The 57,671-nt window shown below is 39.9% G+C and carries 58 protein-coding genes and 3 pseudogenes (1 of these 61 running past the window's edge); 24 read left to right on the forward strand and 37 right to left on the reverse strand.

The window, feature by feature from the left end; translation table 11 throughout:
• Positions 1 to 251 precede the first annotated feature (251 nt).
• The 11 genes from CBS1_RS00005 to atoD are packed head-to-tail and all read right to left on the reverse strand — an operon-like array spanning position 252 to position 10,334.
• The gene (locus tag CBS1_RS00005; RefSeq protein WP_241685530.1) at positions 252 to 785 is read right to left on the reverse strand and encodes an OAM dimerization domain-containing protein; all 534 of its coding nucleotides are present in this window, start codon (positions 783 to 785) and stop codon (positions 252 to 254) included.
• A gap of 25 nt (positions 786 to 810) precedes the next feature.
• A complete protein-coding gene (kamD, locus tag CBS1_RS00010) occupies positions 811 to 2,379 on the reverse strand; it encodes a lysine 5,6-aminomutase subunit alpha (RefSeq protein WP_090222529.1) in 1,569 nt (522 codons plus the stop codon).
• A 46-nt stretch (positions 2,380 to 2,425) separates the two neighbouring features.
• The gene (kamC, locus tag CBS1_RS00015; RefSeq protein ID WP_090222530.1) at positions 2,426 to 3,856 is read right to left on the reverse strand and encodes a lysine 5,6-aminomutase reactivase ATPase KamC; all 1,431 of its coding nucleotides are present in this window, start codon (positions 3,854 to 3,856) and stop codon (positions 2,426 to 2,428) included.
• A gap of 17 nt (positions 3,857 to 3,873) precedes the next feature.
• Positions 3,874 to 4,944 (reverse strand): lysine 5,6-aminomutase reactivase subunit KamB, encoded by a 1,071-nt coding sequence (gene kamB / locus CBS1_RS00020; RefSeq protein WP_090222532.1) that lies wholly within the window; start codon positions 4,942 to 4,944, stop codon positions 3,874 to 3,876.
• A 7-nt stretch (positions 4,945 to 4,951) separates the two neighbouring features.
• Complete coding sequence (locus tag CBS1_RS00025; RefSeq protein WP_033191144.1) at positions 4,952 to 5,353, reverse strand: MaoC family dehydratase; 402 nt, start codon at positions 5,351 to 5,353, stop codon at positions 4,952 to 4,954.
• The gene (kamA, locus tag CBS1_RS00030; protein WP_090222533.1) at positions 5,343 to 6,626 is read right to left on the reverse strand and encodes a lysine 2,3-aminomutase; all 1,284 of its coding nucleotides are present in this window, start codon (positions 6,624 to 6,626) and stop codon (positions 5,343 to 5,345) included. The genes CBS1_RS00025 and kamA overlap by 11 nt, the downstream gene beginning before the upstream one ends.
• Positions 6,627 to 6,647: 21 nt before the next feature.
• Complete coding sequence (gene kdd, locus CBS1_RS00035; protein ID WP_090222535.1) at positions 6,648 to 7,685, reverse strand: L-erythro-3,5-diaminohexanoate dehydrogenase; 1,038 nt, start codon at positions 7,683 to 7,685, stop codon at positions 6,648 to 6,650.
• 26 nt (positions 7,686 to 7,711) lie between these two features.
• The gene (gene kce, locus CBS1_RS00040) at positions 7,712 to 8,527 is read right to left on the reverse strand and encodes a 3-keto-5-aminohexanoate cleavage enzyme (protein ID WP_090222537.1); all 816 of its coding nucleotides are present in this window, start codon (positions 8,525 to 8,527) and stop codon (positions 7,712 to 7,714) included.
• Between the two features lie 38 nt (positions 8,528 to 8,565).
• A complete protein-coding gene (kal, locus tag CBS1_RS00045) occupies positions 8,566 to 8,985 on the reverse strand; it encodes a 3-aminobutyryl-CoA ammonia lyase (RefSeq protein WP_176759485.1) in 420 nt (139 codons plus the stop codon).
• A 40-nt stretch (positions 8,986 to 9,025) separates the two neighbouring features.
• Positions 9,026 to 9,676 (reverse strand): 3-oxoacid CoA-transferase subunit B, encoded by a 651-nt coding sequence (locus CBS1_RS00050; RefSeq protein WP_164969231.1) that lies wholly within the window; start codon positions 9,674 to 9,676, stop codon positions 9,026 to 9,028.
• Between the two features lies 1 nt (position 9,677).
• Positions 9,678 to 10,334 (reverse strand): acetate CoA-transferase subunit alpha, encoded by a 657-nt coding sequence (gene atoD / locus CBS1_RS00055; RefSeq protein ID WP_090222538.1) that lies wholly within the window; start codon positions 10,332 to 10,334, stop codon positions 9,678 to 9,680.
• A gap of 357 nt (positions 10,335 to 10,691) precedes the next feature.
• Here atoD and pgeF point away from each other — a divergent pair, with 357 nt between their 5' ends.
• Both pgeF and CBS1_RS00065 read left to right on the forward strand, forming a co-directional pair.
• Positions 10,692 to 11,501 carry a peptidoglycan editing factor PgeF gene (gene pgeF, locus CBS1_RS00060; RefSeq protein ID WP_033191151.1) on the forward strand — a complete coding sequence of 270 codons (810 nt, stop codon included), beginning with the start codon at positions 10,692 to 10,694 and terminating at the stop codon, positions 11,499 to 11,501.
• A 21-nt stretch (positions 11,502 to 11,522) separates the two neighbouring features.
• Positions 11,523 to 12,245, forward strand: coding sequence for an Mpv17/PMP22 family protein (locus CBS1_RS00065; protein WP_090222540.1), 723 nt, complete (start codon positions 11,523 to 11,525; stop codon positions 12,243 to 12,245).
• A 22-nt stretch (positions 12,246 to 12,267) separates the two neighbouring features.
• Here the strand turns inward: CBS1_RS00065 and CBS1_RS00070 are convergent, their stop codons facing one another.
• From CBS1_RS00070 to CBS1_RS00080, 3 genes are read right to left on the reverse strand one after another with little or no spacing between them, the layout of a single operon-like run.
• Complete coding sequence (locus tag CBS1_RS00070; protein WP_090222541.1) at positions 12,268 to 12,846, reverse strand: cysteine hydrolase family protein; 579 nt, start codon at positions 12,844 to 12,846, stop codon at positions 12,268 to 12,270.
• Between the two features lie 44 nt (positions 12,847 to 12,890).
• Positions 12,891 to 13,223: a hypothetical protein gene (locus tag CBS1_RS00075; RefSeq protein ID WP_090222543.1), complete on the reverse strand. Its 333-nt coding sequence runs from the start codon at positions 13,221 to 13,223 to the stop codon at positions 12,891 to 12,893.
• A complete protein-coding gene (locus CBS1_RS00080) occupies positions 13,223 to 14,479 on the reverse strand; it encodes a DUF1576 domain-containing protein (protein WP_033191154.1) in 1,257 nt (418 codons plus the stop codon). Before CBS1_RS00080 ends, CBS1_RS00075 begins: the two co-directional genes overlap by 1 nt.
• Before the next feature lie 212 nt (positions 14,480 to 14,691).
• On the opposite strand from CBS1_RS00080, the gene CBS1_RS00085 reads away from it, so the two are divergent.
• Positions 14,692 to 15,891, forward strand: a complete 1,200-nt coding sequence (locus CBS1_RS00085) for an IS110 family RNA-guided transposase (protein WP_241685499.1) — start codon at positions 14,692 to 14,694, stop codon at positions 15,889 to 15,891.
• A 208-nt stretch (positions 15,892 to 16,099) separates the two neighbouring features.
• Here the strand turns inward: CBS1_RS00085 and CBS1_RS00090 are convergent, their stop codons facing one another.
• A complete protein-coding gene (locus CBS1_RS00090) occupies positions 16,100 to 16,792 on the reverse strand; it encodes a queuosine precursor transporter (protein WP_033191155.1) in 693 nt (230 codons plus the stop codon).
• Positions 16,793 to 16,920: 128 nt separating this feature from the next.
• Between CBS1_RS00090 and CBS1_RS10770 the strand changes: the two are divergent.
• From CBS1_RS10770 to CBS1_RS10385, 3 genes and pseudogenes are all read left to right on the forward strand, one after another.
• Positions 16,921 to 16,992, forward strand: a pseudogene (locus tag CBS1_RS10770) (hypothetical protein); the annotation flags it as partial.
• A gap of 114 nt (positions 16,993 to 17,106) precedes the next feature.
• Entirely contained in the window at positions 17,107 to 17,850 is a 744-nt protein-coding gene (locus tag CBS1_RS10380; protein WP_338323362.1) for a DDE-type integrase/transposase/recombinase, read from the forward strand.
• Between the two features lie 9 nt (positions 17,851 to 17,859).
• Positions 17,860 to 18,498 (forward strand): annotated as a pseudogene (locus CBS1_RS10385) (DDE-type integrase/transposase/recombinase); the annotation flags it as partial.
• 26 nt (positions 18,499 to 18,524) lie between these two features.
• Here the strand turns inward: CBS1_RS10385 and CBS1_RS00095 are convergent.
• From CBS1_RS00095 to CBS1_RS00120, 6 genes are all read right to left on the reverse strand, one after another.
• Positions 18,525 to 18,857 (reverse strand): STAS domain-containing protein, encoded by a 333-nt coding sequence (locus CBS1_RS00095; RefSeq protein ID WP_033191156.1) that lies wholly within the window; start codon positions 18,855 to 18,857, stop codon positions 18,525 to 18,527.
• Between the two features lie 46 nt (positions 18,858 to 18,903).
• Positions 18,904 to 20,277: an ArsB/NhaD family transporter gene (locus CBS1_RS00100; protein WP_090222355.1), complete on the reverse strand. Its 1,374-nt coding sequence runs from the start codon at positions 20,275 to 20,277 to the stop codon at positions 18,904 to 18,906.
• Between the two features lie 34 nt (positions 20,278 to 20,311).
• Entirely contained in the window at positions 20,312 to 21,259 is a 948-nt protein-coding gene (locus tag CBS1_RS00105) for a SufB/SufD family protein (RefSeq protein ID WP_033191158.1), read from the reverse strand.
• Between the two features lie 12 nt (positions 21,260 to 21,271).
• Positions 21,272 to 22,006 carry an ATP-binding cassette domain-containing protein gene (locus CBS1_RS00110; protein WP_090222353.1) on the reverse strand — a complete coding sequence of 245 codons (735 nt, stop codon included), beginning with the start codon at positions 22,004 to 22,006 and terminating at the stop codon, positions 21,272 to 21,274.
• A 26-nt stretch (positions 22,007 to 22,032) separates the two neighbouring features.
• Positions 22,033 to 22,773 carry a 2-phosphosulfolactate phosphatase gene (locus CBS1_RS00115; protein ID WP_062946212.1) on the reverse strand — a complete coding sequence of 247 codons (741 nt, stop codon included), beginning with the start codon at positions 22,771 to 22,773 and terminating at the stop codon, positions 22,033 to 22,035.
• Positions 22,774 to 22,927: 154 nt separating this feature from the next.
• Positions 22,928 to 25,477, reverse strand: coding sequence for an EAL domain-containing protein (locus tag CBS1_RS00120; protein ID WP_090222350.1), 2,550 nt, complete (start codon positions 25,475 to 25,477; stop codon positions 22,928 to 22,930).
• Between the two features lie 179 nt (positions 25,478 to 25,656).
• Between CBS1_RS00120 and CBS1_RS00125 the strand changes: the two genes are divergently transcribed.
• The 3 genes from CBS1_RS00125 to CBS1_RS00135 all read left to right on the forward strand — a co-directional run bounded on the left by CBS1_RS00125 (position 25,657) and on the right by CBS1_RS00135 (position 27,976).
• A complete protein-coding gene (locus tag CBS1_RS00125) occupies positions 25,657 to 26,778 on the forward strand; it encodes an NAD(P)-dependent malic enzyme (RefSeq protein ID WP_090222348.1) in 1,122 nt (373 codons plus the stop codon).
• Positions 26,779 to 26,798: 20 nt separating this feature from the next.
• Positions 26,799 to 27,227: a hypothetical protein gene (locus CBS1_RS00130; RefSeq protein ID WP_090222347.1), complete on the forward strand. Its 429-nt coding sequence runs from the start codon at positions 26,799 to 26,801 to the stop codon at positions 27,225 to 27,227.
• Positions 27,228 to 27,289: 62 nt separating this feature from the next.
• Positions 27,290 to 27,976 carry a DUF554 domain-containing protein gene (locus CBS1_RS00135; protein WP_033191163.1) on the forward strand — a complete coding sequence of 229 codons (687 nt, stop codon included), beginning with the start codon at positions 27,290 to 27,292 and terminating at the stop codon, positions 27,974 to 27,976.
• 47 nt (positions 27,977 to 28,023) lie between these two features.
• Here CBS1_RS00135 and CBS1_RS00140 read toward each other — a convergent pair whose 3' ends face one another.
• A complete protein-coding gene (locus CBS1_RS00140) occupies positions 28,024 to 28,380 on the reverse strand; it encodes a class II SORL domain-containing protein (RefSeq protein WP_033191164.1) in 357 nt (118 codons plus the stop codon).
• 46 nt (positions 28,381 to 28,426) lie between these two features.
• The gene (locus CBS1_RS00145; protein ID WP_033191165.1) at positions 28,427 to 28,930 is read right to left on the reverse strand and encodes a rubrerythrin family protein; all 504 of its coding nucleotides are present in this window, start codon (positions 28,928 to 28,930) and stop codon (positions 28,427 to 28,429) included.
• A gap of 125 nt (positions 28,931 to 29,055) precedes the next feature.
• On the opposite strand from CBS1_RS00145, the gene CBS1_RS10390 reads away from it, so the two are divergent.
• On the forward strand, positions 29,056 to 30,006 hold the full coding sequence (locus tag CBS1_RS10390) for a DDE-type integrase/transposase/recombinase (RefSeq protein ID WP_014452073.1): 951 nt from the start codon (positions 29,056 to 29,058) through the stop codon (positions 30,004 to 30,006).
• 80 nt (positions 30,007 to 30,086) lie between these two features.
• On the opposite strand, the gene CBS1_RS00150 is transcribed toward CBS1_RS10390, so the two are convergent.
• Positions 30,087 to 30,512 carry a Fur family transcriptional regulator gene (locus CBS1_RS00150; protein WP_033191166.1) on the reverse strand — a complete coding sequence of 142 codons (426 nt, stop codon included), beginning with the start codon at positions 30,510 to 30,512 and terminating at the stop codon, positions 30,087 to 30,089.
• Positions 30,513 to 30,735: 223 nt separating this feature from the next.
• Here CBS1_RS00150 and epsC point away from each other — a divergent pair, with 223 nt between their 5' ends.
• The 5 genes from epsC to CBS1_RS00175 all read left to right on the forward strand — a co-directional run bounded on the left by epsC (position 30,736) and on the right by CBS1_RS00175 (position 34,233).
• The gene (gene epsC, locus CBS1_RS00155) at positions 30,736 to 31,416 is read left to right on the forward strand and encodes a serine O-acetyltransferase EpsC (protein WP_407918643.1); all 681 of its coding nucleotides are present in this window, start codon (positions 30,736 to 30,738) and stop codon (positions 31,414 to 31,416) included.
• On the forward strand, positions 31,413 to 32,324 hold the full coding sequence (locus CBS1_RS00160; protein WP_241685525.1) for a PLP-dependent cysteine synthase family protein: 912 nt from the start codon (positions 31,413 to 31,415) through the stop codon (positions 32,322 to 32,324). Before epsC ends, CBS1_RS00160 begins: the two co-directional genes overlap by 4 nt.
• A gap of 350 nt (positions 32,325 to 32,674) precedes the next feature.
• The gene (locus tag CBS1_RS00165) at positions 32,675 to 32,941 is read left to right on the forward strand and encodes a stage V sporulation protein S (RefSeq protein ID WP_033191168.1); all 267 of its coding nucleotides are present in this window, start codon (positions 32,675 to 32,677) and stop codon (positions 32,939 to 32,941) included.
• 53 nt (positions 32,942 to 32,994) lie between these two features.
• Complete coding sequence (locus CBS1_RS00170) at positions 32,995 to 33,246, forward strand: hypothetical protein (protein ID WP_033191169.1); 252 nt, start codon at positions 32,995 to 32,997, stop codon at positions 33,244 to 33,246.
• A gap of 69 nt (positions 33,247 to 33,315) precedes the next feature.
• Positions 33,316 to 34,233, forward strand: a complete 918-nt coding sequence (locus CBS1_RS00175; protein ID WP_090222344.1) for a DUF1385 domain-containing protein — start codon at positions 33,316 to 33,318, stop codon at positions 34,231 to 34,233.
• Between the two features lie 228 nt (positions 34,234 to 34,461).
• Here CBS1_RS00175 and CBS1_RS10595 read toward each other — a convergent pair.
• The 9 genes and pseudogenes from CBS1_RS10595 to CBS1_RS00220 form a co-directional block, all read right to left on the reverse strand.
• Positions 34,462 to 34,860: pseudogene (locus CBS1_RS10595) on the reverse strand (MraY family glycosyltransferase); the annotation flags it as partial.
• A 194-nt stretch (positions 34,861 to 35,054) separates the two neighbouring features.
• Complete coding sequence (mraY, locus tag CBS1_RS00185) at positions 35,055 to 35,984, reverse strand: phospho-N-acetylmuramoyl-pentapeptide-transferase (RefSeq protein WP_033191171.1); 930 nt, start codon at positions 35,982 to 35,984, stop codon at positions 35,055 to 35,057.
• Positions 35,985 to 36,007: 23 nt separating this feature from the next.
• Positions 36,008 to 37,276: a UDP-N-acetylmuramoyl-tripeptide--D-alanyl-D-alanine ligase gene (locus CBS1_RS00190; protein ID WP_033191172.1), complete on the reverse strand. Its 1,269-nt coding sequence runs from the start codon at positions 37,274 to 37,276 to the stop codon at positions 36,008 to 36,010.
• A gap of 29 nt (positions 37,277 to 37,305) precedes the next feature.
• Complete coding sequence (locus CBS1_RS00195) at positions 37,306 to 38,805, reverse strand: UDP-N-acetylmuramoyl-L-alanyl-D-glutamate--2,6-diaminopimelate ligase (RefSeq protein WP_033191173.1); 1,500 nt, start codon at positions 38,803 to 38,805, stop codon at positions 37,306 to 37,308.
• A 243-nt stretch (positions 38,806 to 39,048) separates the two neighbouring features.
• Positions 39,049 to 40,476, reverse strand: a complete 1,428-nt coding sequence (locus tag CBS1_RS00200) for a glycosyltransferase (protein ID WP_241685526.1) — start codon at positions 40,474 to 40,476, stop codon at positions 39,049 to 39,051.
• Between the two features lie 10 nt (positions 40,477 to 40,486).
• A complete protein-coding gene (locus CBS1_RS00205) occupies positions 40,487 to 41,452 on the reverse strand; it encodes a carbohydrate kinase family protein (RefSeq protein ID WP_090222343.1) in 966 nt (321 codons plus the stop codon).
• A gap of 7 nt (positions 41,453 to 41,459) precedes the next feature.
• Positions 41,460 to 42,305 carry a carbohydrate ABC transporter permease gene (locus CBS1_RS00210; RefSeq protein ID WP_033191175.1) on the reverse strand — a complete coding sequence of 282 codons (846 nt, stop codon included), beginning with the start codon at positions 42,303 to 42,305 and terminating at the stop codon, positions 41,460 to 41,462.
• 28 nt (positions 42,306 to 42,333) lie between these two features.
• On the reverse strand, positions 42,334 to 43,182 hold the full coding sequence (locus CBS1_RS00215; protein WP_033192440.1) for a carbohydrate ABC transporter permease: 849 nt from the start codon (positions 43,180 to 43,182) through the stop codon (positions 42,334 to 42,336).
• 120 nt (positions 43,183 to 43,302) lie between these two features.
• Positions 43,303 to 44,553, reverse strand: coding sequence for an ABC transporter substrate-binding protein (locus CBS1_RS00220; RefSeq protein WP_090222341.1), 1,251 nt, complete (start codon positions 44,551 to 44,553; stop codon positions 43,303 to 43,305).
• Between the two features lie 303 nt (positions 44,554 to 44,856).
• Here CBS1_RS00220 and CBS1_RS00225 point away from each other — a divergent pair, with 303 nt between their 5' ends.
• From CBS1_RS00225 to CBS1_RS00265, 9 genes are all read left to right on the forward strand, one after another.
• Positions 44,857 to 46,077 carry a glycosyltransferase gene (locus tag CBS1_RS00225; RefSeq protein WP_090222339.1) on the forward strand — a complete coding sequence of 407 codons (1,221 nt, stop codon included), beginning with the start codon at positions 44,857 to 44,859 and terminating at the stop codon, positions 46,075 to 46,077.
• Between the two features lie 85 nt (positions 46,078 to 46,162).
• Positions 46,163 to 47,278, forward strand: coding sequence for an ROK family transcriptional regulator (locus CBS1_RS00230; protein WP_033191178.1), 1,116 nt, complete (start codon positions 46,163 to 46,165; stop codon positions 47,276 to 47,278).
• Between the two features lie 16 nt (positions 47,279 to 47,294).
• Complete coding sequence (udk, locus tag CBS1_RS00235) at positions 47,295 to 47,900, forward strand: uridine kinase (RefSeq protein ID WP_033191179.1); 606 nt, start codon at positions 47,295 to 47,297, stop codon at positions 47,898 to 47,900.
• Positions 47,901 to 48,069: 169 nt separating this feature from the next.
• Positions 48,070 to 49,362: a tRNA (N6-isopentenyl adenosine(37)-C2)-methylthiotransferase MiaB gene (gene miaB, locus CBS1_RS00240; RefSeq protein WP_033191180.1), complete on the forward strand. Its 1,293-nt coding sequence runs from the start codon at positions 48,070 to 48,072 to the stop codon at positions 49,360 to 49,362.
• Positions 49,363 to 49,441: 79 nt separating this feature from the next.
• Positions 49,442 to 50,182, forward strand: a complete 741-nt coding sequence (locus tag CBS1_RS00245; RefSeq protein ID WP_236938500.1) for a hypothetical protein — start codon at positions 49,442 to 49,444, stop codon at positions 50,180 to 50,182.
• Between the two features lie 71 nt (positions 50,183 to 50,253).
• Positions 50,254 to 51,045, forward strand: a complete 792-nt coding sequence (rsmA, locus tag CBS1_RS00250; protein ID WP_090222338.1) for a 16S rRNA (adenine(1518)-N(6)/adenine(1519)-N(6))-dimethyltransferase RsmA — start codon at positions 50,254 to 50,256, stop codon at positions 51,043 to 51,045.
• A 20-nt stretch (positions 51,046 to 51,065) separates the two neighbouring features.
• Positions 51,066 to 51,959 (forward strand): Cof-type HAD-IIB family hydrolase, encoded by an 894-nt coding sequence (locus CBS1_RS00255; RefSeq protein ID WP_084384111.1) that lies wholly within the window; start codon positions 51,066 to 51,068, stop codon positions 51,957 to 51,959.
• A 46-nt stretch (positions 51,960 to 52,005) separates the two neighbouring features.
• Positions 52,006 to 52,629: a hypothetical protein gene (locus CBS1_RS00260; RefSeq protein WP_236938498.1), complete on the forward strand. Its 624-nt coding sequence runs from the start codon at positions 52,006 to 52,008 to the stop codon at positions 52,627 to 52,629.
• 73 nt (positions 52,630 to 52,702) lie between these two features.
• Positions 52,703 to 53,563 (forward strand): bifunctional methionine sulfoxide reductase B/A protein, encoded by an 861-nt coding sequence (locus CBS1_RS00265; protein ID WP_033191182.1) that lies wholly within the window; start codon positions 52,703 to 52,705, stop codon positions 53,561 to 53,563.
• A gap of 25 nt (positions 53,564 to 53,588) precedes the next feature.
• Here CBS1_RS00265 and CBS1_RS00270 read toward each other — a convergent pair whose 3' ends face one another.
• From CBS1_RS00270 to ackA, 4 genes are all read right to left on the reverse strand, one after another.
• Positions 53,589 to 54,329: an SIR2 family NAD-dependent protein deacylase gene (locus CBS1_RS00270; protein WP_033192444.1), complete on the reverse strand. Its 741-nt coding sequence runs from the start codon at positions 54,327 to 54,329 to the stop codon at positions 53,589 to 53,591.
• A gap of 24 nt (positions 54,330 to 54,353) precedes the next feature.
• Complete coding sequence (gene fliI, locus CBS1_RS00275; RefSeq protein ID WP_033192445.1) at positions 54,354 to 55,649, reverse strand: flagellar protein export ATPase FliI; 1,296 nt, start codon at positions 55,647 to 55,649, stop codon at positions 54,354 to 54,356.
• 71 nt (positions 55,650 to 55,720) lie between these two features.
• On the reverse strand, positions 55,721 to 56,422 hold the full coding sequence (locus CBS1_RS00280; RefSeq protein WP_090222333.1) for a FliH/SctL family protein: 702 nt from the start codon (positions 56,420 to 56,422) through the stop codon (positions 55,721 to 55,723).
• Positions 56,423 to 56,525: 103 nt separating this feature from the next.
• Positions 56,526 to 57,671, reverse strand: the 3' portion of a protein-coding gene (gene ackA / locus CBS1_RS00285) for an acetate kinase (RefSeq protein WP_033191184.1). Its footprint extends 75 nt past the window's final position; the window shows 1,146 of its 1,221 coding nt (coding positions 76–1,221); its start codon lies beyond the right edge, outside the window; it ends in the stop codon at positions 56,526 to 56,528.

Consider the following 57,671-nt stretch of genomic DNA (forward strand, 5'->3'; position numbering starts at 1 on the left):
CTACCGAATCTTCTGACCCATTCTTGAGCAATGAATGCCGCGACGTCTTCTGCAAATGTACCAGGACCAAACCCAGCATCGAATCCAAGCTCTTTTGCAAGCTCGTGGGTAATCCTCGACCACCTACTATGGCTATGACTTTGTCTCTAATTCCTTCTGCTTCAAGTAGTTCTATCAGATGTGTTAAATTTTTTATGTGTACATTTTTTTGTGTTACTGTTTGTGAAACAAGCAAAGCATCAGCTTTTACTTCAATAGCTTTTGGCTACGAATTCTTCATTTGGGACTTGGCTGCCCATGTTGTATACCTCAAACATTCTGTACCTTTCAAGACCGTAGTGACCTGCGAATCCTTTCATGTTCAATATTGCATCAAGTCCAACCGTGTGCGCATCTGTACCCGTTGTTGCACCAACAACGACAAGTTTTCTGCCAATGTTTTTTTCTATGAAATCATCTATCTCTTCCATACTCATCTTGTGCACTTGGACTTTGGGAACTTTGATGGCTGTGTAATCTACAGTGTGTACACAATCACCGTAACCTATGAAGAACGTGAAACCGGGTGTGAGTTCGTGGTGGTAGACCACCATGGGGTTATCCAATCCCATTTTTTTCATGAGTTGCTTCGCTGCTTCCACAGCTTCGTCTCCATCAGGAACCGGGAGTGTGAAACTTACCTGCACTTTGCCGTCGTTCATCGTATCTCCGTAAGGTTTTATGGCCTTTAAATTCAGTGTTTTATCAAAGTCCTTCTTTTCAAGTGAATAGAGACCTCCACCCATGCATTTTCACCTCACAAAACTGTTTTTAATCTTTCTTGGCTTTGAGCATCTTTTCTATGAACGGGTTGTAGTAGTATTTGCCCTTTTCGAAAACACCGTCAAGTCCTTTTCCTCCGTTTATTGGACGTTTTGTGTTTGCGAAAACTCCCTTTTCGAGAGATTTAAACAAGCCATCTTCCCTCATCTTTTCAAGCAGTTCAATTGCTTGATCGAGCACCTGCTGAGCTCTTCTTTGGATTATACCACCAGGTTTGAAAATGACTTCGTCACCGATGTTTCTCATATTATTGAATATATACTTTGCCGTGTCAATAGCTACGTACCTGTCAGAGAGGAACGGAGTGTGTATCGCCTCGGTCATCATACCAAGTAGCTGGATACCTTGTTTTGTCCATATACCGACAACATTGAACATAGCATCCTGAACAAGACCACGGAATATGTTGCCCGTCATGAATCTTGTTGGTGGCATGTATTTGAGAGGTGCTTTCGGGAAGAGCTCTCTTGACAATTGTGCCTGAGCTAATTCGTACAAAAATCCATTTTCCAATGAAGGATCCATTTCAAATGCGTGACCGAGCCCCATCTGTTCTTCCGGTATGCCTGCTAAAAGTGCGAGTTGTTCGTTTATTAGTTGCGAAGATATAACGGTATAGCCTTGCTCGTAAGCGTCGGCTGTTGTCAAATAGTTGTCTTCACCCGTGTTAATGATAATTCCTGCGTAACCTAAGATGATCCTTGAGAAGTACTGGTCCACCATAGTTCTTATCATGTTTATATCTCTAAACAAAATTCCGTACAGTGCATCGTTTAACATGACATCCAGTCTTTCAAGTGCACCCAAGGCCGCAATTTCTGGCATGCACAAGCCAGAACTGTAGTTCGTTTGTCTTACGTACCTTCTCACTTCCTTAGCAACTTCATCTAAGGCTTTTCTCATGATTCTGAAGTTTTCTTGTGTTGCATACGTTCCTCCAAAACCTTCGGTAGTTGCTCCGTAAGGAACGTAGTCGAGCAGACTCTGGGCAGTTGACCTTATAACTGCAATAATGTCTGCTCCTTGCCTTACCGCAGCTTGCGCTTGCACAACGTCTTCATATATGTTTCCAGTTGCAACTATGACGTATATGTACGGTTGTGGTGGATCGCCAAGTTCCTCAAGCATTCTTTGTCTTTCCGCCTTTTTTTCATCTATTATTCCAATAGCTTTGTCAGCTAATTCATCAACAACACCCTTAATGTCATCCACACTGTGCATTGGCAATTTGGTAAGATCAAGTTTATCACTTGCAACGGCTTCTGCAATTTCCTGAGGAGTCATACCTGTTTCGAGTACAGCATTGCCGATGTACAGTGCGGCACCATTTTCAAGAGCACCTTTTTCTTTCAAATGATCAACAACAACATTTGGTAAAGGCACACCTTCATCGTTGATTCCGTCTATACCAAAGAACCTGCAAATCGTTCTTTCAACACTCACAGTTGAGTACTTTTGAACGAAATTTGTAACATCGAGTGCTATGTCTCTTGCCAATTGTCGAGCCTTCTCAACCTTTTTTGGGTCTATTCCGAGTTTACTTTCGAAATGCTCCATCTATTCTTCCCTCCTCGCTGTCTTTTCATTTTGTTGGCATCATTAATTATTTCCTACTTTCCAAAATCTTCTTAGCTTGCAAGATTATTTCTTCATTCACGCCAAGTAATTCCATAACCTTTATCGCTTCTTTCGGAACAGAACTACCGTCATCGGGGACAAGTTCGTAATCCATCAGGTCCTGAATATCGTTGAAAGACTGAACACTTTTTAGAGCATTCTCCCTCAATCCTTTAACTCTGAAACGCATCGGACATTCTACGTCGTCGAAGTGCGTAACGATTAGCACGAACTTTTCTGTTTTTTCAAAGCATTTGACAAGCGCATTGACGATGGCTGTTCCTTCGTACGGGTTTGTGGTTCTTGCAGGTTCGTCTATTAACACGAGTGCGTTGTTATTTAAAGCGTGTTTGTAAGCTTCGTTTATCAGCGTTATCTCCGATGCAAATGAAGAAAGACCACTCAACGGTCGCTGAAAATCTTCAGTTATCAGTGCTATAACTTCTACGAATGGGAGTTCAGCATGCTGTGATGGTACGAAGAAGCCAAGCGAGGCCATGTACTGAATAAGTGCAACAGTTCTTAAAATAACACTCTTACCTGACATGTTGGCACCGACAATTACAGTTACGCCACGTTTGATTGTTATATCCACAGGCTGATATTTTTTGCCACGCCTTTCAAGCTCATCTTTAAGCTGGGGATTGAACATTCCCATTATGCGTATCTCGTCTACTGGATATTCTTTGGGATGCAAATTGGGCTTTGTCAGACCAATTTCCTTTGACAATTTAGCTTTTGCTAATATGATATCAATGTATTTAATTCTGGTGATTGACTCATGCAAAATTTGAGCACGATCATGGAGCTTTTCCGATATTTTCTCGAGCACTTCGTCTTCTATGGCCTTTTCTTGCTGAGTAAGCTCGATTATGTAGCTTTCGGTATTCTCTGCGTCTACATTTTGGAGTAATTCTCGCTTCTTTTTTCTGATGTCGCGAAGCCTATCATCGTAAGCATCGTAAATGTAGAATGTTGGTAATCTTAGCTTTTCGGGGTCAAGGAGGTCTATTATTTCTGTTAAATCTGGGAGTGTAAAACGTTCATGACCAGAGATTAAATTCTCGTTCTTGTTTTTGATTTCTTGCGCAACAAGGACGAAATTTTTCAATTCAAAGAGCTCTATCTCATCGAGAGTTTCACCATTTGATATTCTTTCAATCGTTTTCGAAACATCGACAATGCATTCTAAATCGTGTTCAAGCTCTTCTACAACTTTAGGATAGTTGGTCAAGAGATGGAGGAAAAACTCAGTATCGTTAAGATGTTCTAATATATGTTCATAATTTAAAGGTTGAAGGTATTTAAAATATCTTTTCCCCATAGGAGTTTTGGGCTCGATTTTGTTTTTGATGTATTCAAATCCCGTCAGCCTTTCAAATTCTTCCCTCTTTGGAAGAGTTGTTGTTAGTGTCATTGGATTGTCCACCCACTTTAGTTAATCGATTCTGTTTCAAGCCTAACATCAATCACGGGAACGTCAACGTGTTTCTTTAGCTCTTGGATGATTTCAAGTGAGTTCAGTACATAACCGGTCGGTGAGAACGGGTTGACCGTTATTCCTATTATCGTTGCGCTCTTCAGTACACTTATTTTTGGTTTGTACTTTACGTAGTTTTCGTACGAGACAAAGACCTTGGTGAAGTCCCTAACTATTATTTCTTCGATGCCCTTGCTGTTTATAAATCTCAAAATACTGTCAGTCAGTGCACCTGGAATGTATATCTTTTGTATCTTTTCGTTTATAGCATTTCCTTCGCGCAGGCCCTCTATTTGTGTCGTATCGTACTGTTTACTCAAGTGAAGTGCCGATTCAACACCCAAATCTTTCCAGCTTCCATTTTGAAAAACGTGGACAGTAGATGCTTTGCTTAAAGCATCTTTATCATTCTCATTTGCTTCACTCAGCTGGCAGAGTGAATAGATGTACCTCGTATGCTTTATTATCTCCCTCTTATCAAGTGAATAAGCTGCACCTGTTGCAAGTACTATTCCATCCGCGATAAACGGTGTTGCCTGACTGAAGCGAGACAGTGCTCCGTCGATGATGACCAGTTCTGACAATTTCTTTAGCATTCCTACGGTTTCTTCCATCCAAGCAGCCGTAGGAGGACCAGAAAGTACAACTTTTCCAGGTTCAAGTGCCCTTGCAATGACAATCCTGCCAGTTGGTGTTTGCTGCTGAGAAACGTGAAGGATTTCCGAAAGCACCGTTTTCTTCTTGAAAAACAGTTCAGTTGTTGTGTATATGAAACTATAATCAACATGTACGGATGGCTTAAATGTACCAAAGACCAGATCTTTCTCCTCGCCATCCGTACCGATTGATGTAAGTGCGAGCGTTTTTTGAGATTTTACGTTTTTCACGATAAAGTTCAAGGTCTCTGTTTTACCAGTGTTTTTCTCAAGTCCAATGATTGCAATAACATTTTTCTCGAGAATTTCAGAAACAAGCCTATCGAAGTCTTTTTCCAAACTTCTCAATTCTCCCGATGTCTTTTCCATACTGCTCTCAAATCTTTACCAGTGCCTCACCTTCTATGGCGTTCTCCCCGTTTTGCTTTACAACATATGTTTCCAAGAGCACTCTTCGTTTTTCCTTATCTATCTCCTTTACCACTAACCTTACGGTAACTTCCTCGCCTATATACACAGGTCTTTTGAATTTTGCATTTTGCATCAGATAAATTGTCCCTGAGCCTGGGAATTCCATGCCAAGAACCGAGGAAACAATACCAAGCGATAAGATCCCGTGTGCTATTCTTCCACCAAATATAGTATTCTTTGCGTATTCTTCATCGAGATGAACAGGGTTCTTATCCCCAGTGGCTTCTGCAAAGAGCTTGACCATTTCGTCCGTCACAATCCTCTTTACCTCGTAAACTTGACCAACGTAAATGTCATCAATGTTCATCACCTTTTCCTCCTTTTTTCTCCTTCCATTCCATAATCCTCTCATGTCTTTCAAGGTGTGCGGGTTCAATGCTTATCTTCTTGTCAGTGAACAAGCTTGCAACACCTGAGAATTTGTATTTTGCTCTGTATTCGGAATCGTCAACATCAGATGTGGTATCTTCTGGTTCGTGGTAAGCAACAATAACACCTTCGTAGTTTCTGAGTATTACAGTGTGGTCTGACATTGATATCACATAATTGGGCATAACCCTTATCTTTCCGCCACCTGCTGGTGCGTCAACAACAAACGATGGTACGCAGAAACCAGATGTGTGCCCAATAAGGGCTTCCATTATCTCGAGACCTTTCTTAATTGAAGTTCTGAAATGAGTTAATCCCATAGAAAGATCACATTGGTAGATATAGTATGGTCTTACCCTGATCTTCACAAGTTGATGTACAAGTTCCATCATTATGTAAGGACTATCATTAATGCCCCTAAGCAACACCGTTTGATTACCCAATGGTATACCTGCATCTGCAAGCATTTCACATGCTCTTGAGGATTCTGGTGTTACTTCTTTTGGATGATTGAAGTGGGTGTTCAACCATATTGGATGGTATTTCTTAAGCATGTTTGTAAGTTCTGGTGTAACAATTTGTGGCAAGACAACAGGTGCTCTTGTTCCTATTCTTATAACTTCTACATGCTTGATTTTTCTAAGTTCTTTTAGAATATACTCGAGCATGTCAACACCAACAAGTAGGGCATCTCCACCAGATAGCAGAACATCCCTTACCTGAGGTGTTTCCCTTATGTACTCAATCATCGCATCAATCTCTTGTTTTGTCCTTGCTCTGTCATGTTGGCCTGCAAATCTTCTGCGCGTACAGTGTCGGCAGTACATTGAACACATATCTGTGATCAACATTAAGACTCTATCAGGATATCTGTGTGTAAGACCTGGTACAGGTGAATCTTCATCCTCATGGAGTGGGTCTGTCATATCCCATGGAGATACGAAAAGTTCTTTAGCAGTTGGAACCGCCTGACGTCTGATGGGGCATTTTGGATTATCAGGATCCATGAGGCTGGCATAGTAAGGAGTAATCGCCATTCTAAGTGTTTTAAGAGCATTCCTTACGCCTTCTTCTTCCTCAGGTGTAAGATTTATAACCTGCTTTAGCGTATCAACATCCATAATTCTGTTTCTCAATTGCCATTTCCAGTCGTTCCATTCTTCTTCTGTAACGTTTTTCCAAAGTGGAATTTCCTTAAAGTGTCTCGCCATTCTCGAAATACCTCCTTTAGTTTAGCAGTACAACTTTTCAAATAGTTCCCTTATTTCTTTTGACTCTCGGAGAATGTTGAGTGCGACTTCCGCATGACCTTTTGTGTAGCCGTTGCCAATTATCATCGTGACATCTTTTCCCACACCTTCAGCGCCAAGAGCCGCTCTTGTAAATGATGTTGCCATGCTGAAGAAATAGACGATTCCCTCATCTTTTGTGATAAGTATCGAAGACATTTCCGTAGCGGGTACGTTAACGTTGTTGATGACCACATCGCAGTACTGACCACCGGTGATTTCCATAACTTTCTGGTATACTTCAACAGGCTTTGTAGCATCTGCGATAATAACGTGGTGGGCAAGTCCCAACTGTTCTATTCTTTTTGCATTTTCTGGGGAATATTCTACAACGATTACTTTTCCATCTTTTCCGACCGCTTTCATCGCTTCGTATGCACACAGTATTCCTGATTTTCCACCGCCGCCAATAATACAAACAGTCATACCTGGTTTGACGAGTTTGCGTGTTTGTGCGGGTGCTCCAGCTACATCAAGTACAGCCAAAGCAAGCTTTTCAGGTATATCGTCGGGTAGCTTAGCATAAATACCACTTTCAAACAAGATAGCTTTACCCTCTATATCTACTTGGTCTGTGTCGATGTTCACATTGAGAATCTTGTCTATTCTCAAAGGCGTAAGCGATAAAGAAACAAGCGTTGCTATCTTGTCGCCCACTTTTAAGTCTGTTGGAAAATCTGGACCGATCTCTTCGACTATGCCTATCAACATGCCGCCAGAACCTGTGACAGGATTTTGCAACTTTCCACGTTCAGCAACGATTTTCAATATTGTGTCTTTTATACACTCAACATTCCCGTGACAAGACTCTTTAATTTGCGTGAAACTTGCGGAGTCTACATTAAGCGTTTTAACATCAATCAGCATCTCGTTGGTATAAATCTCCATTGTATTGTCAATTTTCGTTGCAGCTTGTGGTAGTGTTCCTTTGGGTTCAATAACCCTGTGCGTTCCAAATGGACACCCTTTAACGTTTTTCATACCTATACCTCCACTAATTCAACGTTTTATTTCTTAATCCCCAATATTCTTCTTGCTTCATCAGGTGTTGCAATCTCTCTGCCCACTTCTTTTGCAATGCGTACGATTCGTTCAACAAGCTGCGCATTACTCTTTGCAAGCTCACCCTTTCGGTAGTAGATGTTGTCCTCGAATCCTACCCTTACGTGTCCGCCCATAACTATCGCGTGCACAGCCAGCGGTAGTTCGTATCTACCAACTCCTGCAACTGACCATGTACAGCCTTCGGGCAGCTTGTTGACAAGAAAGACCAAATCTTCTATAGTTCCAGTCATCGCACCGGGAACACCCAAAACAAAATCGAAGTGAAGTGGTAAGTCTAATAATCCTTTCTTAACAAGTCTCAGAGCATTTTCAATCATTCCCGGCTCGAATATTTCTATTTCCGGTTTGATACCCTTTTCTTTCATGGTTCTGGCAAGCAGTTCCATAAACGACGGGGAGTTCATGAAGACGTCGTTGCCGAAATTACATGAACCGGCAGAAAGCGTCGCCATTTCCGGCATGGCATCCAAGCACTGAATTCTTTCTTCTGGTGTATGCCATACAGCCCCACCTGTTGAGAACTGTATTATTATGTCGCACTTTTCTTGAATTTTACGTTTGATCTCGGCGTACACTTCTTTTGATTGAGTAGGAGTTCCATCCGGCAATCTCGCATGGATGTGTGCAATAGAAGCACCCGCCTGCCAACACCTGTAGACCTCCTCAGCGATTTCGTCAGGAGTTACTGGAAGATTAGGCTGTTGTTCTTTTGTAACTTCTGCACCTGTAACTGCAACAGTGATAATTAGCTTTTCCATAGGTGTTCACCTCACATGTTGCGTGTATTTACGTAATATCATTCCTCGTGTTTGTACCTTTGTTTGTCTTTTGGAACAACACATGTACCGCTTGCTTTACAAACAAGGATTGGCTCTTCTAAGACCTCAGCTGCACTGTCGTTTATATCCGGTCTTGAGCGAATAACCTTGTAAGCTTCGAATTTCATTTTCCTTGAAGTGCGTCCAACTTCAACTATTTCCCCATGTGCTTCGATATAATCACCTGCAAAAACTGGGGCGAGGAATTCTATACTGTCATATGCTCTGAAAAGTCCTTCATCGCCATCGTATCTAATTAAAAGTTCGGTGGCAACATCTCCGAAAAGTTGCAATATCCTGGCGCCATCAACTAAATTACCTCCGTAATGTGCGTCACCTTGGCTCATGCGTATCCTAATCATTGCTTTTGGTAACTGCATGTTTTTTGCATTTTCCATGTTCTCATCCTCCAAGCATCAGTTAGCAAAAACCTCGAGACTAAAACTTTTTAAGATTCTCTGAAACTATCAACCTTGCCTCGGTTAATTTGAAAACTTCTTCAACAGTTGTTTCTTCGGCGATTTCTTCAAGTACAAGTCCTTCATCAGTTGGTCTGATTACAGCCAGTTCGGTTACGATAAGATCCACACGCCTAATGGATGTCAGAGGTAGTGTGCATTCCTTAAGTATCTTTGGCTCACCTTTTGCTGTGTGGGTCATTGCAACAATAACTCGCTTGGCACCGGTAACAAGATCCATAGCTCCTCCCATGCCTGGTATCATCTTTCCGGGTATCATCCAGTTCGCAAGGTGCCCTTTTTCATCGACCTGGAGCCCGCCAAGAACAGTTACATCCAAATGCCCTCCACGAATCATCGCAAAAGAAAAAGCACTATCAAACGTCATTGCGCCGGGTAGAGCGGTGACAAACCCTGCACCTGCGTTCGTCAAATCTTTGTTTTCAAAACCTTTTTCCGGTTCTGGTCCCATTCCGATTATTCCGTTCTCGCTTTGGAAAAAGACGTGAACGCCCTTGGGAATGTAGTTAGCTACAAGTGTAGGAAGTCCAATCCCAAGGTTGACCAAATCTCCTTCTTTTAATTCTTGAGCAACTCTTTTTGCTATCTTTTCTTTTGGGTCAATTGGCATATCACTTCACCCCCTGAGAGACCACGACATAATCTACAAGTACTCCGGGTGTTCGTATTTCATTTGGTGCCAACGTACCAACCGGAACAATCTCTTCAACCTCAACAATAACAAGTTCAGCTGCCATTGCCATTAAAGGATTGAAGTTTTCTGCCGTGAAGTTGTAAACAAGGTTTCCATAATAGTCACATCTTTTCGCCTTTATCAGTGCAATATCTGCTTTCAAAGGTAACTCGAGCAAGTATTTCTTTCCATCGATTTCAATAATTTGCTTCCCATTCTCAACGATAGTACCAACACCAGTGGGAGTAAGAATTCCGCCAAGGCCAGCACCACCCGCTCTAATGCGTTCAGCAAGAGTGCCTTGTGGAACGAGCTCAACTTCTAATTCACCAGCAATCATCTGTCTTTGCGTTTCTGGGTTTGTACCTATGTGGGAAACTATGACTTTTCTGCAGAGCTTGTTTTTAACAAGCTTACCAACACCGCGATCCTCGAATGCAGTGTCGTTTGCAATAATGGTCAGATTTCCGATGCCTCTTTCAACAATTTTGTCAACTATTCCTTCTGGCGTACCTACACCGAGGAAACCACCAACCATTATGGTGCTTCCTGGCTTGATAAATTCAACAGCATCGTCAAAGGATATTACTTTCAAGTCCGTTCCCCCCTTTACAGTAATGTAAGATTGAAGAATTCAAATTATTCACGTTCTTCCAATATTCAGTATATCATTGTTAACATGCGCTTTCTAACATCGAGAACTCACAATTTTCAGTGCATACTTAAGCAAAAAAGAGATTTCTGAAGGAAAAGTTAGAAAGGAGAAATCTTAATGCTGTTAGAAAGAAGCGGTTTTGTTTTGAACTAGGTAGCCTATTCTGTTTGTAACAATACGTAAAGTATGGTTAGATAGTATTTGAAAACATGCTATAATTAATAATAAGTTGGCCTCGACGATGTGGATCGATTTCGCTGGTATTTAGAATCTGTGAAATTGGAAAGGGTGGAATACATGAACAATACAAAACACATAGGAAATTACATCCTTAAAGAAATCAACGGCGTTTGGGTTGCAAAATCACCATTGCTCGAGCAGTTTCCGGAAATTACACATTATGTAACCACACGTAAAATTTCACCAGAAGCTGAACCTACCGACCTCACTGAGCTTAATTTGGCTCTCAGTTGTGAAGATTTTCCGAAATATTTTGAATTCTTTGCAAATAAGGTAAGGATCACTCCAGAAAGGTCCGTTTTTTCACACCAGGTTCACAGCAGGAATGTCAAGGTGGTTACAAGTGAGGATATCGGAGAACCTTACTGGAACAGAAAGCTTCGGGAAGTAGATGGACTTATAACAAGCGAAAAGGGACTTTACCTTGTTACTACCTACGCTGATTGCATGCCTATAATTGCGTACGACCCAACAAGGAAAGTCGTAGGTGTTGCCCACTCAGGTTGGAGGGGAACACTTTTGGAAATTGCAAAAGAGCTCATTTTGAAAATGAACGAAGAATTTGGAAGTGAACCGGCTGAGATATTTGTTTCCGTCGGTCCGTCGATTGGACCTGATAGCTTCGAAGTTGGTCCAGAGGTTGCAGCGGAGTTCTTGATGAAGTTTGGTAAGGAAGTTGTCAAGGAAGTAGAAGGAAAGATATACGTAAACTTATGGAGAGCTGTCCAGCTTACGCTGAACTCGGTTGGGGTATTTAGAATAGAGTTCTCAAACATAGACACATATATTCACACCGAATTTTTCTATTCTTACCGCAAAGAAAAGACAAAGAAAAGGTTCGCCGTTGTAATTGGATTGAATAGCTGATTTTTCAAGGAGGATTACAAGATGGAGAAAAATGTTCAGAACAGTAAGGAAGTATCAAAAGGGATTTCGGTATTTCAAATGGGAGATGTTGTGTCTATTCTTATCTTCATACTACTGGCCGTTATTTTGTTAAACGAAAGAACAAGAAATGCGTACGTTAGCCTCAATTCCGCACATCCATATTTGTTGGGTTTCCTAAAGGTGGGGATTCTGGCCACATTTGGTGAGGTTCTGTCGTTAAGAATAACTAAGGGGAAATATATTCTTCCAGCTGGAGTACTTTACAGATTCCTAGTCTGGGGATTTTTAGGGATCGTATTTGTGGCTGTTTTTGAGCTCTTCGCTTCGGGAACAAAAGTCTTGTTAGATAAGAATTTACTGCCCTATGTAGAGAGCGCAAGAGCATTCTTTCAGGCGTTCTATACAAGCCTTCTTATGAACTTGATCTTTGCCCCAACGTTCATGTCATTTCACAGAATTACCGACGGATATATTGACTTATCTGGTGGGAGATTGAGAAAGATGTTTTCAACAAGTTTCGATGAGGTCTTACGAGCAGTGGATTGGAATTTTTTCGTGAAATTCGTACTCGGTAAAACAATTCCACTTTTCTGGATTCCTGCTCATACGATAACATTTTTGCTGCCTGCTAGTTATAGAGTTCTGGTTGCTGCGTTGTTGTCCGTTTTTCTTGGTATATTACTCTCTTTTAGGAAGCGTTCTACCAGTGTTCGACATGGATGAATTGTTTATAGTTTTAGAACGATTAGAATGCTTTAAGCTTTTCAACAACTTCTTGGCTCGTGGAAATTGTTGAAAAACCATGGGCCAAATTTTTTAGTGAAGCGTAATGGTACCACTCGTCTTTATCCCACAGGCAGTCTTCCACCATGACAATTTCATATCCTCGCACAAAACCAGAACGTGCTGTGGTTTCGCAGCAAAGGTGGGTCATAACACCAGTGATAATGAGTTGATTAATACCATGTGTTTTTAGAAGTTCATCGAGATTTGTTTGATAAAACGCATCGTACGTTTCCTTTTCTATCTTAAAGTCTATTAGCCTTTCGTCAATACATAACTTCGTCCACTGCTCTTCGACGATGTTACCCCACCATTTTTTCATGTTGTTGCTCCCGTTTTTGTGAATAGTGGCTATTATAGGTAGGGATTTGTTTATTGCTCGAATACTTTCGATGAAGTTTTTTATTCTTTCAAGTACACTTTCAGAGCCTCTAAGGTAAGCGGGGGAATTTTTATCAAAAAAGTAATTCTGAACATCAACGATTAAAACAGCGGGACTAGATATGGTAAGAGGATGCTTTGTTTTCTCAAGGTAGAACACAAATGATCACACTCCCACTGTATTAAAAGTGTTAGCTTCTGGATTCACCTGTCAACGTAAATTTCTATTTTTATCACGTTTTCATCGTTTGAAACTTCGAGTTTTTTCAAATACGGTGCAATAGCGTATATATCTTGTAGATTCCCTACGTGTGTTGCTAATGAGGAATAGTATTTTAATTCAGAATGATCCTTTATTTTCGAAAGTTTTTTTAGTTCGATCATCATATCTTCTGTTACACTCATGTGTGCTTCGATAACTATGTAGAAATTCTTTTCAAGTGCAACGATCTCAGAGGATATAATGTGTGCACCATTCTTCAGTAAATAGTAAGTCATTTCGTTTATCACCGATACGAGCAGCTTTTCAAGTTCCATCAGTTTTGCCCCCTTCCACTATTCCATTTTTCAAGCAAGTTCTTAATAATAGTATCTTTCAGGTTCTTAAACGCGTCGATTATTGGTAGCAAAAAGAGTGCTACGAATCCTCCGGAAAAACCGTTATTGTACAAGTTCATCCCAAAGTGTAAAGTACCTATGTTCAGCACAAGAGCACTGTGCAAGTATCCAGCGATAACTCCCCAAATAAATCCAAATTCCCCAGCTACTGGTGCAAGTGTTGTGCCAAAGAGTACCGCTAAAACCATGGCAGGACTGTTGAATTCCTGGGCGTTAGTAAAAGCACCGATAAGTACGCCAATTACAATTGGTAATATGTTCTTCGGATGTTTTCCGAGTGCACCAAAACCGGCAAGCGTCATTATGCCGCCTATTGTTGGCCCATTTAGTTCTGAACCGATGAGAAGTACGAATGTTGTACCAGCAAGTCCGAGAATTCCAATATTTATAAATGTTACTGCCGCATTTTCCAAAAGTATAAAATCTGTCAACAATTTGCCGGAGTAATTGAATATGTTTTTGTAACCTTTGAACGACCAGTTGTTTAGTTTTAATCCGTATAATAAAATCGCGTAGAAAAGAGCGTATATAAATATTGCAAGTAATAGCTGATGTTCTCTGTGCCAGATAAGTCGTTGCTCCGGATGGAGGTTATACGCTTTCAAAAGTGCACCTATAAACATTCCAAGCAATCCTGCTGTGAATCCTATATTGTAAAGGTTGTAACCGCGGTGCAAAGTTAACGAGAAACTTGCAAGAGGTGGTAAGAAGAAACCAATTAGTAATGCCAAGACTAATCCCGTCAAATTAAATCCCTTGTTCAAAACCAGATGTGTAGTGATAGGTGCAAGTGCCGTACCGAATAACGCAACATAGAGATATGTTCTAATATTCTCACCGATTAACAACGTATACAGAAACACTCCAGCAACAAGTGGCCAGACGTTGAATATGTTCTTTCCAAAGAGTGCAAATCCACCGATTGTCATTATTGAAGCAATGGAAACACCTGTAGGCTGTATCGTTAGTGTTTTGAGTAACAGTATAAATAAAAGCATAAGGAGACCGCTATTAAGAAAGGCACCTCCAACACCCGCAATTTCCAAGTAGTCTGTAATTAAATAGTCAGGTGAGTGAATGATAGCACTTAGCTCCGATAATAAGTCTACATTTCCTACCACCAGACCAAAAAATATGAAAGAAGTAGAAATAAAAAGCAGCAGTTTATAGACCACATGTCCCCCTCCTACATAAAAATATGGTATAAATAATTTAGCTTAAAAAAATTGAGGGCAGGACAACTTATGTCACCTTGGCTTTTAAGCCATTTAAGGAGTCTGTTGCCTGCCTTTAACCATGATTAGTTGGTTGGGCTTTCAGCCCTCGTCAGCATGGAGGATTGGTTCAGCAGGCTCCCTGCCCTCATCATTCGAAAGGAGGTTCTTGTATGAATAACTTCTCCATATTCGTCGGCATCGATGTTTCCAAGGATAAGTTCAACGTCTGCGCTATCTCTAATCCCAGTTCCATCATCTTCGAATCTTCTTTCGATATGTCCCAGCAAGGCTTTTCCTCCTTCGCAAACAAACTCTCTGCCTTCCCAAAACAATCCATCATCATCGCTATGGAATCTACTGGCTGTTATCATCTCAACCTTCTGGCTTTCCTTTCTTCCAACGACTTTGCTTGCGCTGTTTTTAATCCTCTAACTGTTAAAAACTTTGCTTCTCTTCGAAAGACCAAAACCGACAAAATCGATGCTCGCATTATCGCTACTGCTTTGTTTTACCTACAACATCAAATTCCTTCTTCTGCTTTTGTCAACTCTGAGCTTCGTGATATTGTCAGAGCACGCGAAAACATTATCCACCGCATCGCAAAAGTTAAAGGCAATATCGAAAAACTGCTCAACGTTCTTTTCCCTGAACTCGAAAGAGTTACCAATATCTACAGTGACACTATCCTCAATCTTCTTTCTCATTTCCCTTCTGCCAAGGCTATTCAAAAGGCTCGTAATCTGGATGTGTTCTTTTCCAAAGACCGTGGCAGAAGTACAAAACTTAATGCTCAAAAACTTAAAGAACTCGCTAATAACTCGATTGCTCAATATTGGCCGATGAAAGAAAAGATTCTTGTGCAAAATATCAAAGAACTACAATTTTTACAGCAACAGCTTGAAGAATACGACAAGATGATGAAAGAATATTGCGAATGTAGTGCGATAAACCTTGATATCGAGATACTCACGTCAATACCAGGTATTGGTGAAAACAGCGCGATGCATTTCTTGGCAGAAGTTGGAGATATCTCAAGATTTAGTACATACAAAAAACTCATTGCGTATTGTGGACTCGATCCAAGCATTGCCCAATCAGGCAAAAGCAAAGTAGAAGGACACATATCGAAAAGGGGCAATGCCCACCTAAGACGAATACTATGGCTAATGGCAGTGAGTGTAGTGATTCACAACGAATATTTCCGAACATACTATGAACGAAAAAGGCAGCAAGGTTTACCGTACAAAAAAGCGATAATGTCAGTAGTACACAAGTTATTGCGAACGTTGTACGCAATGTTGAGAAAGAAAGAGAAGTTCAATATTGATTATGCTATCTCACACTCAAAACAAAAATTTAATTTTGCATAGTTGACTCCTTATACATTAAAGAAATAGTAACTCCGAGTCCACTAAGTTCTACACAGATAATTCTATCATAACGTTCGTTCATTTAGAAAAAAAGAACGAGGGGCTTTGCCCTCGTTTTAATTCGAATATTTAAGTAATTTCGTTTTCATCATATCTCAAGACCAGACCAACAAAAAGTCCACGAAATTTTGTTTGATTTTGCATCTTGTTAAAGCTTTGCCACTTCAAAATTTCTATCGTCTTCTTTCAAAAAATTAACTCCAAGGTACACGACCCAGGTATCGACATAGTCAAGTGCGAATTCCACAACACTGGTTGTTAGAAAAATTTGCAGGTACGTCTTAAAATCAACAAGTCCAAGGAATGCAATTGTCACAAATATGAGGTTATCGACAATTTGTCCTATCTTTGTTGCAGCGTTATTTCTCACCCAGAGTTTTGTTTTTCCTTTAAGAGCGTGATGTATCCAGACTGCCGTGTAACCGGAGAGTATAAAAGCGGTCCAACTTGCAAATGCTATTCTGGGAGTCAAAGCAAAGACTTGTGATAGATAGCTCTGTGCAAAGTCGTTTTTAGATGGAACATAGCTTGTATAGACGAGGCCAAGTAAAACAAAGGCAAGTTGCGCAAAAAATCCAGTCCAAACAGCTTTTCTTCCCTCTTCTTTACCATAAACTTCTGTCAAAATAGAATAGATAACGAATGCCATGCCCATGCTCATGTTGGCAGCAGTTACTTCAAGACCGAATAATTTGAATAGCTTCGCAACACCAAGGTTCGATGCTATGATAAGCGTGGCTAGAGCTACGTAAGCTCCTTCTCTTTTCATAAACCGAAGTGCCAAAAGAATAATCAAGGTTGAAAGCATGTACTCCAAAAACAGCACAAAAACGTTGAACATACCAATACCTCCCTAACCTTCTTCGATGCTGTTAACTAAAAGTATTGAAAATTTCCAAAAACCGTATTATCTTCTTATTAGTGGAACACCCCCCACCATCAATTCTCACAAAAAGGAGGTACTCCACTATGCAAAATTCTGTAGTCTCTTGCCCCAAATGCGGCTCTACCAACATCTACAAAAACGGTCATGATAAGTACGGTAACCAACAATACTTTTGCAAAGACTGTAAGCGCACTTTCAGACTTGTTCATTCAAAAAAACACAAGCTCTTCTCTTTCCCTTATCCTAAATGCCCTGTCTGTGGAAAAACTATGCAAATCCACAAAGTCAAAAAAGCCTTCGTTAAGTTCCGTTGCCGTTCTTGCCATACCAGAGACGAAATCCCAACTAACTTACCTCAATTTGTCCCTCTTCCTTTCGACTCTTTCAAGTTCTTCCGTTTCCCTATCTTTATTGTCCTTAAAGCCTTCGTCCTTTATTTCAAAGCTGTGTCCTTGCGTTCCATCAGAGACTCACTTAATATCAAAGTCTCTCATGTCGCTATCTACAAGTGGATCCTTAAGTTGTCTTGTTTCTTTTCCATCCTCGTTCCTGTAGATGCTTTCAAAGTCCATGGTGATGAAACTGTCGTTTTGTTTAAATCCAAAAAGTACTACGTTTGGTTCTTAGTTGAGCACGATTCGAATCTTATTGTTGCTTGGCATGTATCCAAATATCGCGATATGGGTCAAGTGAAGATATTGTTAGAGAAGTTCTTTGGTAACAACGAAAGAACAATCGAACTAATTACAGATGGACTTGGTGCATATGGTGCAGTGAAGATACTATACAAGAATATCAATCATATTGTTGTGAGACTTGGGCAAAACAATCAATGTGAATCGAAGTTTTCGTTATTCCAAGACTTTGTACGAGCCAAGCGTGGATTTAAGAATATTGACAATCTTCCAATGTACGTGAACAGCTTTTGTGTAGTGAGAAATCTCTTGAAACTGAACAACAATGATATTGCGCGTGTTATCTGTGTTCTATTGTCTTCCATCACTACAAGTTAACAGGATCCTTTCGACTCTTTCAAGTTCTTCCGTTTCCCTATCTTTATTGTCCTTAAAGCCTTCGTCCTTTATTTCAAAGCTGTGTCCTTGCGTTCCATCAGAGACTCACTTAATATCAAAGTCTCTCATGTCGCTATCTACAAGTGGATCCTTAAGTTGTCTTGTTTCTTTTCCATCCTCGTTCCTGTAGATGCTTTCAAAGTCCATGGTGATGAAACTGTCGTTGTGTTTAAATCCAAAAAGTACTACGTTTGGTTCTTAGTTGAGCACAATTCGAATCTTATTGTTGCTTGGCATGTGTCTAAGTATCGTGATATGGGTCAGGTGAAGATATTGTTAGAGAAGTTCTTTGGTAACAACGAAAGAGAAATCGAACTAATCACTGATGGACTTGGTGCGTATGGTGCAGTGAAGATACTATACAAGAATATCAACCATATAGTTGTGAGACTTGGGCAGAACAATCAATGTGAATCTAAATTTTCGTTATTCCAAGACTTTGTACGAGCCAAGCGTGGATTTAAGAATATTGACAATCTTCCAATGTACGTAAACAGCTTTTGTGTAGTGAGAAATCTCTTGAAACTGAACGGGAATGATATTGCGCGTGTTATGAGTGTTCTATTGTCTTCCATCACTACAAGTTAACAGCATCCCTTCTTCTTTAACTTTGATTATTCATCTTTAATGGCATTACTGACTGTCTCGTAGATTCTTATGATTCTATCTAGACCAGTTACCTCGAATAATGTTCGAATATTCTTGTTGGGGGCAACAATCTTTAGATATCCGTCCTGTAAAACCAATCTTTTATAAATACCGACAAGAATACCTAAACCATAGCTGTCAATATTCGTGGCGTGTGTCATATCCAGTATTACGTACTTTTTTCCATTCTCTAAGAATTCAGAGATAACCCAGTCCTTAAAACTTTGCGCATTTTGTATATCGATAGATCCACCAATCTTAATGACCACAGCTTTTCCATGTTCGGTGTATGTGTACATAGTTTGTATCACCTCTTTCCACCAATTATGCCGAATCTACATAATATTAAGAACGCGAAAGAGCATAGACCAAATAGATCGCTATGCTTGTTGTGAATAATGTGAGCACAGCAACAAAGAAAGTTTCTTTCACAAATATTTTGTTGTTCATTTCTATACCGTATAGTTTCAGTATCCTTGACCACATGATACCTGCCAACGCACCTATGAGTGTTATGTTTCCACCTATGTTTGAACCAACAACAAGGCTCATAGCGTAGTTTATTGGCTTTTTGTGTAATGCTTGCGCAAAGAATATAGTCATTGGCTGGTTTATCATCACGTTCGCAGCGAAAGCTGTAATAAACGTCGTCAATACGGTGCCAACTAGTTCGTTTTTGAAGTTAAAAAGCGAGCCTACGTATTTCGTTATTCCAAACCTTGTAAAAATATGCACAAATACAAAGAACGTTAACACCATCGGTAGCATCTTCCAAGGGACTCGTCTTAATGTATCAACTAAGAAAGTAAGGTTGTAATCAAACCTTCCGACTTCAACTACGACTTCATCTCTTTCAGAAAGTACATCTGAGAAGGCCGTATTCAGAAGAAGATATATCCCTGAAAATATCAAAATTGCCTTCCAAAGTTGTAGACCAATCAAATCACCTATCGCTATTGTAATAAAGAACAACATAAAAAATCCGCTTGATAAAAAAGCATAGCGTTTGTCTTTGATTGCGTTTTGAAGTTCTACTCCATTTTCACTACTTTCGAGTGTAATGGTAATTTCTTTGGGTAGTGTATTTCTATATTTGAGATAAAAAGCAATGAACGATGTAATTATAGCTACAATCGTTGGAAAAAACATCAGTTTTGCGTATCCAAAAAAGGTAAGTGAATAAGCTTGAGCTACTATAACATTAGTTGGATTCCCAATGTAAAAGAACATACTCCAAGTATTTGATGCAAAGAAGACAGAAATCAAATACGGTATCGGATTAATTCCTGCGTACTGGCTTATGTAAACGATAATAGGCGTAAGTGTCAAAGTCACGATATCGTTAGATGTAAAGATCGTAAGTACACCAGCAATAAGGACGAGATTTACAAACAGCTTTTTCCCCGTCTTGGAAACGCTTGCAAATCTGTACGCAATGAGCTTAAGGACTCCGGAAGCATCGAGAGAACCACATATGTAAGCCGAACCAAAGAATATTATCAGTATCTGCCAGGGAACTATATTCATCTGCGGCATTATAGCTGTCTTTATGGTCGTTAACGACGCAATGCCTGAGGCTATCAACAATCCAAGTACTCCTAAGGATACTCTTGCGTAGTCTAAAACTACTCTCTTGTTTCTAAAAACAACTTCAGGCTCTTTTATAACAAGATACACGGTAGCGAAAAACAGATGAATCGTGATTATCGTTGCTATCATCCATATCACCCGTCGGACGATGAAGATAGAAAAATCACATAAGAAGGCCCTTAATAATCAGCTCAGTAGCTTCATCTTCTGTCAATCCTTTTGCCATAAGTGTTTCAAGTTGCTTCTCACTTACACGGCCTATCGAAGCTTCATGGGTCAACTCTGCAAGGTCATTTGTTATTTTTAGAATAGGGGTAGTTGATACCACAACTTTTTCGCCTTTTGTAATTTCCTCACAAGAGATGTGAGCTCTGGAATAAGGTGCGTTGCCGTAAGCTTCGTTTAGAACATTTACTTTAGATTCATCAAGTCCGACAACAACAGTCTTGGCAAGGCCCCTCGCTCTTTCTCCATTTAGATAAACTACTTCGTTTATGTCCACTTCATCATTCTTGGAAGCTTTTACTTTGCTGACAAGTTCACCTACGGCATTTTCTTTTAAGGTTAGGTTCATTTTCACTTCCAGTCTTCCGACTCTTGTCTTTGTAAGGTGGAACGTATTCCTGTATACTCCACCATTTTCAACTACAGCATTAGTTGTTGTCTTAAGCGTTATTGTCCCCGCATCACTATGGTAATGTTCATCGTTATATTCCATGATGGCTCCTTCTTCGACAACTACGTTGGAAACGGCTTCGTGTGTGAATTCCTCAGCTTGCGGAAAAACGCAGTGAGCGGTGAATTTAACCTTGGCGTTTTTCTTCACTCTTATGTTGAACACAACACGCTGGTAGCCCTTCTTTTCTAAATAGCCTGTGCAAACATGAATAGGAAACGGAATTTGGACATTCTCCTCTATTTCCATATCGACCTGGACACCATCTTGCATTGTTGTGGGAACTAATTTCAAACCTGGGACGTTGTTAAGACCTATTACACGGTTACCGCTTATTATGATTGAAGCTATCCTTTTATCCATAAAGTTCGAAGCATCAGTTCCAAGTTTTTCCGCTGTTTTAACAATTGCCTCAAATTCCTTTTTCACATCCATACTTTCATCTCCCTATTTCCCGAGTTCGTTATTTTGAGGAATATTCGGATGTGTACAAGCTTCACAGGTATTTCGGAATGCGTTTAAGACATTTTCTGTTTTACCGTGCATTAAAACCTTGCCAGCGCATATTAGATAACCGTAGTCTGTGTTGTAAGCCATCTCTTCTCTGTGTGTTATTATAATTGGTGTTCCACCATATTGCGCGATGTAATTAACAACATCGTTGATTATGTTCAAGCTCATCAAGTCGATCCCGGAATCCGGTTCGTCTAATATCGCGTATCTTGGTTTTAGCAATATTATTGATGCCAACTCTACGCGCTTTCTTTCTCCACCACTCAGCGTTTTGTCAACAAACCTTTTAAGATAAAGATTGGGATTGAGCCCTACGAACTCCATTGCCTCGATAACCTCGTTTTTTTGGAGTGCGAGTTTCCCACCTAATGTCAGGTAACTTTCTATGGTCATTCCCTCAAATCTTGCAGGCTCTTGCCACATTAAGGTAATTCCAAGCTTGGCTCTTTCTGTTACTGTTAAACTGGTAATGTCCTTGCCGTCAAGCATGATTTTCCCTTTGTAGGGTTTGTACGAACTCAGCCCCATTATAACGTATCCTATCGTGCTCTTTCCTGCACCGTTTGTTCCAATTACTGCGTATTTATAACCTGGTAAAAACTTCATAGTCACATCACTTAGTATCTCTTTTTCATTAGTTCTGTAGGATATCTCAACCAGCTCTAACATCCTTTTCACCTCGTCCAACAATTTTATTATCCTATTTTGACTATTTTTCCATTTTCGAACTTGGCTATTAATCGAAAATGATCTATCATCTGACAGAATTCCAAATCTTTCTCAAAGCCCAGTTCCCGCAACCTGTGTGCGTGCTCTCCTGAAAAATCTGGACGTTTCAGTGATTCCCAGAGTTTTAACGCTATAATGGAGCTATCTGACAACCGGTGAGAACGTTTTCTAACAATTCCAAAAATAATCGCTCCTGCAACTTGGATGTCTTCGTAAGATGCTTCACCGTTGTTCCCAGCACAAATAATCGCAATATTTGTATAAGCGTCGTAACCGCTGAGCATGTTGACCACCGAACTTAAATTGAGGAAAGAAGCTAATAGAACTTTCTGAGCTATCCTTGAAGCACTGAGTATAGAACTAGTTCCGTTTGTTGTAGTCAGAATAACAGTTTTTTCCTTTACGGTTTTTTCATCGTACTCGAAAGGAGAATTCCCCAAATCGAAACCTTCAATCTTCTGTCCTCCTCGTTCACCACCCAGAAGATAACCTGGGTTATAATACTTCAGACTCAAGGCTTGCGCGATATCTGAAACTGGTATAACACATGTTGCACCATTCGATAAGGCAGTAATTATCGTAGAAGTTGCACGTAGTACATCAATTACTACCGAAATATCGAAATATTTAATCACGTCAGGTACTTCCGAATCTATTTTCCGTTCAAATAACTCCACTTCTTTGTAGTTGAAGAACGTGTAAAGCAAAAAAATCACCTCAGAGACAATTATACACCTCTGAGGTGGGATTAAGTGAAAAACGTATTGTAGCAATTAGTACAGAGTATTAATTTTTCGTAAATTTAGACCTTTCGTGTAAAACCTTGGTAAAATCATCAACAGACATAGGTTTACCAAAGTACTAACCTTGGAACAACTTGTAACCGATCATCGTCAATATTTCGAGCTGCTTTTCATTTTCTACTCCTTCAGGAATCGCATCTAAGTTGAATGACCTTGCGATGTTGTAGACTGCCTCTAGTATTTTTATTGAGCGTGAATCTTCCGGAATTCGCGATACAAACGACCTGTCGACTTTTATCTTTTTCAAAGGTAGTACTGTTAAGTATGATAATGAAGAGTAACCGGTTCCGAAGTCATCTATACACAGCTGGCAACCAAAGTTCAAAAGCTTCTCAACATTGCTCTTCACCGTTTGGTTCATGTCGATAAGTATGTTTTCGGTAAATTCAATAACTATCTTTTTTGGTTTTATCTCATAAGCAGAAATGATTTCAATGAAGCGTTCAGCCATATTTGGATGTCTTAGCTGAACTGGGCTAACATTTACATCGACAAATGCTATAGAATCGTCGTTACTAGCCATGAACTCACAGACTTGCCTTAGCACTTCTTCACCAACAGATATAATCATTCCGTTTTCTTCTAAAAATTTTATAAAATCAAGCGGTGGGACTATAGAACCGTCTTTTTTTAGCCAGCGTAGAAGCGCCTCTGCTCCAACTATTTCTGAATAAGAGTTACAAATAGGTTGCAAGAAGATCTTGAGCTCGCCATTGAAAACAGCTTCTTTCAACGCCCGCTCCTTTGTTGCTAATTCTTGGAGTTCGTTGTCAATAAGAGCACTGTAATAAACCGTGCCATCTCTTGAAGACTTTGCTCGTGAAAGTGCGAGGTTAAGCTTTCTCAATACGTCTTCGGCATTGTCCATCGAGCTAAAGATATGTATCCCTGTTGAAAACTTTATCTCCAAGATTTCGCTATTTACATTGTAGAACTTTCTTAATTCTGCTTCAAGTTTTCCTACAATGTTTGCAACAGTTGCTTTTGCCTGCTTATAGTCTTTTCCAACTTTTTCGAGCAAGATCCAAAATTCATCCGCATAAGGTCTTCCTATAGTGTCTCCCTCTCGAAGAACTTGTTTTAATCTTTTTGCAATTTCTCTTAGCAACTCATCCCCAAAGCTATGTCCCCTGGTACTGTTGAAAAGGGAGAAATCCCTGATATCTATGGCGATAACTGCGTTGTAATCATCTATCGAAGAGAACTCAATCGTTGAGGATAGCTTTCTTATGAAATAGTGTCTTGAATAAAGTCCTGTTAGTGGGTCCCTTTGCAGAACATTTCTTGCGATGTTCATAGCTTCCCTTTCAGCGGTGATATCAGTGTATATTGCGTATATAAGCACTTCTTCGTCGGTTTCAATTACGGAGACAGTAATCCTAACATCAACCAGCGTACCATCTTTTCTTCGCCTTGTCGTTTCAACTCTCAAGAATTTTTGCTCAAGAACTAAATTTCTAAGTTTATCAGACTCTGTTTCCAAATCTTTTGGCAATATTAACTCATCAATAGGTTTTGCGAGAACTTCTTCCTTGCTATAACCAAACATAGTAAGAAATTGGTTGTTGCACTCCTTGACTATCCCATCTTTGTCCAATATCACAGCACCATCAGGGATGTTTTCGAAAAGTGTTTTAAAAAATGCTTGGGTTTTTTCTATGTGCCTCTTTGAAGCAATTTCACTGGTTACATCCTTTAGAATAACAAGCACTGTACCATCTTTTTCGTATTCGGTTGTGGAAATACTAAGAAACTTGTTATTTTCGAAAATAATCTCACCGTTTTTCTTGATTAAATTTCTTATCTTTGCTTCTACTCTCCCAATTGTAGCTTCTCTTCCCAAACCAAGATGTTGTGAGGCAGATTCATTCATATCAAGAACACGTCCGTTAACACTATCAACTACAATATACCCATCTTTGGAGTATTCGTACGCTTTAAACCTTGCTGAGAGCAAAATTCTTCGCCATGCGTAATTTATGGTCAAGAGATTTAAAAACATTACTGTATGCGATAGAATAAACGAAAGCAGCGTGTAGTTAAAATTTGCGAGATATACCGCAACTGTGCCAGACATGCCAAATATAAATATTAAGATGGTGCGTTTCTTCGTTTTCTCGTCAAGCTTCTTACTCTCAAATATGTATTTAGCAGCCAATGAGAGCAATATTACAGCGAAAATGAAGTATGTCCAAGGAATAAACGAACCATGCGGCCTAATTTTTTCTGGACCGTAAAATACAGTCTTTACCTCGCCAGACCAAAATAACTTGTGGTATTCGTTAGTGAGTGCTAAAATTAAATAAAGTGTTGGAATGGTATATAGAAATAACATCTTATTTTTGGACTTTTCTGTTCCTGAAAAATCCAAAGTAAATGAAAACACGGCAACCGGTAAGTAAAGTAAAAGTATGTCCTGAAATTTTTCTAATAACAAGATGTTAGTTACTTCGTATTTGAAAAACTCTGTACAACTAAATAGCAATACGTGCACAGCAACATGAAGAGCACCTTTTGAAATTCTGTAAACCTTTCTATCTAAAGCATACGCAAAGTTTACAACAGATACAAGTACACCTATCATGGCCAATATTTTGTTGACAATCAACGTAATATCAACCACTCCTCATGTGCTGCTTTCTTAAGTTCTTTGAAACTATTTCCAAAAGAAATTATACCATATCTTAAATCAAACTTGTGTGATATGACGTGGAAAAATTGTAAAATTAGGATAAAATATCCTATCAAGTGCTTTAATTTATAATCACTAAGCAGGGGGTGTCATCGATGGGACCGTTGGACATTCATAGATTGTTGCAAGGAAAGTACAAAATAACCGTGCCATTGGAAGTTACGGAAGAAAATCTCAAATACCTTTATACACCAGGAGTTGCAGAAGTTGCAATGGAGTGTGCAAGAGAGCCAAGTAATGCTTTCATATATACAAGGCGAAAACGCGTAATAGCAGTTGTAAGTGACGGGAGCGCAGTTCTTGGACTGGGAAACATTGGACCGTACGGAGCATTACCTGTCATGGAAGGAAAGGCGATGCTTTTTAAGGAATTTGGAAACTTGGATGCATTTCCGATATGTCTCGGTACTCAGAATACGGAAGAAATAATAAGCATTGTAAAAGCACTTGAACCTTCGTTTGGCGGGATAAATTTAGAAGACATTTCCGCACCAAGATGCTTCGAGATACTGAAACATTTGGATAGTGAAACTTCAATCCCCGTATTTCACGATGATCAACAAGGGACAGCTGTAGTTGTACTTGCGGGATTGCAAAATGCACTAAAATTGGCTGGTAAGAGAATATCCGATGTAAAGATAGTGGTGAATGGAATCGGTGCTGCAGGGTATAATATCACCAAACTACTTCTAGAATACGGTGCGAAGAACGTATATCCTTGTGACGTGTACGGATTACTGAATGAATCCACAGCTTTACACGAGTATCATCTAGAAATATCCAGGTTAACTAATCCAAAGAATATAAGTGCAACGCTCAAAGAGTGTTTAAAAGACGCAGATGTCTTTATTGGGGTTTCGAAAGGTAATCTACTGACAGGCGAGGATATTAAACAAATGGCAAAGAATCCCGTAATATTTGCCTTAGCAAATCCGACACCAGAGATAATGCCTGATACAGCTTATGAAAACGGTGCGTTCATTGTTGCAACAGGTAGATCTGATTTTCCAAATCAGGTGAATAATCTCCTTGCATTTCCAGGAATTATGCGAGCTGCGGTAGAAAAACAAAGAAAGATTACACATACCATACTCTTGAAAGCGGCTGAAATCATATCAAAAACTGTGGAGCCAAGCAGATACATGATACTCCCTAAAGCAACCGATAGAAGATTGCACGAAATGCTTTATAAGGGTCTAATCGAAATTTTTGATTAGTTGACATGGAGGTGGAAAAGATGACAACATCGATGGAAAGGAAAATTGCCAAAGGTTTTCTCATCTCAGTAATCTTCATACTCTTCATTTGTGGTCCCGTCTTCGCAAGTAGTGCTACGACAAAGCTATTTGTTTTCTTGAGTACAGATAACTTCGTGGGCGTGGAGTTGAGAGCATCGACGGATATGTATTCGCACCTTTACGCCAATATAGGTATAAATCAGCTTACTTTTGGACTGAGATTGTCCTCTAAACAATTGCAGGGTCTGTACATTTCTCCGGGTTTTTATATGAAATACGCTTCCCCATTATTTGTTAACTTTTCTGTGGGGTATACATTCAAAGTTTCTGGTGCTGAAAATCTATTATTTTTGTTAGAAGCTGGTGGTAAAAAGTTGTTTGATAAACCTGAGAGTTTTATAAACTTTGCTGTTTATTTGCCGTTCTGACGGAGATCACTTAGTGGAACGTCATTCTCCACATATTTATTAACCTACGAAAGGGGGATACTATGAGAAATCTGTCGTACCTTCTTCCTGCGATTGTTAACTCGGTCGCTGTGGTTTTTGGAAGTTCAATAGGTTTCCTTTTCAGAAAAGGAATATCCGAAAGATTTCGAAGGGTACTTTTTGCTGCCGTAGGGCTTTCTACAATCGGTATAGGTTTAAAGATGATTCTTGGAGCTAATAACTTTCTTATTGTGTTGTTTTCAATGGTTGTTGGTGGTGTGATTGGAGAGTTTTTTGATTTGGAAGGAAAACTGAAAGCCATTGGTGACAACATCAAGGAAGGGGACTTCTCAACAGGGTTTGTAACGTCATCTCTGCTTTTTCTTGTTGGACCTATGACCATTGTAGGTTCAATAACGGCAGGATTAAATGGGGATGGAAATATCATATACACCAAATCGTTGCTCGATTTTATTTCATCAATAGTGCTCTCTTCAACTTACGGTTTAGGGGTTATGCTTTCGGCATTGAGCGTTTTGGTCATACAAGGCGGTATTACTCTCTTTGCTAGTTTACTCACGTTCTTAACATCGCCTGTTTACTTGAATGACTTGGTTGCCGTCGGTGGATTAATGGTTTTTGGGATTGGCTTGAGAATATTGGAAATAAAGGATCCGAAAGTTGGAAATTACCTACCTGCACTTTTGGTTTCACCTGTGCTCACCTTTCTTACAAGCTTCTTAAAATAACACAAAAAGGCCCCCGAGTCGGGGGCCTTTGTGATAAAGAAATAATTTTATTCTTCTACAACAACGTCAGCTGAACCTTCCCAAAGACCATGGATGTTACAATATGAGAGAGCTATAAGTTTTGAAGTCTTTTCAAGTTTTATTTTTACCTTCACAAAAGGTTCCTCAAGTGTAGGTGAAAAGTCGTAGCGTCCTATTCTAAGGATGTACGGTGCACCTTCCGGCATAGCGTAGAGTTCGATCCATGCAATATGGTGTTCCACTGTGTTTGGATGCGGAATCTCTTTTCCAACAGATACTTCTACCTCAAACCACTCACCCTTTTTAACTTTTTCCGGAGCGCAAATAACTGGAACGTGCTTTTCTCCTTTAAAATCACCAGATTTTACAAAATCACCTATCATTTTCTCCCTCCTCTCTCAGTCTCTTAAGCTTCCGTAAGCAAGAAAATTAGAATTCAACAAAGGCGGACTTAGGAGCTCCGCACACAGGACATTTTTCAGGTGCTTCATCTTCCGTCGTATAACCGCAGACTGAACAGATGTAAATCTTCTCAGCCTCGTAATCTTTTCCTTCATTCACAAGATTAAGCGCCTTCTTATACATTTCTGCGTGAATCTTTTCCGCTTCAAGAGCGTAGTGAGTACTGATTTGAGCTTCCTTTTCCCCCTGCAGTTTAGCTGTTTCGTTGTAAACGGGATACATTTCTTCTACCTCGAACGTTTCACCGGCTATACAAGATTGAATATTTGCTGGATTATCCCCCAACTTCTTGAGCGCCTTAAAGTGGTTTCTTGCGTGCACAAACTCTGCATAAGCAATAGCCTTAAAAAGGTTTGCTAATTTCTTTAAACCGGACTTCTCAGCCTCATCGGCAAAGATCAAATACTTCATGTGTGCCATAGACTCGCCTGCAAAAGCATCTTCCAAGAACTTTTTCGTCATATCCCTCATGTTCACACCTCCCCTTGAAATTTAGATACTGTTAACTAAAAGTATTGAAACTTTCCAAAAACCGCATTATCCTTATAAAGAGGGGACACCCCCCAACCAACTCTCGACAAAGGAGGTATCCCGATATGAACAACTCAACGCTCTCTTGTCCAAAATGCGGTTCCACCAGCTTATACAAAAACGGTCATGACAAATACGGTAACCAACAATTCCTTTGCAAACTCTGCCATCATTCTTTCAAACTCTCCCATTCTCACAAACGCAAAAACTTCTCTTTCCCTTATCCCAAATGCACTTCTTGTGGTAAATCTATGCAAATTTACAAAGTCCGTCGCTCTTTCGTTGTCTTCCGTTGTAGAGCTTGTCGTACCAAAGATAGAGTACCTTTTAACCTCCCCGAACCAGTCACCCTTATTCCTGAGAAATTTAAATATTTCCGCTTCCCTATCTTTTTCGTCTTAAAGGCTTTCGTTTTGTATATGAAACACAATATGTCTTATCGCTCTCTTGCTCATTCTCTTAATATCAAAGTATCTCATGTCACCATATACAAATGGGTTATTAAATTGTGTACTTTATTCTCTGTACTTTTTCCAACATTTACCATCGAAAATGTTTTCTCAGTTCATGCTGATGAAACTGTTCTTGTTTTCAAAGAACAAAAGTACTATGTTTGGCTATTAGTTGATCACGAAACTAACTTAATTCTTTGTTGGCATGTCTCAAAGTATCGTGATATGGGACAAGTCAAAGTATTGCTCGAGAAGTTCTTTGGTAATTCAAAACCTAGAAACATTGAACTTATTACTGATGGACTTGGTGCATATGAAAGTGCAGTAAAGCTGTTGTTCAGAAATATCAATCACGTAGTGGTACCGCTCGGTAAAAACAATCAATGTGAATCCAAGTTTTCATTGTTGAAAGACTTTTTCCGACTCAAGCGAGGGCTGAAGAATACGAAGAATTTAGCGAAATATATTCAAGGATTTTGTGTAGTGAAGAATCTTTGGAAAACGCACAATGGTAATATCAATCTCATTCTTTCACACTTACACTCTTTCATCACTACAAGTTAACACTATCGAAATTTAGTATAGCAGCTCCCTTTTTTCATATTAAGGAGAAAGGGAGCTGCCACTCGCTCTTATTCATTGCATTAATGACCCAAACAGTTCTTACAAATACCGACCAAAGTAAGCTGGACATTGTGCACTTCGTGCCCATCGATATTCGAAATGTTGGGCAGTTCAACGTTAAGCTCAATATCGTATATTTTCTTACACTTTGTGCAATAAAAGTGGTGATGATTTTCTCTAACAAAGTCGTACCTGATGGCATCAGGAGTGATAATAACCTTAACTAAACCAGCATCTGCTAAGGCTCTAAGAGTATTGTAAACAGTCGCCCTTGAAAGAACTGATAATTTCTGCTCTCTTACAAAATGCTCGTAAATTTCGTCCGCGGACGGATGTGAATACGTATTACGGAGATACTCTAGGATCTCCACTCTGTGAACCGTTGGTTTTACTCCCTTTTCTTTCAACAATTCGCGTATTTCGCTTCTCGTATCAATCTGTACCATTCAGCCGCCTCCCGTTATCGGTATAAAATTTTACAAAGTCCAAGTTTATTTTACCACGAATATGAAACGATTTCAAGTAAGCTTTTCTGTTATACTTTTGTGAATTTTCTAAGACACTTGCGACTTAATTCTGTATTTGACAATTCTAATCGATTGTGGTACACTGAAATTAGTCTTACCTAAGTAAGTGACTTCATATGTATAAGGAGTGATGATGAATGGGGTGCGTTTTTTGGAAAATCTTAGAAGGCTTTTCAAAGAGTTAAGAAACATGTATAGAGCAATTAAACTGGATAAAGAATACCTCAAGCGCTTAGATCCTTCTTTTGAAGTTTCTTATCAGTACCGTTTTCATGCTGGATTCAGGTCGCTAAAACTTTACAGACTCTCGCATGCCTTTTACGTATCTGGTTTTAAATTCATAGCCTATTTTATATACCACATTAACCGCGTGTTGTACACCGTTGATATTCATCCGGCAGCTGTTTTGGAACCGGGTGTTGTGATAGACCACGGTGCGGGTGTTGTCGTTGGCTCCACGGCTATAGTTGGTAGTGGCACAGTGCTATACCACGGCGTTACACTCGGTGCAAAGTACATAACCAAAGGCAAACGGCATCCAACTGTTGGAAAGAACGTGATCATAGGAGCGGGAGCAAAAGTGCTTGGCCCTGTGAACATCGGTGATAATGCAAAAATTGGTGCAAACAGCGTTGTTATTTCCGATATCCCCGATAATGCCACTGCCGTAGGTATTCCAGCGCGAATAGTGAATAAAAATTATCGCGATGATGAGAAACTAAGTGTCTCTTTTTCTTCGTATACTGATAAAAAAGAAAAATCTGAAAGGTCTGATGACCTTTGTCCAGAAGAATTAGTAAATTTGGAGGTTGCTAAGCAATGAATACGTCTTCTCTTAACCAGACAATCTCTAAAAATATAACCGCAATTCGGAATGTAATGATTGGACAGACACCTCTTGTGTACCTTGAAAAATACTCAGTGTACGCTAAGCTTGAAAGGAATAATCCAACTGGAAGCATTAAAGATAGGCCTGTGTATTTTATGGTATTAAGGGCCTTACAGGACGGATTGATAAATTCTGATACTGTTATCGTCGAACCGACAAGCGGTAATACGGGAATTGCACTTGCTTGGATCGGTGCAAAGCTCGGGATAAAAGTGATAATTACCATGCCTGAAACTGTTTCCATCGAGCGTCGCCAGCTTTTGACAAGTTTGGGAGCGGACGTTGTGTTAACTGAAGATATGACGAAGGCTATTGAAAAAGCCAGAGAAATCGTTTCCTCCAAATCTGCTTTTATGCCAAACCAGTTCGAGAACCCGGAAAACGTTAAAGCTCACTTTTTAACCACGGGGCCAGAGTTACTAACTCAAATGAATTATCAACTGGATGCGTTTGTTGCAGGAATCGGAACTGGTGGAACGATAACAGGTGTTGGAAAATTTCTCAAAAGTTTTCGTTCTGATATCAAAATCATCGGAGTGGAACCGAAACAATCACCTGTTGTAAGTGGTGGAACAGCTAGAAAACACAAGATACAGGGAATTGGTGCGGGTTTTGTACCGAAAATATTGGACATCGGAATCATCGATGAAATAGTTCAAATAGATGACCAGGAAGCTATCGAATGGGCAACTAGGTTATGGAAAGAAGGTATATTCGCAGGTATCTCGGCCGCAGCTAATTTGATTGCAAGTGTACTGGTTAGAAAGAAGTATAATTTAGAACGCGTCGCGACGGTGTTTCCAGACGATGGTTCTAAGTACATTTCTGTTTTACCGGGTTAATAAGCTGAGCAGATGGTCTGTGTAAAAAACAAACGTGTGCACGCCCGTGGCGTGCACACAACAGTATAGAGACAGCTCCCACCTATCCCCAGTACCCCCATTACTGCTCATAGTATATCACTTCAGCACGTACCATGTCAAATTTTCCACGATTGTTGTTTCCAAAATTTTCTTCTTTGGCTTAAATAAATAACTTTGACAACTTTCACTGTTTTCTATGTTGTTCTGCTCCAAACCCAGGCGTTTGCAAAAAGAATTTGCCTTTTTGATAATTTTATGATAAAATAGAGCCAAACCAATTAACATATGATACTAGCTTTAATCTCTACAGAACAAGGAGGATAGGCATTATGGAGATTTTGAAGGTCAGTTCAAAGTCAAGTCCAAACAAAGTTGCGGGTGCTATTGTCGGCTCACTCAAGAAGAACGAGAAGGTTGAGATTCAAGCTATCGGTGCGGGTGCAGTTAACCAAGCATCTAAGTCTTTGGCTGTTGCAAGAAGGTTTTTGGAGCAAGAAGGCTTGGATTTGTACGTAGTTCCAGCATTTATTGAAATTCAAATCGGTAACGAAACACGAACAGGTATATCTTTTAAAGTTTATCTCCAAAAAAAGTGAACTCTAAGGTTCTAATTGGAACCGAAAGACTGTAATGGAAGATGGAGGAACGCTTGGAAGAGCTCAAGGCTATCGCAAGTGCTTGTATAACAGATAACAGAATCTATGAAATAGTTTATACAATCTCACGGATGTCAGAAGGAGATTTGCAGAACTTTCGTAGCAAGGTTGTCGGTTATTTCATGGCAAGAAATTCACCGGAAGATATGGAGGCGTACAAGTTTTACAAAATCATATTGGAAGATGAAAATGCCAAGAAAGTTCTTGAACTGTACGAGGAAATCAAAAACAGAAAAGGACAATAAGCTCTTTTGAAAATAGGTGCCGTTCAGGCACCTTTTTTAAACACATCACAAATGAAAGAGGTGACAACATTGAAAGTCGGTGGTCAGGCAGTAATTGATGGTGTCTTGATGATGGGAAAAAAGGTAGTAGTAGCTGTTAGAACCCGGTCAGGTGAGATCGAAATTCGTGAGCTTGGTTATCCAAATGTTCGTGGGAAATGGGCGAAAATACCATTCCTGAGAGGTTTTGTAAGCCTTTATTATTCGCTTTATTTTGGTATGAAAGCTTTGAATTTAAGTGCTGAGATATCTTCTGATGAAAAGATGAAAAAGGGTGAAGGCTTCTTTTCGATCCTTTTTGCCATTTTACTGGCAGTTGGATTGTTTGTAGTTCTTCCCGCTTACATAACAAAGTGGTTAGGGTTTAAGGATAACGAGTTTTTGTTTTCGCTAGTCGATGGTTTGATTAGATTGGGGTTTTTCTTGGCCTATGTATTCTTTATTTCACTATTCGAAGATGTCAAAACTGTCTTTAGATATCATGGTGCAGAGCATAAAGCTGTCCATACATATGAGAACGGCGAAGAATTAACGGTCGAAAATGCGAGGAAATATTCAACGATACACCCAAGGTGCGGAACGAATTTCGTCATGATATTTTTAATCATCGCAATTCTAGTGCATAGTCTCTACGGACTTTTTGGAGTTACGATGCTTGGTCGAATCATCTTCAGAATCGTTGCAATACCCGTAGTTGCAGGCATTTCTTACGAACTCTTGAGGCTCTTTGACAAATATCCGCGAACGAGGTTTTTGGCGGTTCCCGGAATGATTTTGCAAAAACTTACGACCGCCGAGCCTGACGACTCACAACTCGAGGTTGCCCTCGTCTCCCTTAGACACGCCATTGGAGTTAATGAACCTGTTGTTTCTGATGAACCAAAGCTGGAAAAAGAAAATCAAAAAGCTGATACCGAGGTATATGAACAACCCGAATTTCTTGGTTGATAGTAAAACAAAACCTAATGTCAGTGAGTAAGCGATGATTAAAAAGAACACATCTCCAAAAAGCAACGTTCCTATGTGATGTAGATGGAATCTATCAGGTTTGAATGGGTTCTTCCCCAAAACCAGCCTCCTCAGAAATGAGGAGGCTATTTCATACATCGGGTAACCAAAGAACACAATCGCTTTTGTAAGATCTCTTGTGGTATTCTGGTGTGAAATAAGTAAATAGGCAATCAGAAATGCACCGGAATCACCCATAAACAGTCGATCGAATATGTTGAAAAAAAGCAGAACAAAAAGGACAGGAAGATACACAAAATCAAGCTTGAAAGCGAAATAAATTATAGCGACCCCGACGAGAAGTCCGTTGATGCCATCGATAAGGTTAAAAGCATTCAAGAGTGCAACGAATAAAAGAAAAGTAAGCAAGTTATCAAGACCAAAGTTGTTTGTAAATATAAAATGAGACGTGCTCACAAAAAGAAGACCTGCGATGGATTGTAAAACCAATTTTGTGTAATAAGGCAGCTCTATCAAATCATCGATTAAACCTATTCCAAACACTATGTATAACGCTAGTTCTCTTTTTAGATCCGAAAACCCATAACTTGACTTCAAATAAATCACAAACGCAAAAAGAACCAGACCACCAACAAGTGGAACTGGTTTTGAATGTTCTTTCCTCTCCGATGGATGGTCAAGCAAGATGTTAAATCTCTTGCACAAGATAGAAAGAAATACACTTAAGACTATACTAATAGTAAACCCAGCCAAATATTGGTTCAAGTGAAGAGCCTCCGTTATCAACCATTTCTACATTTCTAAAATTTCAGAACAAAAGAAAGATAGGTGATGGCAATTGCGAGATTCCACGCGCTGAAGACACCGACTATCTTTTCTTCAGTCCAACCAAGCAGTTCAAAATGATGATGGATAGGTGCCATCTTGAATATCCTTTTTCCCCTGATTTTATAGGAACCGACTTGTAGAATCACACTAATCGTTTCGAGCAAGAATATACTGGTGAAAAAGATAAGAGGAAGTTCATTGCTTGTTATCAGTGCGTACGTTGCTATGTAGGCGCCCAGAGCTAATGAGCCCGTGTCACCCATAAATACCTTTGCTGGTCTTGTGTTGTATACGAGAAATGCAAGCAGGGGCATAACCAGAATCAACAATGAAATTGCCTGATTGTAATTTCTTACCAGCATTAGGAAAGGAGTCGCACTTGTTATGAACACCCATCCGGCGAGTCCATCGAGCCCGTCTGTGAGATTGGTTGCGTTGGAGTATCCGGAAATCAAGAACATTGTGAATATGTAGAAGAACCATTTTGGAACCGAAAAACCAAACACTGTACTCTCGCGGTATTGGAGCACCGTGTAAGCCACCCATATCGAAAATAACATCTGCAATGCGAGTTTTTGCCAAGCTCTCAGTCCAAGAGAGCGTTTTTTCGCTATACTAACAAAGTCATCCAAAAATCCAATAAAGCCGTAGAACAGCATCGTTAACAAAAGTTCTTTTTTTACACCAAGCACAATACCTGCAACCAGTGCTATCGCTAAAAATACAATGCCTCCAGCCGTAGGAGTCCCTTCTTTGTAATTATGCAAGTCTGGACCTTCTTGTCTGATGTACTGTCCAAGTCTTAGTTTTTTCATGTAATTAATATAGCGAGGAAAAACGAAAAGGCCTATTAGGAATTCGGCTATCAGAACTATTCCGGAAAATAAATTCGATGTCTGCATCTAGCTTTCCTCCTCAAACTTTTTTATTTGTTTGAATTTTCGAGAAGTTCATTTACAATCTTATCCAGTTCGACTGCTCGTGATGCCTTGAAATACAGCGTACCTGAAAATTCGGAGGTGAGTATTTTTTTCTTAAGGAACTCTACGATTTCCTCTTGCTTATCACTTCTGAAAATAAGATTTGACGGAGTGATATCTTTTGATTCCTCTTCTTTATCGTACACAACAACACCGTCAACTTCTTCAAGTAAATTTGAAAGCATTTCGTGGTAGTGCTTTGAGTACTCACCGAGTTCTTTCATTGCTCCAACAACTGCGTAGGCAGGCCTTGGAAAATGTTCTTTAACTTCCTCTATCCCATGCTTAAAGGATTCGTAACTGGCGTTGTAAGTGTCGTCGATTATGTAAGCTTTGCCACAGGTATGTATGTTGAAACGTCCTTTTAACGGTTTAAAACTCAAAAGTCTTATTGGGTTAAATAAAATATCAAGCATATCAGCAACTGCAAAGGCAACAAGCACAGAAGTCGCCATGGCTTTTGTCCAGAAACCAGGCAGGGAATAATAAAATTCTCCTTCAATCGTTTCGAAAGTCAATAATGTGCTCCGTCCATCAAAAGTTCTTTCCTTTAGAACATAATCGCCACCTTTTGTACCAAAGTATTTACAGTTTCCACATCTCATTCTTTCATCATCAAAATTAACCAAAGCTTGCTTTGAATTCTCAACAATCTGCCATTTGCCTTTGAAGATCTCATTCACGCTTCCCGTAACGCCCACATGTGCACTTCCCACATTTAGGAGAACTCCTATGTTGGGAGGGAATAGCTTGCAAAGGTATTCAATGTCACCAACGTTTCTTTGAGCCATTTCTAAAACAACGATCTGTTCTCCACGGTAGGAATTAATTATCGAAAGCGGCAGTCCAATTTCTGAATTGAGGTTTCCTTCATTTTTAAAGGTCCGAATTTCAGCACTGAGCACCTCAGCAACAATCTCTTTTGTCGTCGTCTTACCATTAGATCCCGTTATACCAACAATTTTTGGATTGAATTTTTCCAATATCTTGCTTGCGTACATACCGAGGAAACCAACTGTGCTCGGAACGATCAATTGATTTGGCAATCCTAAGTCACGTTCTACAACAACTGCAAATGCTCCCGCTTGCAGGGCTTGCTTAACAAAATCGTGCCCATCAACTCGATTGCCTTTTATAGCGACAAACACATCACCTGGCTTTACTTCTCTGGAATCTGTAACAAATCGATGACCAACGAGATCCGTAAGTTCCATTTTGTTCTCTCACACTCCATTAAACTTGTCTATTTATCCAGGTCTCTTATATGATTCTTGTTGATCTTCGAAAGAATTATATCCAAAGCGACATCTCTGTCTTTGAAAGGAACTTTTAATGTCTCTGTGAATATTTGATAAGGTTCATGACCTCTACCTGTGATAACTACAACATCTCCGCGTGTTGCCAAAGTTATAGCTGTGTCTATTGCTTCACGCCTATCAAGAACAGTGAGTGAAAGTGAATTGGGTTGAACCCCTTTTTCAACGTCTTTTATAATCGCCTCCGGGTCCTCACCGCGAGGATCGTCTGTTGTAAGTATTGCAATATCAGCAAGTTTTGTTACGACTTCAGCCATCATCGGCCTTTTCCCTTTATCAGCTTGTCCTCCGGCACCGTAAACAACGATAATCCTTCCTTTTGCCAACTTCCTTGCAGCAAGTATTACCTTTTCAAGCGCATCGGGAGAATGAGCAAAATCTATAATCACTTCAATTCCCAGTTTCCTTGCTTCAGGTATTGGTTCGAATCGTCCGTCCACACCTCTAAATGTGCTAACGTAGCTGATAATCTCGTCCGGCTCGTATCCTAACTCGAATAATCCTGCAACAACTAAAGTAACATTGAACGCATTGTAGTCACCTATCATTTGCGTGTAAACTTTCTTCGTACCATAAGGAGAGGTTAACGTAAAGGTTGTTCCATTCCATGTGGTTGATATATCTGAAATCTTGTAAATCGCGCTGTCACTCGTACCGAATGTTATGAGCCTTGGTACTTTTTTACTGACCAAAAGTGGCGCGTAATCCTCGTGAACCACAGCTATTCCGTCCTTTTTGAGCAAATCGAACAGGTGAAGCTTTGAGTTTACGTAGTGTTCGAAAGTCGGATGGTAATCTAAGTGATCCCTGGTTATATTTGTAAGGCCTGCTATATCAAATCTGATAGTTTCAACTCGTGCTTGATGAAGCGAATGGGAGGAAACTTCCATAGAATAATAGCTTCCACCCTTCTTAACAGTTTTAGACATGTTTTCCATAATTGTTAGTGCATCAGGGGTAGTATTGTGTATGTAGAACTTATCACCCACTATATCGTTTATGACCGTTCCTGATAAGCTTCCTGTAAGGCCAAGTTGCTGCATTATATGGTGGAAGAGATGAGCACACGTGGTTTTGCCATTCGTGCCAGTCACTCCGAAGGTTATCAGTTTGTTGTATGGATGTTCGTAGAATTCTGCAGCGAGGAAGGCTTCAGCAAGTCTGCTGTCGTAAACTTGAACATAAGGGAGGTTACTGTTAATCTCTCTTTCAGTGACGAACGCAATAACTCCATTTTCTCTGTAAAGGGTCTCGACTATGGTATGTGAGTCAAAATTGGTTCCCTTTCTACAAATAAACAATGAACCGGGAGTAGCTTTCTTTGAATTGTTGTAAACTCCGGTGATTTCCTTTTCTCTTAGTTCTTCAGGTATGTTGTCAAAAACGATAAACTTTTGGATGGCTTCTAAAAGATGCTTTAGTTTCAAAATAATCCACCCCTTTTACTAGCGCAAGTTTAGGTCAGCTGTTAAAATTATATCACCGCTATAGAATTATTCAACTGCCGACCAGTTCGGAGTCCTTCAAGAGGACGGGACCTTAGCACTTCTCAAACCATTTTCTAATGGTTTTGAATTTTTGTTGCAATTCTTAGATCTTTGATTTAAACAAAAAGTCCCTCAGACTATCTGAGGGACTCAAAAGTGAGAAATTTCGCACTTTTTATCTTTCTAAAGTTTAGCAATCAAGTCGTAGAATTTCTTAAGGTCTTTCTCATCTACGCTCCTTATCCCATGTGATTCAGAGAGTTCCCTTTGAATATTTTCCAAATATCCCAATGCTGTGTTCTTCCAGCTATATCTTTGTGCAAGTTCTATGGATCTTCTGGAATCAAACTTCTCCAAAGCTACCAGTAATTTCACAGCAATATCTTTGGTATCGGTCGGATCTATTAATAATCCTTCGCCATTTGAAAATATCTCAGCTGGCCCTCCGTTTTTCGTAACGACAATTTTCAAACCACATGCAGCTGCTTCAACAACCGCAAGTCCAAATGGTTCATAAAGCGCTGGCAAGACAAATACAGAACCTCTTGCAGCTGATACACGGTATAAACTGGCCAGATGTTTCTGATCCGATATATTAGCAAAGAATACACTCTTTCCTATTTCCTTTCCGGCTTCTTCGATGATCTCTTGCAAAATTAAAGCATCTTCTGATCTTTCTCTACTTACATACTCTAAGACATCGTTAACGCCACGTACGACAATAAGTAGGTTAGCCTTTTCTTTCAAATCTTCGTTTTGCAAGAAAGCTCTAACTACAGCAATGTGGTTCTTTTTTCTGTCCAATCTACTGGACATTATTATAAACGGTAATCTGTGCCTTTTTACAGGAGACTTTGAAAGTAATCGTTCGATGTAGTCGCTTATTTGTTTATCTTCAGGCTTTGGTTCCTGGTTGAAGATTTTATGGTTTATTCCGGGAGGGATAACTTTGAATTTGTCAATGTATGGATCCGCTTCATATAATTTGTGTGAATATTGCTCATATCGTTCCTGATTTGTACTACAAACTATAAAAGAAGCGTATTTTATAGCAAGATTTTCTGCAGCAAGCCGTACGGAGAACTTGTATTTCTTTTCGGCCGCCTCTTGAGACATCCCAGATTCCAAAAGCTTTTCAAGCTTCCATGCCCCAAGTGAATGTGCCGTAAATGAAAATGGTATTCCCGTTTTCTCAAGGAACATTACTCCTGAAATACCACCATCTGCATAGTGGGTTGTCACAAAATCTGGAAATCTGCCTTCTGACTTGTAAAATTCGTAGATCTTCTCAACATAGTCAGGAAGATACTTCCAGAGCTCTTCTTTTGGTAAAAACTTCTGCCCTCCAAACGGTATTCGAACAATACGAACATTTGGTGCTTCAGGATAATAATCGTAGCTTTCCGCAAACTCCGGCCAATCTTTATCAATTATCTGCCTTGTAATAATGTCGACTTCTATCCCCAGCTCGCTCATCGCCTTTGCAAGCTCTTTGACATAAACTAGCTGCCCTCCAAAATCTGGGTGCTCGGTTAGATGACTATCGTTCTTATCAAAATTTCCCTGCGGATTAAAGAATGCTATTTTTTTCACCAAATACCTTTCGCTCAAGGTCTCACCTCTATCTTTTTCCAATTTGCTTTTCAATTTCTCCTTTTAACGCACTTATATCGACATCTGCACCAACAAACTGTACGATGTAACCGGCAACCATCGCACCTATCTTACAAGCCTCGATAAAATCGTACTTGTTGATTAGCCCGTAGTACATACCGGCCCAAAATCCATCACCAGCTCCGGTTGCATCGACGACTCTCTCGGCTACAGCCGGTATATGGGTTACTGACTTGCTTTCATCAAAAACGGATGCAAAAGCTCCATCTCTACCAGCTGTCAAAACCACGTATTTGGCACCACATTTGTGAAATTGCTCTACATAATATTTGACCACATTCTCAGTGAATTCGTTCGATTCTCTCGATTCGTTTGACGGTGTTCCAAGAATCGCCATTGCATCGTCGAGAGAAGGTTTTAAGTACGTTGTGTATCTCAAAAGTTCAAACACTCTATCGCGTTCTATTTTTGAGCACTCAAACAACTTGTCTCGGCAATTTGGGTCAAAAGAGATAGAAATTCCTCTTTCTACAGCCTTTCTAACTACTTTCATTGTCATCTCGTATAGGTCTTTGTGAGTTAATGTCCAACAACTTACATGAACAATACTAATTCCATCCAAAATCTTGTCTATTTCATCTTCGCTCAACCTAAGAAACCTATCTGCTCCTCGAATTACAAAAAAATCAGGACTTTCCACAGTCTTCTGAACAAAGACAAGAGTTGTTCCATATTTGTTGTCTATCTGAACTGAAGAAATATCTACCTTCGCCTGTTCTAATTTTTTCACAATCCTATTACCGATGGGATCGTTTCCCACACGCGATACAATTTTAGTTGGAACACCAAGTTGGGAAGCAAACCTTGCGATATTTCCCGGTGAACCCCCCACTTTTAAAGTGAAATGTTCTGCACTGGTAAAATCTTCCTGGGTTATCAAATCGGCTAAAAGTTCTCCAAAAAAAAGTATCATGCCAGATTCATCCTTTCACGGCACCTGCACTTAGTCCTGATATTATTCTGTTTTGGAATATCAAAACCAGCGCTACCAACGGTACTGTAACAATGACGGCGGCGGCCATCAGCTGACCCCAAGGTTGTTCATATTGAGTCCTTCCAGCGAACAAAGCTATGGCAACAGGAACTGTGTAATATTGCGGTTTCTGCATAAATGTAAAAGCAAAAAGGAACTCGTTCCATGCGGTTATGAATGTTAAGAGTCCTGTGGCAACAAGACCTGGAGCAGACATAGGAAAAACGATTTGGAAAAGTGTCCTCAAACGAGAGCAACCGTCAATAGCGGCTGCTTCTTCTATCTCCTTTGGAAGATCTCTGAAAAAGTTTTGCAATATCCAAGTGGTGAGCGGCAACGTGATAGCAACGTACGGAAGGATCAATCCTTGGTAAGTGTTTATCATCCCAAGCTTTCGAAGTATTACAAAAAGCGAACCTAAGATAGAAATCTGAGGAAACATGCTGACGGAAAGAATAAGGGCCATGACAAATGCTTTACCTTTCATGTGCAGTCGTGCTATTGCATAGCCTGCAAAGGAGCCAAATATAAGTGTTGTAAGCGTAGTTATACCGGAAACCACTATACTGTTCCAGATGTTTACATGAAACGGCCTCTCCAAGAAAACTTTTACGTAATTTGAAAGCGTTGGATTCCTTGGCCAAAATGTTGGATTCGGATCAAAGAGCTCTATGTTAGGCTTTAAGGAAGAAATAATAGCCCAATAGAACGGAAAAATGCACCAAAGCAAAATGAATATAACAGCTATAGTTAACGTTACTTTGTAAATTAATCTCTTCGTTTTTGTAGACATAGCAATCACCTCTTGCCTTTCAGGTCTTTCAGTCTAGTTTTAACTTCAGCGATTTTATGTAGATTATTGCAAATATAGAAATCAACAAGAAGATAACCACGGATAGGGCAGAACCGTAACCAAACCATGCTCCCGTGAATGCTCTATCCATCAGCAAGACTCGGTTGTAAACTGCCAGTGTTTCTGTGCCTACGCTTCCTCGAGTCATTATGAATACAACATCAAACACTCTTAAAGCATCCAGCGTTCTAAAGATTAGCGCTACAGCTATCGTTGAACTCAGCATAGGTAAAGTAATTCTTGTAAATCTCTGGAATAAATTTGCGCCATCTATTCTTGCGGCCTCATACAACTCTTCTGGAATCAACTGCAAACCTGCAAGTATGAGTAAGGCCATAAAAGGTGTGGTCTTCCATACGTCCACTGCGATAATTGCCCAAAGTGCGGTATCAGGCGAGCCAAGAATTGGGAATCCAGGCTCTACGATGTGTAACGTTTCTAAGAGTTTTGTCATAATTCCTCCCTGGTCGTTGAACATCCATTTCCACATCTGCGATGATATTGCTGTAGGTATAGCCCAAGGAATGAGCATAGCAGCCCTCACAGCTCCTCTGAATTTGAAAGGCTGGTTTACAATAACAGCAATCAAAAGGCCAAGAACAGTTTCAAGTGCGACTGATACGACAGTAAATATTATCGTTGTTTTCAGCGCTGCAAGAAAACGTTCGTCATGAAAAAGCTCTATGTAATTTACGAAACCTACGAATTTTCTTTCAATGTCTGGCCTAAGTCCAAATTCAAAGAAGCTATCGTAAAACGTTTTAAAAAGAGGAAAGAACGCAATGACAGAGATTACCAAAAGTGCAGGTAAAACCATCCACCATGCCACAACTGTCTCTCTTGTTTTTGCTCTCAAAAGCTCCACCTCCGTGTTCTTAAAAAACCGGGGGATGAACCCCCGGTATTGATACTCGTGGTTTTACTTGGTTTTACCATTTCACTTTCCGAGCACTTTATTCAATTCTTTTGCCATATCTTCGATTGCCTTCTGTGGTGTTGTCTGTCTCGTCAAGGCTGCATGAACGTATTTCTGGATAACGTCGGAGATTTCACTGTACTTTGCTGTTCTTGGCCTTGGAACTGCGTTAACAAACATTCCATACAATTCAAACATGAATGGAGCCGCCTTTTTCAGGGCCGGGTCTTTATAAACATCCATCATTGTTGGGTTTTGACCAGCGTTAACTGCTTTGTAAAGCTGCTGGTCATAGCTTGTTAAGAACTTGATAAGCTTCTTAGCTGCTTCTTTCTCTTCTGGTGTTGCATTCTTGTTGATACCAAGCATCCATCCACCAAGTGTTGCCGCAGACTTTCCTGCTGGACCTGCTGGAAGTGGTGCAACTCCAACCTTACCAGCAACTTTCGATTCCTTTGGATCGTTCAAAAGTGCCCAAGCGTATGGCCAGTTCCTCATGAAGACAGCTTGACCGTTTTGGAATGTTCTCCTTGCTTCTTCTTCCATGTACGTTGTTACCGCTTGTGGCGAAATCTTGTGTGTGTAAATGAGATCAACCATGAATTGAAGAGCTTTTACAGCAGCTGGGCTGTTAATGACAACATTTCCTGCATCATCAAGAACGTCTCCACCAAACGAAACGAGATATTCCATAAAGTCACATACCAAACCTTCGTACCTTGCGCCCTGCCATACAAAACCGTACATGTTCTTTTCCTTTGCTGTTATTGTTTTTGCCATATTCACAAGTTCATCCCATGTTTTTGGTGGGTTCTTGAAACCGTATTTTTCAAGCAAGTCTTTTCTGTAATAAAGAATTCCAGCATCTGTGAACCATGGGATAGCAACTATTTTTCCTCCAACAGTTGCTGCCTTAACTGTACCTGGAAGGAACTTTGAAAGTTCAAAATAGTCTTTATCAGCTGTTAAGTCTTCAAGGTACGGCGCGAATTCCGCTGGCCAAATAACATCAAGCATCAAGACTGTCGGCTCTTTTTCACCAGAAGCCAAGTACGTAACATAAAGGTCATGTCTTTCCGTTGATGAGTTCGGCATCGGCATGACTGAGACTTTGATGTTTGGATTCTGTTTCATAAAAACATCAAGTTGAGCATAAAGAACTTCAAGTTCTTTACCGACTGCACCCGCCGTCATTGTTATGGTAACCCTCGAAGCAGAAAACGCTACCACCGCAAGTGTTAATAACAGAACCGCTAATAAGAACCTTCTCATACTGCCACCTCCCGTTGAGTAGTGTGGATATCTTCGAAATTCAAATGTAGTATAGCACAGCCACTGTGAAATCGTGAAATATGTCAATCACGAATAATGAAGTGTATTATATAGCTAGGTAAAGCTTTTGTAATGTAGTTTTATTTATTGAACGTTTATAACTGTTTTTTGACACTTTTTAGCTTAGCATGGTAGCAAGAGCGTGTAGTACAATATGTTTAGTATAATGTTCGAAATTTGAAGTTAGTATGGAAAAATATAATAGTATTCCAAAGCCAGAAACCTTAAAAGGAGGCGTTGCGTATGACTGTGGAACTACCTGTTAAGAAGCTTTCCGATTACAGTGTGTTTTCTAAGGAAGACGTGGAAGCCATATTCGAACTTGGAAAAGAGTTGAAGGGACTTAAGGTTGTACATGTGAACGCTACTGCTTATGGTGGCGGTGTTGCTGAACTGCTTATGACCATCGTCCCGCTGATGCGAGATGCTGGTTTAGATGCCTCTTGGGAAGTACTCGAGGCGCCTATGGAATTCTTCAACGTTACAAAGAAGCTCCACAACACGCTTCAAGGTGCAGATATAGAAATATCCGAAGAAGAGTGGGAACTATTTGAAAGAGTAAACGAGCAGAATGCAAGACTGCTCAATCTCGATGCTGATGTTGTAATAATTCACGATCCACAACCAGCTTACATACCATACTACAGGCCTGATTCAAACACAAAGTATATTTGGAGATGCCATATAGATACAAGCACTCCTAATCTCAAAGTGTGGGACCGCTTGACTTCGAAAATGACAAAATATCAAAAGGCGCTCTTCCACATCCTGGAATACGTGAGGCCGCCATTCGATAAGATAGCTGTTGAATTTCCCCCAAGTATAGATCCTCTTAGCCCAAAGAACAGAGAGCTGTTGGAAGAGGAGTTAAAAATCATAGCTGAGCGTTTCAAAATAAATACTTCAAAACCACTTATAACTGTTGTTGCCAGATTTGATCCATGGAAGGACTTGTTCTCCGCCATCGATGTTTATCGTAAAGTGAAGGAAAGGCATGATGTTCAACTCGCGATAGTTTCAGCAATGGCAAAGGATGACCCAGAAGGATGGATATTCTTTGAAGACGTTCTACGATACGCTGGTGTAGATGAAGATATCCTCTTCCTAACGGATCTCAAAGGAGTTGGGCATTTAGAAGTCAACGCTATCCAACGATTGTCTACATTGGGATTGCACACTGCAACAAGAGAAGGATTCGGACTTGTAATAAGCGAAATGATGTGGAAGGAACATCCTGTTGTTGCAAGACCTGTTGGTGGCGTTAAGATACAGATTGATGATGGAGTCAACGGCTATTTGAGAACAAGTGTCGAGGAACTCTCAGATGCTATTTGTGACCTTTTGGAAAACAAGGAGAAACTTAGCGAATTTGGAAAACGCGCTAAAGAAAAGGTAAGAAGGACATATTTGTCAACAGCGCATGTAAGAAGATATTTGGAAGTTATAAAATCTGTTGTTAAATGAAATTTGTGCTGTATAATAATACCTCGGAGAAGAAAGAGTACGAACTCGAGTTATCCACATCCAACTTTGAACTGGGGGTAGGGAGTTGAAAAACGAAGCAAAAATACTACTCCATATTCTTAGAGAAAAGAAGATAAGAAGGAAAGAATTAGAAAAGATTGTCGGTGTAAATCCTTCGACAATGACGTATCTTCTCGATAAGTTAAAAGACTACATTGAGATTGAGGAGGATTCCTCTACAATGGGGAAGCCTCCTCAACTCGTTTCTATTTCGAAAGAAGCATGGCATATACTGGCTGTGAGCGTTGGAAGGGAACGTATTAGGGCGGTTGTTTACAACGGTAAAGGCGAAGAACTGGAAAGTACTGAGTACAAGGTTAGAGGCGAGTTCCTAAACAACGAAGGTATAAACGAACTGCTAAGAAAAACATTGGAAAAGTTTTACGATTACGATAGCCTTGGAATTGCGTTTTCAGGAACCGTTGTCGATGATAAGGTGTACTCAAAAATTCTCAAACTCGAGCGATATGACCCTGTGAAATCTTTAAAGCTTAAAGCACTGGGGATTCCGTATGTAATTCTGTCTGATGTTGAAGCAATCGCTGCGTATGAGTCAAAAACCACTGGAAAGGAACGTGTTTTTGTCTTGAATTACGGAACAGGCATTGGTGCTTGTTACTATGAGTATCACGCACTTTTTAGCAAAGACGAGTTTAAGAATATACCGTTAGGACACATTTATTTCGATGGTAGCGAAAAATGTTATTGTGGAGCTCGTGGATGTCTAGAAACGGTTGCGTCTGACTATGTTGCTTTTAAGAAATACACAAAGAGTTCGGTATCGTTTGTTGAATTCATTACGCATGAAGAGAAATATTTGAACGATTTGAAGATAATAAGGAATTTACATAAAGCAGACGAAGGTAGGGCAAAGGAAATTTATGCTGAGATCATAGATAGACTCGCATACGTGCTTGGAAACTTATCACTAATCTTGGGAGTTAACAATGTCGCTATTTATGGCGAGGGAAGTTCCGAATGGTTAGCTCATCAACTGGAAATAAAGGCAAAAAGTTTATCTCCAAATTTCAACCTCTCTGTCAGATATGGCCATGTACAGGATGCTGTTGAAAGGGGCGTCTCTTTGGAGGCAGCTGTGAATTACGTAAAAAAGAGTTTTTCAAAATCGCGAAAGTTATAGTCAGGAGGCGTTGGAAATGTACATAATACTCATTGGAGGGGGAACTGGATCAGGAAAGACAACTGTGGCAAAACGTATCATGGAACGTCTGGGGACTAACAAATGCGTTATGCTTCCCATGGATAATTATTACAGGGACATGTCTCATGTAACTTTAGAAGAAAGAAGGAAATACAACTACGACCATCCAGATATGATCGAACACACACTGATTGTCAAACACGTCAAGGAGCTTTTAACAGGTAAAACAATAGATTTACCAGATTATGATTTTGCACTGTACACAAGGGTAGAAAGTTCTACGAAAATTGAACCAAAACCTATCCTGTTGATTGAAGGCATCTTCGCTCTCTACTACGACGAGCTGAGAGCACTAGCCGACCTGAAAATATATGTCGACACCGAGGGAGATGAAAGATTCATACGAAGGTTGCAAAGAGATATTTTTGAACGTGGGAGAACTATTGAATCTGTCATTGATCAGTATTTGAACACTGTTAAGCCTATGCACGACGCGTACGTCGAACCTACGAAAAAACATGCAGATATTATTATCCCACGTGGTGGATACAACGAAAAAGCCATCGAAGTCGTTGTCGAATACGTTCAAAATTTGATATAGTTTTTATAAACAGGAATTAAGAACGCCCATCGACTTTTAAGAAGATGGGCGTTTTGTGTTTTACAATATACTTTGTTTTGATTGAAATTTTCAGAAAATCAAGTATAATTAGTCTACGAACAAGTATGTGCATAAATATATGTAGTGAGGTGTCTTGGGGAGGTTTGATATGAAGGTTCATATTCACACGTACGGTTGTCAAATGAATGAAAATGATACGGAAATAGCGAAACAATTACTTTTAAATGAAGGACACGAGCTTACCGATAACGAAGACGAAGCTGATGTGGTAATACTGAACACATGCGCCGTGAGAAAAAAGTCAGAAGATAAGGTTTACAGTCACATAGGAAAACTTAGAAAAAAGGGAAAGAAGATAGGTATAATGGGTTGCGTTGCCGATAAAGAGAAAGAAAACCTCTTCAAAAGAGGTGTATCTTTTGTTATCGGTACTCGCGCACTCGCAAAAATGCCCGAAGCTTTATCTGATGCAAAAAATGGAACTAGAAGGATTTATCTCGAAGATACGCTTGATGAAATCCAGTATCATCTCGTTGATACTCGAAGTTCAAAACACCACGCCTGGATAACTATCATATACGGTTGTAACAGGTTTTGCACTTATTGTATAGTGCCGTACACAAGAGGTAGGGAGAAATCAAGACCTATTGAAAGTGTGTTACTTGAGGTGCGTACTCTCGTAGAAAAGGGATACAAGGAATTCACCTTCCTCGGACAAAATGTGGATGCGTATGGAAAAGATTTAAACGATGGTACATCATTAGCTAAATTACTGAGAGAAGCAGGAAAAATAGAAGGTGTGAAAAGACTTTGGTTTTTGACATCCTACCCTACCGATTTTTCTCTTGAAATACCGAAGGCGATGGTCGAGAATCCGAGAATCGCAAAATCCATACATCTTCCCGTACAACATGGTAGTGACAGGATCTTGAAAGCTATGAACCGAAGATACACTCGCAATGAGTACATAGAGCTCATAAATAGCATACGAGAGATCGTCCCAGATGCCTCGATCTCGAGTGACATTATCGTGGGATTTCCTGGTGAGACAGAGGAGGACTTTGAAGCCACCGTTGAACTTGTCAAGACAGTTAAGTTTGAAAGGCTCAACCTAGCGATTTACTCCCCGCGAGAGGGAACAGTTGCCTGGAAGTATCTGAAAGACGACGTGCCTCATAAGATCAAGGTTCGGAGAATGTCTTATCTTTTGAACTTGCAGAAGATGATAAACAGAGAACTCAATGAGGCATACGAAGATAAGACAATTGAGGTAATAGTTGAGGCTCAGGCAAATAACGGTTTGTTTTACGGAAGAGATATACGGAATAAAATTATCTCCTTTGAAGGTTCTCCAGAATTTATTGGAAAAACAGTTGCAGTGAAGGTAACTAAAATCACAGCCGGCCCGCTCTATGGAACGATTGAAAAGGTATTGGAATGAAACTATTCAAACTAAGATTTTCAGATTTCTAATGATTTTTTAAGGTTCTTAGTGTATCATTAAACTGGAGGTGGATAATATGAGCATTATCAAGTCTTCTACAATTGCAAAGTTGTTGTTCATCGGCGTAATGATTTTGACCTTTTCTGCAACGGCATTCGGTATCGAGTACAGAGCGCGTATTGATAACATGGAATTAGGTAGAATACAGGTCGAGTTCACGAAAAACGGATGGATAAGTGTCAGCGAAATACAGTATGGTGAGAAGTACACGATAGAGACGAGAACAGTCTATGGCAAGAACGGTTTTTTTGAAATATACGAGGCGACATTTAAAACAAATGGAGATCTCGTCGCTAAGATTCTCGGCGTGAACAGGGCAGGTAAGACGACGATAACCTTGTACGCGTATTACGATCCAAAATCACCGTCAGTAAAGACATTCACGTTTACAGAGCAAAATATAGTCCTGCTTGATAACAACTTCATCATTCCTCATTTTGAGATGTTGTTAAAGATGCCACAACCACAATTCCAGATCCTCATACCACAAGCACTCTTCAATCCATCGAAGACAGATAAGGCTTCAGGAGTTGCTCAGTTAAAGCGTCTTTCGGAAAATGTATATATGTTGAGTTACGAAGGTACAGACATTAAGATAACCACAGATAAAAGCGGAATAGTGAAGATGGAATACAACAACGGGATAGTTGTAGAAAGAGTCGTTCAAAAGAAGAGTGAACAGGTGGGAAACACAGCAAACAATCCAACAACAAAAAATCAACAAAACGCACAACCGACTTCCAAGGGTGGCAAATAAGTCGAAAAAGTAAAAACTACAGGATGGTGAGTTCTTAACTGAAGACATCGGATTACTTAAAAAAGTACGGAATCACTTTAAAAAAATCGCTTGGGCAGAACTTCTTATCGAACGAGGTTTACGCAAAAAAGATCGTTGAGATATCGCAGATAAAACCAAATGATACCGTACTGGAAATAGGTGCTGGTGCTGGTACTTTAACCGTTGCGCTAGCGGAAACTGGCGCAACAATTTATGCTATAGAAATTGACGAAAGGCTTAAGCCTGTTTTGGAAGAGCGCCTCTTAATCTTTCCAAATGTCCATTTGATTTTTTCTGATTTCTTGGCACTCGATATATCCTTCCTCCCAGATGGTTATAAATGCGTGTCTAATATTCCTTACTACATCACTGCCCCTATACTAAAGAAACTTATTTTTACTCATTTTTCCGCTCTTTTTATCATGATGCAAAAAGAAGTTGGCGAAAGATTGCTTGAAAAAGCGGGCAGTTCAAATAGAGGTTTTCTTACCGTTGTCTTGCAGACTGTTGGGGATATAGAAAAGCTCCTCACAGTTCCCAAAAGTGCGTTCGTTCCTAATCCAGAAGTAGATAGTGTCGTTTTGAAAATAACAAGAAAAACACCGTTTCCGTTTTCAGATGATTCAGAGCTTGAGTCGTTCTGGAAATTTGTTTCCGATAGTTTTGCCCAGAAAAGAAAGACGATATATAATAACCTGAGAGCTTTTGTTCGTGACAATGAGGTACTCGCCATGATATTAGAAGAAGCAATTATACAACCAACCGCAAGGCCCGAACAACTCACAGAAGAACAATTCTTGTCTTTGTGGAGAATATGGTTGAAGTTAACAGGCGGAAAATGAAGGAATGGAGGGAAGAAGAGTTGAGCAATAAATCAAAGTGCAAAAGAACGTTTGTATTTGATTTGGATGGCACAGTGCTGAATTCTAAAAACGAGTTCCCCAAGGAAACAAAGACTTTAGTCCAGAATATCGTAGGCAACGGTGATAATGTTGTTTTTGCAACTGGAAGAATGCACATATCTGCTAAGAAACTGTTGGACAATGTGTTCGGTGAAGATATATTTCCGATTATTTCATATAACGGAGCAGTTATATACGTTCCGGGCGAAGGGTTTATATACGAAAAGACACTTGATATAGAAACGGCGTATAAAGTGATAGATTTTCTGAGAGAAAAGAACATACACATTCAAACATACGTTGACGACAATCTCTACAGCGAAAAGGACGACGACGAGATAAGGCTTTATGCAAAACATGCGGACGTCCCTTACTATGTTGTAGAAGACCTAAAAGCTCTTGAGCATCCTCCGATTAAGATGCTTGCAATAGCAGAGGAAGCGATTTTGGATTCGCTAATCGAACCTCTTAAAGAAATCGTGGACGGTAAAGCAAATGTTTTCAAAAGTTTCCCAATATTCTTAGACATCGTTCCAGCTGATGCTAATAAAGGTATCGCGTTGAAGTTTCTGGCAGATTATCTGAATTTTGACCTCGGCAGCACTATCGTGTTTGGAGATAACGAGAACGATATTTATATGTTCAAAGTGGCCAGTAAAAGGATCGCCGTTTCGAATGCCGTATGGCGGTTAAAAGAGGTGGCTGACTTTGTTAGTAAATCTAACGAAGAAAATGGTGTTCTTCACGCTTTTGTGCATCTTTTCCCTGAGTATGTTCGGGGAATTGACTTTTCCAGCGGACACACAAACTCCAATATTGTTAACACAACCAGCGACAATAAAGCTGCAGAGTAATGTAATTTGTACATTAAGGCTAGAAGAAATCATCGCTGATGTCAGCTTGCTAACTTTAGGAAGTCTTGGGAATATTTCGCTTGCTCAGGACATTGGAAAATATGTTGGTTGGTATGTGAAATCGAGAGGTTTTTCTTACTACATCGTCGGTCCACTTGACACGCTAAGTATTGATGATGAGGATTACTTTTACCGTGTTAATAAATCTCCTTACATCACCGCCGATGTCTACGAGAAATTTTCAGCAGGACTTTCAATCGCTGGTATCATTCCTGTCTTTGATGGTACGGGAAAAATCGATGCTAACTTAATTTCATCACTTATCACTCGCAAACTCACATATCCCGTATTAGTTGAAGACCAAGGGAAAGCAACCTTGCTTCAAAATCTTGGATACAGAGGTACTTTTATCGTTAGAATTGGTGACAGGTTCACGTTTCTAAATGGATTACCGAAGATGTTATATTGGTCCATTAAACCACCAGAAATTGAATCTTTACGAAGGAGCGTTCTGTTAAATTCGATCATCTACATAAGCCCTGGAGAAATAAATGTAAGGAAACCATTTTCCACGTCAGGTGTCGTAGTTTACTCAGCTGACCAATTTGTAATCTCCGAAGCAAGGATAGCACTCGAAAAAAAGTCTGCACCGGGACGGATTCCTTGGTAAAGTGTCATCTCAATAAATCAAAAAGTTTGAAAGCGAAATTCGGAATAAATCACAAACGAAAAGAGGCAGGAATATGAAAAAGAAGTTTATCAATCCAAATTTGAACGACTTCGAAAAATTTGTCCTTTTTGAAAAGGGAACCGAGCCACCGTTTTCAGGAGAATACGAGAACCATTTCGAAAAGGGCATCTATGTGTGCAAGAACTGTGGTATTCCTCTCTACAATGCTTCCGATAAATTTCATTCTGGATGTGGCTGGCCTGCTTTCGATGATGAAATCCCTGGAGCTGTGTTCAAACAAGTTGATAAGGATGGAATAAGAACTGAAATTGTCTGCGCTTACTGTGGAGCTCACCTTGGACATGTGTTCTATGGAGAAGGATTCACTAAAAAGAACGTACGGCACTGCGTGAATTCTGTTTCACTGAGGTTTATACCAGATGGCCAAAAACCACCCATCGACAGGATGTTTTTTGCCGGTGGTTGCTTTTGGGGTGTTGAACACCTTTTCAAACAATTGCCCGGTGTCGTGGATACAAGGGTTGGATACATGGGAGGGCACTGGCCAAATCCAACTTACGAAAATGTCTGTACAGGATTAACAGGACATCTGGAAACCGTAGAAGTGATATTCGACCCACAAATGATAAGTGAAGAAGAATTAGTTAAGTATTTCTTTGAAATCCACGACTTCACACAGGAAAATGGGCAAGGACCAGACATCGGTGAGCAATACAAAAGCGCTATTTTTTATACAAACGACAAGCAGAAAGAAGTGGCTGAGAGCGTAATAGAAATGCTGAAGAAGAAGTATAAGGTTGCAACTCAGTTAAGAAAAGCATCGACATTTTGGGTTGCGGAGGATTACCACCAGGATTATTACGAGAAAACGGGAAAGGCACCATACTGCCATTTTAGAAGGAAGATATTCTAAGATATTAATAAGCTATATTATTTCATCATTTCAACGAGATGCCAAGAAGTTCAGAAAGTATAATCGAGAATTCCACCAAATCGGTGTCGAATTTAAACGTTGCGTAAGTATCAAGAGGTGTTTCTCCTCTGTTCACGATAACAAGCTTAGCCCCGTTTCTTAGGGCATATATTGGTAGTTGAGCAGCTGGATAAACGACCAGTGAAGTACCTAACGTAATAAACAAATTACTGCTCTCTGCCCACTTTTGAGCTTTTGTAAATTCGTTCATGGGGAGCATTTCTCCAAAGAACGTTATATCAGGCTTTGTGAGTCCGCCACAAGAACACCTGAAGTCGCGAGATAATAAAAATTCTCTATGACTTTCATCAAGAATCTCGTACCTTTTAGCACACTTCAAACAATTCCAAACTCTTACACTACCATGAATTTCAGCTACGTTCTTGCTACCTGCTTTTTGATGCAACCCATCGATGTTTTGAGTGATAACCCCTTTCAGAAGTCCTTTTTCTTCCAGCTTAGCTAACATACGATGGACTTCGTTGGGTTCGGCTTGTAACATCGAAATAAGGCCTTCTTTCGCAAAATTGTAGAACCTGTCTGGGTTTTTATAAAATTGCTCGATGTCAAAAATGTCCTGACCGTACTTTGCATAAAGGCCATTGGGACTTCGAAAGTCTGGGATTCCACTTGGAACACTCACACCTGCCCCCGTTAGGGCAACAACAAATCTTGAATTTTTCAACATCTGGGCAAGTTTTTCAATTTCCACAGAGCATCACCCTTCAGTTCAAACTTTTCTCGCAATGGACAACAAATATTCAACAGTGTCTTCAAACGTCATCTTTTCTCTTATTCCCTGTCTTAGGAATTTATTAATTTCGTCTATAAGCTCCACAGCTTTGTCTATTTTTGGGTTCGTTCCTTTCTTGTATGCTCCAACATCTATAAGATCCTTCGCATCGTTGTACGTAGCAATTACATCTCTCAGCAAACGTGCCGCTTGAAGGTGTTCAGATTTGACCACATCCGTCATCAAACGGCTTATGCTCATCAAAACATCAATGGCTGGATAATGATTCGATTCTGCAAGCCGGCGCGAAAGTATAATGTGTCCATCAACAATACCGCGAACAGTATCTGATATAGGTTCGTTAAAATCATCGGCTTCGACAAGAACTGTGTATATTCCAGTGATGCTTCCTCTGTCCGAATTACCAGCACGTTCAAGAATTTTCGGAAGTTGAGCAAAAACGCTGGGTGGGTAACCTCGGGTTGTTGGAGGTTCACCGATGGCGAGTCCAACTTCACGTTGAGCCATTGCCCATCTTGTTAATGAATCAACCATTAGCATAACAGCGTAGCCTTTGTCTCTAAAATATTCAGCTATGGTTGTTGCTGTCAAAAGCGCCTTTATTCTTAGTAATGCGGGCTGGTCTGATGTTGACACTACCACAACCGAGCGTTTTAAGCCTTCTTCACCTAGGTCTTTTTCCATAAATTCCCTAACTTCTCTTCCTCGTTCTCCAATCAGCGCAATGACGTTTATATCAGCCGTTGTATTTCGCGCGATCATTCCAAGAAGGGTACTTTTCCCAACACCACTTCCAGCAAATATACCTATTCTCTGCCCTTTTCCAAGCGTAAGAAATCCGTCGATAGCACGAACTCCAACTGGGAGCGGTTCCAATATCCTTTTCCGAACAAGGGGATTCGGTGCCTCGTTCACAATAGGTCTATATTCTCTAAGAACAAGCCTTCTACCATCGATCGGCCTTCCGAGTGCATCAATAACTCTTCCTTTGAGTTCCTCGCCAACTGGTACACTCACAGTTTTGTTGGTCTTTATAACTTCGCACCCTTTTTTCAAACCTGTTATATCTTCTAAAGGCATTAAGACGGTCATATCCTCTTTAAATCCAACAACTTCAGCGAGAGCTTTCTTGTTTCCGACGATGATTTTACAAAGCTCCCCATAAGCAGCATCAGGTCCTTTTGATTCTATCGTGAGACCGATGATTTTCTGAACCTCTCCGATGTATTCGTATGGGTTTATCTCCCTTACCTTCTCTTCAAACAGTTCCATCAACTTAAACGAATAGCATTTTCTAAAGTTTATGCTCTTATTAGCCATAGGGCTTATCTCCCTCAGAGAATTCATTCTTCTTTCTTGAATATTTCATCAAAAATCTCATCGAGCAAAGTAAGTTGAAATCTCAAAGTCGCGTCAATTGTTCCAAGCTCAGTTTCCGCGATTACACCGTAATCAACTTTATCGTTTAAAATGATTTCGTATCCTTTCGACCTCACATATTCTAGTGTTTCTTCGTCTATAAGTTTCACATCTTTTGGATTAATATGTATCTTAACCTTCGTTGAACCTGCTAAGTGTGTGAGAAGCTTTTCGAATTTTCTCTTCGTCACCTCAGGGTCTACATTTTTCTCTAAAAACTTCTCGACAAGAGTTACAGAAATCGATGTCAATTTTTCACAGTACTCGTTAAAAAAGCTGTTGAATTCGTCTTCGAAAGAACCAAGTAGTTGTTCTATTTGCGCCCTGAAATCCGCAAGCATATTCTTAGCACTCTGCTCTGCTTGTTGGGAAATTAAATTAGCTTTTTGATTTGCTTCTTCAATGATTCTGTTGTACTCTTCCTGAGCTTGGAACAAGATTTGTTGAGCCTGATTTTGAGCTTCTAGCACTATCTGTTCAGCTTCGCGGTTGGCTTTTGCAACAATCTCAAGAAGTTGCTTCTCCTTTTGCTCTTCATGCTCTGTTTTGCCTTCGGAAGGCATATCCGGTTTATTCTCAATCTTTAAAGGAGCATCAAGATAAACGTATCTTTTCTTTATTATCAAACTCCTCACCTTCTCAATTATGTTTTTTCTACCAAAAGAATGTTGGGCACCTGCTTAGTGCCCAACATCTTCACATCTATTATAACACAGAATGTTTTTGTTTTTAATACTCAAGTTGCTTTAAACCTTTTTCTACAATTTCTTTGGTGTCTCTTGCTATCATGAGTTCTTCATTTGTAGGAACCACAAGAACCTTCACTTTTGAATCTGGTGTTGTGATAATTCTTTCTTCACCCTTTATGTTATTTTTCTCATCATCAATTTTTATACCAAGGTATCCAAGATAGTTTTCACAAACCTCTTTTCTTGTAACCGGCGAGTTTTCACCAACACCGGCTGTGAATGCTATTGCGTCAACACCGTTCATTGCTGCCACGTAAGCACCTATGTATTTTGCGATTCTGTATTCGTAAATATCTAATGCAAGTCTGCAAACCGGATCTCCTTCAAGAGCCTTATCCTCTATGTCTCTCATGTCAGAGCTAAAGCCATCGGTCAACCCAAGCACGCCACTTTTTTTGTTGAGAATTGTGTAGACCTCTTCTGCAGTCAAACCTTCTTTTTCCATGAGGAAAGTAACAATCGATGGGTCAATATCTCCACTCCTTGTCCCCATGACCAATCCTTCAAGTGGTGTGAATCCCATCGATGTATCGATACTGTGACCGTTCATAACAGCAGCAATTGAAGCTCCATTACCAAGATGAACAGTAATGATTTTTGATTTGTGGTAGTCAAGTCCAAGAATTTCAGCAGTTCTTCTTGATACATATCTGTGGCTTGTGCCATGGAATCCGTATCTTCTAATTTTGTACTTTTTGTAATACTCGTAAGGTATTGCATAGAGGTACGCTTTCGCAGGCATCTTTGAATGGAATGCGGTATCAAAGACCGCTACGTTTGGGACGCCTGGCAGAAGTTTCATCATAGCTCTGATACCCATTATGTTCGGTGGATTGTGGAGTGGGGCAAGATATGAATATTCTTCGAGTGCTCTCATAACTTCATCATCAATAAGTACTGAACCGGAGAACTTTTCACCACCATGGACAACCCTGTGACCAACAGCATCAATTTCACTAAGGTCTTTTACTCCTCCTACTTTTTCATCAACTACCAACTCAAGTACGTACTTAAGCGCGTCTTCGTGATCTTTCATTGGTCTTTCAACGACAACCTTTTGGTCATCCTTTTTGTGAACAATTCTGCTCCCTGGAATTCCTATCCTTTCAGCAAGTCCTTTACACAA

The organism is Fervidobacterium changbaicum (genome assembly GCF_004117075.1).
Taxonomy (GTDB): domain Bacteria; phylum Thermotogota; class Thermotogae; order Thermotogales; family Fervidobacteriaceae; genus Fervidobacterium; species Fervidobacterium islandicum.

Excerpts from the sequence above, each read along its gene's own strand:
- CBS1_RS00005 (WP_241685530.1), bottom strand. The coding sequence starts at position 785 with ATGGGTGGAGGTCTCTATTCACTTGAAAAGAAGGACTTTGATAAAACA.
- kamD (WP_090222529.1), bottom strand. The coding sequence starts at position 2,379 with ATGGAGCATTTCGAAAGTAAACTCGGAATAGACCCAAAAAAGGTTGAG.
- kamC (WP_090222530.1), bottom strand. The coding sequence starts at position 3,856 with ATGACACTAACAACAACTCTTCCAAAGAGGGAAGAATTTGAAAGGCTG.
- kamB (WP_090222532.1), bottom strand. The coding sequence starts at position 4,944 with ATGGAAAAGACATCGGGAGAATTGAGAAGTTTGGAAAAAGACTTCGAT.
- CBS1_RS00025 (WP_033191144.1), bottom strand. The coding sequence starts at position 5,353 with ATGAACATTGATGACATTTACGTTGGTCAAGTTTACGAGGTAAAGAGG.
- kamA (WP_090222533.1), bottom strand. The coding sequence starts at position 6,626 with ATGGCGAGACACTTTAAGGAAATTCCACTTTGGAAAAACGTTACAGAA.
- kdd (WP_090222535.1), bottom strand. The coding sequence starts at position 7,685 with ATGAAAAACGTTAAAGGGTGTCCATTTGGAACGCACAGGGTTATTGAA.
- kce (WP_090222537.1), bottom strand. The coding sequence starts at position 8,527 with ATGGAAAAGCTAATTATCACTGTTGCAGTTACAGGTGCAGAAGTTACA.
- kal (WP_176759485.1), bottom strand. The coding sequence starts at position 8,985 with ATGGAAAATGCAAAAAACATGCAGTTACCAAAAGCAATGATTAGGATA.
- CBS1_RS00050 (WP_164969231.1), bottom strand. The coding sequence starts at position 9,676 with ATGCCAATTGACCCAAAAGAAAAGATAGCAAAAAGAGTTGCTCAAGAA.
- pgeF (WP_033191151.1), top strand. The coding sequence starts at position 10,692 with ATGAACAATACAAAACACATAGGAAATTACATCCTTAAAGAAATCAAC.
- CBS1_RS00065 (WP_090222540.1), top strand. The coding sequence starts at position 11,523 with ATGGAGAAAAATGTTCAGAACAGTAAGGAAGTATCAAAAGGGATTTCG.
- CBS1_RS00075 (WP_090222543.1), bottom strand. The coding sequence starts at position 13,223 with ATGGAACTTGAAAAGCTGCTCGTATCGGTGATAAACGAAATGACTTAC.
- CBS1_RS00085 (WP_241685499.1), top strand. The coding sequence starts at position 14,692 with ATGAATAACTTCTCCATATTCGTCGGCATCGATGTTTCCAAGGATAAG.
- CBS1_RS00090 (WP_033191155.1), bottom strand. The coding sequence starts at position 16,792 with ATGTTCAACGTTTTTGTGCTGTTTTTGGAGTACATGCTTTCAACCTTG.
- CBS1_RS10380 (WP_338323362.1), top strand. The coding sequence starts at position 17,107 with ATGCAAATCCACAAAGTCAAAAAAGCCTTCGTTAAGTTCCGTTGCCGT.
- CBS1_RS00095 (WP_033191156.1), bottom strand. The coding sequence starts at position 18,857 with ATGTACACATACACCGAACATGGAAAAGCTGTGGTCATTAAGATTGGT.
- CBS1_RS00100 (WP_090222355.1), bottom strand. The coding sequence starts at position 20,277 with ATGATAGCAACGATAATCACGATTCATCTGTTTTTCGCTACCGTGTAT.
- CBS1_RS00105 (WP_033191158.1), bottom strand. The coding sequence starts at position 21,259 with ATGGATGTGAAAAAGGAATTTGAGGCAATTGTTAAAACAGCGGAAAAA.
- CBS1_RS00110 (WP_090222353.1), bottom strand. The coding sequence starts at position 22,006 with ATGTTAGAGCTGGTTGAGATATCCTACAGAACTAATGAAAAAGAGATA.
- CBS1_RS00125 (WP_090222348.1), top strand. The coding sequence starts at position 25,657 with ATGGGACCGTTGGACATTCATAGATTGTTGCAAGGAAAGTACAAAATA.
- CBS1_RS00130 (WP_090222347.1), top strand. The coding sequence starts at position 26,799 with ATGACAACATCGATGGAAAGGAAAATTGCCAAAGGTTTTCTCATCTCA.
- CBS1_RS00135 (WP_033191163.1), top strand. The coding sequence starts at position 27,290 with ATGAGAAATCTGTCGTACCTTCTTCCTGCGATTGTTAACTCGGTCGCT.
- CBS1_RS00140 (WP_033191164.1), bottom strand. The coding sequence starts at position 28,380 with ATGATAGGTGATTTTGTAAAATCTGGTGATTTTAAAGGAGAAAAGCAC.
- CBS1_RS00145 (WP_033191165.1), bottom strand. The coding sequence starts at position 28,930 with ATGAGGGATATGACGAAAAAGTTCTTGGAAGATGCTTTTGCAGGCGAG.
- CBS1_RS10390 (WP_014452073.1), top strand. The coding sequence starts at position 29,056 with ATGAACAACTCAACGCTCTCTTGTCCAAAATGCGGTTCCACCAGCTTA.
- CBS1_RS00150 (WP_033191166.1), bottom strand. The coding sequence starts at position 30,512 with ATGGTACAGATTGATACGAGAAGCGAAATACGCGAATTGTTGAAAGAA.
- CBS1_RS00160 (WP_241685525.1), top strand. The coding sequence starts at position 31,413 with ATGAATACGTCTTCTCTTAACCAGACAATCTCTAAAAATATAACCGCA.
- CBS1_RS00165 (WP_033191168.1), top strand. The coding sequence starts at position 32,675 with ATGGAGATTTTGAAGGTCAGTTCAAAGTCAAGTCCAAACAAAGTTGCG.
- mraY (WP_033191171.1), bottom strand. The coding sequence starts at position 35,984 with ATGCAGACATCGAATTTATTTTCCGGAATAGTTCTGATAGCCGAATTC.
- CBS1_RS00190 (WP_033191172.1), bottom strand. The coding sequence starts at position 37,276 with ATGGAACTTACGGATCTCGTTGGTCATCGATTTGTTACAGATTCCAGA.
- CBS1_RS00205 (WP_090222343.1), bottom strand. The coding sequence starts at position 41,452 with ATGATACTTTTTTTTGGAGAACTTTTAGCCGATTTGATAACCCAGGAA.
- CBS1_RS00210 (WP_033191175.1), bottom strand. The coding sequence starts at position 42,305 with ATGTCTACAAAAACGAAGAGATTAATTTACAAAGTAACGTTAACTATA.
- CBS1_RS00215 (WP_033192440.1), bottom strand. The coding sequence starts at position 43,182 with ATGGTTTTACCTGCACTTTTGGTAATCTCTGTCATTGCGTTCTTTCCT.
- CBS1_RS00220 (WP_090222341.1), bottom strand. The coding sequence starts at position 44,553 with ATGAGAAGGTTCTTATTAGCGGTTCTGTTATTAACACTTGCGGTGGTA.
- CBS1_RS00225 (WP_090222339.1), top strand. The coding sequence starts at position 44,857 with ATGACTGTGGAACTACCTGTTAAGAAGCTTTCCGATTACAGTGTGTTT.
- udk (WP_033191179.1), top strand. The coding sequence starts at position 47,295 with ATGTACATAATACTCATTGGAGGGGGAACTGGATCAGGAAAGACAACT.
- miaB (WP_033191180.1), top strand. The coding sequence starts at position 48,070 with ATGAAGGTTCATATTCACACGTACGGTTGTCAAATGAATGAAAATGAT.
- CBS1_RS00245 (WP_236938500.1), top strand. The coding sequence starts at position 49,442 with ATGAGCATTATCAAGTCTTCTACAATTGCAAAGTTGTTGTTCATCGGC.
- CBS1_RS00265 (WP_033191182.1), top strand. The coding sequence starts at position 52,703 with ATGAAAAAGAAGTTTATCAATCCAAATTTGAACGACTTCGAAAAATTT.
- fliI (WP_033192445.1), bottom strand. The coding sequence starts at position 55,649 with ATGGAACTGTTTGAAGAGAAGGTAAGGGAGATAAACCCATACGAATAC.